The sequence below is a fragment of the Marinomonas primoryensis genome, from assembly GCF_013372285.1.
Taxonomy (GTDB): domain Bacteria; phylum Pseudomonadota; class Gammaproteobacteria; order Pseudomonadales; family Marinomonadaceae; genus Marinomonas; species Marinomonas primoryensis.
This window is the reverse complement of the sequence record NZ_CP054301.1, coordinates 2,033,761-2,091,431: the sequence shown is the minus strand read 5'-3', so window position 1 is coordinate 2,091,431 and position 57,671 is coordinate 2,033,761. Positions and strand designations below refer to the sequence as shown.

Annotated in this window: 55 protein-coding genes (2 of these 55 only partly in view); 17 read left to right on the top strand and 38 right to left on the bottom strand. The window is 42.1% G+C overall.

The features are described from left to right. The 5 genes from ruvB to MP3633_RS09600 form a co-directional block, all read right to left on the bottom strand. Positions 1–499, bottom strand: partial view of a Holliday junction branch migration DNA helicase RuvB gene (ruvB, locus tag MP3633_RS09620; RefSeq protein ID WP_112138699.1) — the 5' end (the start) only. It extends 515 nt beyond the left edge of the window; the window shows 499 of its 1,014 coding nt (coding positions 1–499); the start codon lies at positions 497–499; its stop codon lies off the left edge, out of view. Positions 500–502: 3 nt separating this feature from the next. Next, positions 503–1,105, bottom strand: a complete 603-nt coding sequence (gene ruvA, locus MP3633_RS09615; protein ID WP_112138701.1) for a Holliday junction branch migration protein RuvA — start codon at positions 1,103–1,105, stop codon at positions 503–505. Next, a complete protein-coding gene (ruvC, locus tag MP3633_RS09610; protein WP_176335382.1) occupies positions 1,102–1,659 on the bottom strand; it encodes a crossover junction endodeoxyribonuclease RuvC in 558 nt (185 codons plus the stop codon). The genes ruvA and ruvC overlap by 4 nt, the downstream gene beginning before the upstream one ends. Before the next feature lie 161 nt (positions 1,660–1,820). Further along, complete coding sequence (aspS, locus tag MP3633_RS09605) at positions 1,821–3,593, bottom strand: aspartate--tRNA ligase (protein WP_176335381.1); 1,773 nt, start codon at positions 3,591–3,593, stop codon at positions 1,821–1,823. A 193-nt stretch (positions 3,594–3,786) separates the two neighbouring features. After that, positions 3,787–4,278: a GreA/GreB family elongation factor gene (locus MP3633_RS09600; RefSeq protein WP_176335380.1), complete on the bottom strand. Its 492-nt coding sequence runs from the start codon at positions 4,276–4,278 to the stop codon at positions 3,787–3,789. Positions 4,279–4,456: 178 nt separating this feature from the next. Between MP3633_RS09600 and MP3633_RS09595 the strand changes: the two genes are divergently transcribed. Together MP3633_RS09595 and MP3633_RS09590 are read left to right on the top strand one after the other, a co-directional pair. Continuing rightward, positions 4,457–4,879, top strand: a complete 423-nt coding sequence (locus MP3633_RS09595) for a MarR family winged helix-turn-helix transcriptional regulator (RefSeq protein ID WP_176335379.1) — start codon at positions 4,457–4,459, stop codon at positions 4,877–4,879. Between the two features lie 28 nt (positions 4,880–4,907). After that, positions 4,908–5,642 (top strand): siderophore-interacting protein, encoded by a 735-nt coding sequence (locus MP3633_RS09590; RefSeq protein WP_176335378.1) that lies wholly within the window; start codon positions 4,908–4,910, stop codon positions 5,640–5,642. 83 nt (positions 5,643–5,725) lie between these two features. On the opposite strand, the gene cysN is transcribed toward MP3633_RS09590, so the two are convergent. The 3 genes from cysN to MP3633_RS09575 form a co-directional block, all read right to left on the bottom strand. Further along, positions 5,726–7,339, bottom strand: coding sequence for a sulfate adenylyltransferase subunit CysN (gene cysN, locus MP3633_RS09585; protein ID WP_176335377.1), 1,614 nt, complete (start codon positions 7,337–7,339; stop codon positions 5,726–5,728). Between the two features lie 14 nt (positions 7,340–7,353). Next, positions 7,354–8,259 (bottom strand): sulfate adenylyltransferase subunit CysD, encoded by a 906-nt coding sequence (gene cysD / locus MP3633_RS09580; RefSeq protein ID WP_112138715.1) that lies wholly within the window; start codon positions 8,257–8,259, stop codon positions 7,354–7,356. Positions 8,260–8,477: 218 nt separating this feature from the next. Next, positions 8,478–9,398 carry a hypothetical protein gene (locus tag MP3633_RS09575; RefSeq protein ID WP_176335376.1) on the bottom strand — a complete coding sequence of 307 codons (921 nt, stop codon included), beginning with the start codon at positions 9,396–9,398 and terminating at the stop codon, positions 8,478–8,480. A gap of 157 nt (positions 9,399–9,555) precedes the next feature. Here MP3633_RS09575 and MP3633_RS09570 point away from each other — a divergent pair, with 157 nt between their 5' ends. Next, on the top strand, positions 9,556–10,140 hold the full coding sequence (locus tag MP3633_RS09570) for a Fe-Mn family superoxide dismutase (protein ID WP_112138719.1): 585 nt from the start codon (positions 9,556–9,558) through the stop codon (positions 10,138–10,140). Between the two features lie 94 nt (positions 10,141–10,234). Here MP3633_RS09570 and MP3633_RS09565 read toward each other — a convergent pair whose 3' ends face one another. Together MP3633_RS09565 and MP3633_RS09560 are read right to left on the bottom strand one after the other, a co-directional pair. Next, positions 10,235–10,678, bottom strand: coding sequence for a tellurite resistance TerB family protein (locus MP3633_RS09565; protein WP_112138721.1), 444 nt, complete (start codon positions 10,676–10,678; stop codon positions 10,235–10,237). Next, positions 10,663–11,142 carry a DUF6942 family protein gene (locus MP3633_RS09560; RefSeq protein ID WP_176335375.1) on the bottom strand — a complete coding sequence of 160 codons (480 nt, stop codon included), beginning with the start codon at positions 11,140–11,142 and terminating at the stop codon, positions 10,663–10,665. The genes MP3633_RS09565 and MP3633_RS09560 overlap by 16 nt, the downstream gene beginning before the upstream one ends. A 228-nt stretch (positions 11,143–11,370) precedes the next feature. On the opposite strand from MP3633_RS09560, the gene MP3633_RS09555 reads away from it, so the two are divergent. From MP3633_RS09555 to MP3633_RS09540, 4 genes are all read left to right on the top strand, one after another. Beyond that, complete coding sequence (locus MP3633_RS09555) at positions 11,371–11,769, top strand: YeeE/YedE family protein (protein ID WP_176335374.1); 399 nt, start codon at positions 11,371–11,373, stop codon at positions 11,767–11,769. A 10-nt stretch (positions 11,770–11,779) separates the two neighbouring features. Further along, the gene (locus MP3633_RS09550) at positions 11,780–12,199 is read left to right on the top strand and encodes a DUF6691 family protein (RefSeq protein ID WP_176335373.1); all 420 of its coding nucleotides are present in this window, start codon (positions 11,780–11,782) and stop codon (positions 12,197–12,199) included. A gap of 262 nt (positions 12,200–12,461) precedes the next feature. Then, a complete protein-coding gene (locus MP3633_RS09545; RefSeq protein ID WP_112138729.1) occupies positions 12,462–13,628 on the top strand; it encodes a type III PLP-dependent enzyme in 1,167 nt (388 codons plus the stop codon). Between the two features lie 117 nt (positions 13,629–13,745). Further along, complete coding sequence (locus MP3633_RS09540) at positions 13,746–14,588, top strand: MOSC domain-containing protein (RefSeq protein WP_176335372.1); 843 nt, start codon at positions 13,746–13,748, stop codon at positions 14,586–14,588. A 70-nt stretch (positions 14,589–14,658) separates the two neighbouring features. On the opposite strand, the gene MP3633_RS09535 is transcribed toward MP3633_RS09540, so the two are convergent. Further along, positions 14,659–16,245, bottom strand: a complete 1,587-nt coding sequence (locus MP3633_RS09535; protein ID WP_176335371.1) for an ABC-F family ATPase — start codon at positions 16,243–16,245, stop codon at positions 14,659–14,661. Between the two features lie 306 nt (positions 16,246–16,551). On the opposite strand from MP3633_RS09535, the gene MP3633_RS09530 reads away from it, so the two are divergent. Continuing rightward, positions 16,552–17,046: a cyclic nucleotide-binding domain-containing protein gene (locus MP3633_RS09530; RefSeq protein WP_176335370.1), complete on the top strand. Its 495-nt coding sequence runs from the start codon at positions 16,552–16,554 to the stop codon at positions 17,044–17,046. Positions 17,047–17,100: 54 nt separating this feature from the next. Here MP3633_RS09530 and MP3633_RS09525 read toward each other — a convergent pair whose 3' ends face one another. The 10 genes from MP3633_RS09525 to MP3633_RS09480 form a co-directional block, all read right to left on the bottom strand. Next, complete coding sequence (locus MP3633_RS09525) at positions 17,101–17,454, bottom strand: RidA family protein (RefSeq protein WP_112138737.1); 354 nt, start codon at positions 17,452–17,454, stop codon at positions 17,101–17,103. Positions 17,455–17,545: 91 nt separating this feature from the next. Then, complete coding sequence (gene cobO, locus MP3633_RS09520) at positions 17,546–18,154, bottom strand: cob(I)yrinic acid a,c-diamide adenosyltransferase (RefSeq protein ID WP_176335369.1); 609 nt, start codon at positions 18,152–18,154, stop codon at positions 17,546–17,548. 86 nt (positions 18,155–18,240) lie between these two features. Beyond that, complete coding sequence (metH, locus tag MP3633_RS09515) at positions 18,241–21,975, bottom strand: methionine synthase (protein WP_176335368.1); 3,735 nt, start codon at positions 21,973–21,975, stop codon at positions 18,241–18,243. A 218-nt stretch (positions 21,976–22,193) separates the two neighbouring features. Beyond that, a complete protein-coding gene (locus MP3633_RS09510; RefSeq protein ID WP_176335367.1) occupies positions 22,194–23,759 on the bottom strand; it encodes a coiled-coil domain-containing protein in 1,566 nt (521 codons plus the stop codon). Between the two features lie 176 nt (positions 23,760–23,935). After that, the gene (gene pepN / locus MP3633_RS09505; RefSeq protein WP_176335366.1) at positions 23,936–26,569 is read right to left on the bottom strand and encodes an aminopeptidase N; all 2,634 of its coding nucleotides are present in this window, start codon (positions 26,567–26,569) and stop codon (positions 23,936–23,938) included. Positions 26,570–26,579: 10 nt separating this feature from the next. After that, positions 26,580–27,404 carry a DUF2797 domain-containing protein gene (locus tag MP3633_RS09500; protein ID WP_176335365.1) on the bottom strand — a complete coding sequence of 275 codons (825 nt, stop codon included), beginning with the start codon at positions 27,402–27,404 and terminating at the stop codon, positions 26,580–26,582. Further along, positions 27,404–27,685, bottom strand: coding sequence for a YeaC family protein (locus MP3633_RS09495; RefSeq protein ID WP_176335364.1), 282 nt, complete (start codon positions 27,683–27,685; stop codon positions 27,404–27,406). Before MP3633_RS09495 ends, MP3633_RS09500 begins: the two co-directional genes overlap by 1 nt. Before the next feature lie 37 nt (positions 27,686–27,722). Beyond that, positions 27,723–28,592 carry a rhomboid family intramembrane serine protease gene (locus MP3633_RS09490; RefSeq protein ID WP_176335363.1) on the bottom strand — a complete coding sequence of 290 codons (870 nt, stop codon included), beginning with the start codon at positions 28,590–28,592 and terminating at the stop codon, positions 27,723–27,725. A gap of 58 nt (positions 28,593–28,650) precedes the next feature. Then, the gene (locus tag MP3633_RS09485; protein ID WP_176335362.1) at positions 28,651–29,532 is read right to left on the bottom strand and encodes an NAD(+) kinase; all 882 of its coding nucleotides are present in this window, start codon (positions 29,530–29,532) and stop codon (positions 28,651–28,653) included. Positions 29,533–29,666: 134 nt separating this feature from the next. Further along, positions 29,667–30,620 carry a 1-aminocyclopropane-1-carboxylate deaminase/D-cysteine desulfhydrase gene (locus MP3633_RS09480; protein WP_176335361.1) on the bottom strand — a complete coding sequence of 318 codons (954 nt, stop codon included), beginning with the start codon at positions 30,618–30,620 and terminating at the stop codon, positions 29,667–29,669. A gap of 218 nt (positions 30,621–30,838) precedes the next feature. Here MP3633_RS09480 and ydiJ point away from each other — a divergent pair, with 218 nt between their 5' ends. Together ydiJ and MP3633_RS09470 are read left to right on the top strand one after the other, a co-directional pair. Then, positions 30,839–33,913, top strand: coding sequence for a D-2-hydroxyglutarate dehydrogenase YdiJ (gene ydiJ / locus MP3633_RS09475; RefSeq protein ID WP_176335360.1), 3,075 nt, complete (start codon positions 30,839–30,841; stop codon positions 33,911–33,913). Between the two features lie 71 nt (positions 33,914–33,984). Beyond that, on the top strand, positions 33,985–34,725 hold the full coding sequence (locus MP3633_RS09470; protein WP_176335359.1) for a spermidine synthase: 741 nt from the start codon (positions 33,985–33,987) through the stop codon (positions 34,723–34,725). An 88-nt stretch (positions 34,726–34,813) separates the two neighbouring features. On the opposite strand, the gene pgm is transcribed toward MP3633_RS09470, so the two are convergent. Both pgm and MP3633_RS09460 read right to left on the bottom strand, forming a co-directional pair. Next, positions 34,814–36,460, bottom strand: a complete 1,647-nt coding sequence (gene pgm / locus MP3633_RS09465) for a phosphoglucomutase (alpha-D-glucose-1,6-bisphosphate-dependent) (RefSeq protein WP_176335358.1) — start codon at positions 36,458–36,460, stop codon at positions 34,814–34,816. A 92-nt stretch (positions 36,461–36,552) separates the two neighbouring features. Next, a complete protein-coding gene (locus MP3633_RS09460; protein ID WP_176335357.1) occupies positions 36,553–37,677 on the bottom strand; it encodes a beta-ketoacyl-ACP synthase III in 1,125 nt (374 codons plus the stop codon). Between the two features lie 260 nt (positions 37,678–37,937). Here MP3633_RS09460 and MP3633_RS09455 point away from each other — a divergent pair, with 260 nt between their 5' ends. After that, on the top strand, positions 37,938–39,083 hold the full coding sequence (locus MP3633_RS09455) for a patatin-like phospholipase family protein (RefSeq protein WP_176335356.1): 1,146 nt from the start codon (positions 37,938–37,940) through the stop codon (positions 39,081–39,083). On the opposite strand, the gene murI is transcribed toward MP3633_RS09455, so the two are convergent. Genes murI through MP3633_RS09415 form a run of 8 tightly spaced genes read right to left on the bottom strand, consistent with a single transcriptional unit; the run spans position 39,080 to position 45,679 of the window. Next, complete coding sequence (gene murI / locus MP3633_RS09450; protein WP_176335355.1) at positions 39,080–39,889, bottom strand: glutamate racemase; 810 nt, start codon at positions 39,887–39,889, stop codon at positions 39,080–39,082. The two genes, MP3633_RS09455 and murI, sit on opposite strands and share 4 nt — an antisense overlap. Next, complete coding sequence (gene murB, locus MP3633_RS09445) at positions 39,886–40,980, bottom strand: UDP-N-acetylmuramate dehydrogenase (protein ID WP_176335354.1); 1,095 nt, start codon at positions 40,978–40,980, stop codon at positions 39,886–39,888. The genes murI and murB overlap by 4 nt, the downstream gene beginning before the upstream one ends. An 8-nt stretch (positions 40,981–40,988) precedes the next feature. Then, positions 40,989–41,465, bottom strand: a complete 477-nt coding sequence (locus MP3633_RS09440; protein ID WP_176335353.1) for a low molecular weight protein-tyrosine-phosphatase — start codon at positions 41,463–41,465, stop codon at positions 40,989–40,991. Next, positions 41,462–41,659: a Trm112 family protein gene (locus MP3633_RS09435; protein ID WP_112138771.1), complete on the bottom strand. Its 198-nt coding sequence runs from the start codon at positions 41,657–41,659 to the stop codon at positions 41,462–41,464. The genes MP3633_RS09440 and MP3633_RS09435 overlap by 4 nt, the downstream gene beginning before the upstream one ends. Then, entirely contained in the window at positions 41,652–42,689 is a 1,038-nt protein-coding gene (gene lpxK, locus MP3633_RS09430) for a tetraacyldisaccharide 4'-kinase (protein WP_176335352.1), read from the bottom strand. The genes MP3633_RS09435 and lpxK overlap by 8 nt, the downstream gene beginning before the upstream one ends. Further along, positions 42,686–43,108 carry an ExbD/TolR family protein gene (locus MP3633_RS09425; RefSeq protein WP_176335351.1) on the bottom strand — a complete coding sequence of 141 codons (423 nt, stop codon included), beginning with the start codon at positions 43,106–43,108 and terminating at the stop codon, positions 42,686–42,688. The genes lpxK and MP3633_RS09425 overlap by 4 nt, the downstream gene beginning before the upstream one ends. Next, positions 43,105–43,731 (bottom strand): MotA/TolQ/ExbB proton channel family protein, encoded by a 627-nt coding sequence (locus tag MP3633_RS09420; RefSeq protein WP_112138777.1) that lies wholly within the window; start codon positions 43,729–43,731, stop codon positions 43,105–43,107. The genes MP3633_RS09425 and MP3633_RS09420 overlap by 4 nt, the downstream gene beginning before the upstream one ends. A 13-nt stretch (positions 43,732–43,744) precedes the next feature. Beyond that, complete coding sequence (locus MP3633_RS09415) at positions 43,745–45,679, bottom strand: ComEC/Rec2 family competence protein (protein ID WP_176335350.1); 1,935 nt, start codon at positions 45,677–45,679, stop codon at positions 43,745–43,747. Between the two features lie 44 nt (positions 45,680–45,723). Between MP3633_RS09415 and MP3633_RS09410 the strand changes: the two genes are divergently transcribed. Continuing rightward, positions 45,724–46,248, top strand: coding sequence for a DUF2062 domain-containing protein (locus MP3633_RS09410; RefSeq protein ID WP_112138780.1), 525 nt, complete (start codon positions 45,724–45,726; stop codon positions 46,246–46,248). Positions 46,249–46,322: 74 nt separating this feature from the next. On the opposite strand, the gene MP3633_RS09405 is transcribed toward MP3633_RS09410, so the two are convergent. The 5 genes from MP3633_RS09405 to dapA form a co-directional block, all read right to left on the bottom strand. Then, on the bottom strand, positions 46,323–47,009 hold the full coding sequence (locus MP3633_RS09405; RefSeq protein WP_176335349.1) for an ABC transporter ATP-binding protein: 687 nt from the start codon (positions 47,007–47,009) through the stop codon (positions 46,323–46,325). Then, on the bottom strand, positions 47,002–48,246 hold the full coding sequence (locus MP3633_RS09400) for a lipoprotein-releasing ABC transporter permease subunit (RefSeq protein ID WP_176335348.1): 1,245 nt from the start codon (positions 48,244–48,246) through the stop codon (positions 47,002–47,004). The genes MP3633_RS09405 and MP3633_RS09400 overlap by 8 nt, the downstream gene beginning before the upstream one ends. A gap of 81 nt (positions 48,247–48,327) precedes the next feature. Further along, positions 48,328–49,044, bottom strand: coding sequence for a phosphoribosylaminoimidazolesuccinocarboxamide synthase (gene purC / locus MP3633_RS09395; protein WP_176335347.1), 717 nt, complete (start codon positions 49,042–49,044; stop codon positions 48,328–48,330). Positions 49,045–49,085: 41 nt separating this feature from the next. After that, positions 49,086–50,159, bottom strand: coding sequence for a hypothetical protein (locus MP3633_RS09390; RefSeq protein WP_176335346.1), 1,074 nt, complete (start codon positions 50,157–50,159; stop codon positions 49,086–49,088). Next, positions 50,156–51,037 (bottom strand): 4-hydroxy-tetrahydrodipicolinate synthase, encoded by an 882-nt coding sequence (dapA, locus tag MP3633_RS09385; RefSeq protein WP_176335345.1) that lies wholly within the window; start codon positions 51,035–51,037, stop codon positions 50,156–50,158. The genes MP3633_RS09390 and dapA overlap by 4 nt, the downstream gene beginning before the upstream one ends. A gap of 210 nt (positions 51,038–51,247) precedes the next feature. On the opposite strand from dapA, the gene bcp reads away from it, so the two are divergent. Further along, positions 51,248–51,697: a thioredoxin-dependent thiol peroxidase gene (gene bcp, locus MP3633_RS09380; protein ID WP_176335344.1), complete on the top strand. Its 450-nt coding sequence runs from the start codon at positions 51,248–51,250 to the stop codon at positions 51,695–51,697. A 52-nt stretch (positions 51,698–51,749) separates the two neighbouring features. Here bcp and MP3633_RS09375 read toward each other — a convergent pair whose 3' ends face one another. Next, on the bottom strand, positions 51,750–52,730 hold the full coding sequence (locus MP3633_RS09375) for an aldo/keto reductase (RefSeq protein ID WP_176335343.1): 981 nt from the start codon (positions 52,728–52,730) through the stop codon (positions 51,750–51,752). A gap of 106 nt (positions 52,731–52,836) precedes the next feature. On the opposite strand from MP3633_RS09375, the gene MP3633_RS09370 reads away from it, so the two are divergent. Both MP3633_RS09370 and MP3633_RS09365 read left to right on the top strand, forming a co-directional pair. Next, positions 52,837–53,733, top strand: coding sequence for a LysR family transcriptional regulator (locus tag MP3633_RS09370; RefSeq protein WP_176335342.1), 897 nt, complete (start codon positions 52,837–52,839; stop codon positions 53,731–53,733). A 35-nt stretch (positions 53,734–53,768) separates the two neighbouring features. Further along, complete coding sequence (locus tag MP3633_RS09365; RefSeq protein WP_176335341.1) at positions 53,769–54,662, top strand: AEC family transporter; 894 nt, start codon at positions 53,769–53,771, stop codon at positions 54,660–54,662. Here the strand turns inward: MP3633_RS09365 and MP3633_RS09360 are convergent. Continuing rightward, positions 54,655–55,551: a choline sulfate utilization transcriptional regulator gene (locus MP3633_RS09360; protein ID WP_176335340.1), complete on the bottom strand. Its 897-nt coding sequence runs from the start codon at positions 55,549–55,551 to the stop codon at positions 54,655–54,657. The genes MP3633_RS09365 and MP3633_RS09360 overlap by 8 nt on opposite strands. 130 nt (positions 55,552–55,681) lie before the next feature. Here MP3633_RS09360 and betC point away from each other — a divergent pair, with 130 nt between their 5' ends. Both betC and choX read left to right on the top strand, forming a co-directional pair. Further along, positions 55,682–57,205, top strand: coding sequence for a choline-sulfatase (gene betC, locus MP3633_RS09355; RefSeq protein ID WP_176335339.1), 1,524 nt, complete (start codon positions 55,682–55,684; stop codon positions 57,203–57,205). Positions 57,206–57,245: 40 nt separating this feature from the next. Continuing rightward, positions 57,246–57,671, top strand: partial view of a choline ABC transporter substrate-binding protein gene (choX, locus tag MP3633_RS09350; protein WP_112138806.1) — the start only. Its footprint extends 519 nt past the window's final position; only the first 426 of its 945 coding nucleotides appear in the window; its start codon is at positions 57,246–57,248; its stop codon lies beyond the right edge, outside the window.

Here is a 57,671-nt window from a genome sequence, read left to right as displayed (position 1 = left end):
ATAATCCCGCTCGCGTGGTTGCTCCGACAAGTGTAAATGGCGGTAGTTCAATTTTTATCGATCTCGCTGCCGGGCCTTCACCAATCATAATGTCGAGTTGGTAATCTTCCATTGCGGGATAAAGCACCTCTTCAATAGCTGGGCTTAATCTGTGTATCTCATCGATAAAAAGGATATCGCCTTCATTTAGATTTGTTAGTAGAGCCGCAAGGTCGCCAGCCCTTTCCAATACAGGGCCTGAGGTTGTTTTCACATCCGCACCCATTTCGTTGCCTATGATATGAGCAAGTGTTGTCTTACCCAATCCTGGAGGGCCGAAGATTAAAGTATGATCCAATGGCTCATTTCGCTGTCTAGCCGCCTCAATGAAAATTTCCATCTGCTCTCTAACAACGGGTTGGCCTATGTATTCAGCCAGTGCCTGTGGCCGTATTGCTCGATCCACTTGCCGATCATTACCTTTAAGTTCAGCAGAAATAATACGATCCTGTTCAATCATGCTTTATTTCCTTAGCATTCCTTTCAAAGCGGCCTTAATGATGTCTTCACTATTGGCTGAATCCATTGGTATGCCAGCAATCGCCTTGGCGGCTTCTTGCGGTTTGTAACCAAGAGATATGAGGGCGGCTTCAGCCTCTTGCCTAGGGTCTGCTTGTATTTGACGCAATACAGTTGGCGTAGAAAACAAATCATTTTTTGCAGCTTGCCCAAGCTTATCTCGCAATTCAATAATAAGACGCTCAGCAGTCTTCTTACCGACCCCTGGAATCCGTGTAAGCGCGTCTACGTCTGATTCTTGGACATTAGTAATAAGTTCTTCGGAAGACATACTGGATAAAATAGCCAATGCCATTTTAGGTCCAATACCGTTCACCTTAATTAAAACACGAAATAAAGCGCGTTCATTTTTATCAATGAAACCATAAAGAGTATGGGAATCTTCTTTTACTAAAAAATGGGTAAAAAGTGTTACCTGACCGCCAACTTGAGGCAAATCATAAATAGTCGTCATCGATGCGCTAATTTCATACCCTATACCAGCCACATCAACCAATAGTTCAGGTGGTGTTTTTTCTACCAAGGTGCCGACAATTCGTCCGATCACAACGCTTTCCTTACATCTTGTTCTGTCCAGCGCTTAGATGAGCGCCCTGCTCGCTTACCGACACCATATTCTAGCCCGCCGGAGGTTCGAGTATTAGCATGACACAAAGCAATCGCTAAAGCATCTGCCGCATCTGCTTGAGGTTTAGCGGATAAATTTAATAACAATTGTACCATTGTCTGAACTTGTGTTTTATCTGCGTTACCATTCCCAACAACAGATTGTTTGACTCGTCTGGCCGCGTATTCATGGACAAAAAGTTCTTGAAGAGAAGCCGCTACAATAGCCGCGCCTCTTGCTTGACCAAGCTTTAAAGCAGAATTCGCATTTTTGGCTAAAAATACTTCCTCGATAGCAAACTCATTTGGCTCATATTCATTAAGTAAAGCGGAAACGTTATTGAAGATATGTTTAAGCCTGACGGACAGCGCCTCATCTGGTAATCGAATGCAGCCACTGTTGACATAAATGGACTTGCCATTTGATACATCAATAATCCCAAAACCCGTAATTCGAGAGCCTGGGTCAATCGCTAAAATTCTGGTCGTAACCATGATTCTTCTGTGCCCTTTATAATTACTGTATATTTCAACAGCCCTTTAACAAGTATGCAATGGTAATCTATAAAAAAGGCCGCTAATAAGCGGCCTTTTACGATTTTCTTTCAATTTTGTAACATAACTTACTGTTTTAAAATAAGTTTAAACACTGCTTCTTATGATTCAACTACTGGTTTTCTAACACGAATGTTTAATTCTTTAAGTTGTTTTTCGCTCACCTCACCTGGCGCTTGAGTTAACAAGCACGTTGCGCTTTGCGTTTTCGGAAAAGCAATTACGTCACGGATAGAGCTAGAGCCTGTCATCAACATAACCAGACGATCAAGGCCGAATGCTAAACCGCCATGTGGTGGCGCACCAAACTTCAATGCATCCAATAAGAAACCAAATTTTTCTTGCTGCTCTTCTTTGCTGATATTCAATAATTCAAATACGGTTTCTTGCATTGACGACTGGTGAATACGGATCGAACCGCCACCTAACTCAGTACCATTCAACACCATGTCATATGCCTGAGAAAGAGCACTCAAAGGATTTGCTTTAAGGTCTTCTGATGAACAAGAAGGCGCGGTAAATGGGTGGTGAATGGCTGTAATGCCGCCGTCAGATGTTTCTTCAAACATAGGGAAATCGACAACCCAAAGAGGTGCCCATTTACATGTGTAAAGATTCATATCTTCACCAAGTTTGCAACGTAGCGCACCAAGAGCTTCATTAACCACTTTTTCAGAATCGGAGCCGAAGAAAATCAAATCGCCGTCTTGAGCATCAAGGCGAGTAAGCAATTCTTCACGAACTGCAACCGGCAAAAATTTCACAATCGGTGATTGCAAACCCTCTTCTAGGTTGGACTTGTCGTTTACTTTGATATAAGCCAAGCCTTTAGCACCGTAGATGCCGACAAACTTAGTGTATTCATCAATTTGTTTGCGAGTTAATGCATTACCACCGGGTACTTTAAGCGCCGCTACACGACCCTTAGGGTCTGTGGCTGGGCCAGAAAAAACTTTAAAGTCTACATCGGCCATCAAGTCGGACACAGTCACAATTGTCAATGGAATACGCAAATCAGGCTTATCGCTGCCGTAGGTCTCCATTGCTTCAGAATAAGGCATGCGAGGGAAAGTACCCAAATTAACATCCATCAACTCCTTAAACAAACCAACAATCATGTCTTCTGTCATACCCATGATTTGTTCTTCAGACATGAAAGACGTTTCGATATCCACTTGCGTGAATTCTGGTTGACGATCTGCACGCAAATCTTCATCACGGAAACATTTAGCAATTTGATAGTAACGATCAAACCCGGAAACCATCAACAACTGTTTGAACAACTGAGGTGATTGAGGTAAGGCAAAGAAACTGCCTTGTTGAGTACGGCTCGGTACCAAATAATCACGAGCGCCTTCTGGCGTTGCACGCGTCAAAATAGGCGTTTCGATATCTAAAAAGCCATTATCATCTAGGTAACGACGTAATACAGACGTTACCTTTGAACGGAAGCGCATTTTAGCTTGGACTTCTGGACGGCGTAAATCGATAAAACGATGCTTTAAACGAACATCTTCTCCAACTGACTGGTGTTCATCAAGTTGAAAAGGTGGTGTTTGTGCGGCATTCAAAATCTCAAGGTCAGTACCAAGCACTTCAATCTCACCAGTGCGCATGTTTGCATTGGTTGTGCCTTCAGGGCGAGCGCGAACAAGGCCTTTCATTTTAACGACAAATTCGTTACGCACACTGTCTGCAATAGCAAAGCTTTCAGCACGATCTGGATCAAATACAACCTGAGTGATACCTTCACGATCTCGGATGTCTAGGAAAATTACGCCACCGTGGTCACGACGACGATGAACCCAACCGCATAAGGTAATTTCTTGTGAAATGTTTGAAGCATTTAACTCGCCGCAATAATGGCTGCGCATAATTTCTTTCCTATTACTGTCTCGGTAAGAGAGCTGTGTGTTCTTGGAGTATTTTCTGTCGGTCAGCATATAAAATATTACTGGAAGTTGAACACCAGACAGAATAACCGAATATTTTAAGGCAAAGCATTATATGCGAACAAAGACGGACTCTCTAGGGTCTGAGCCAAATTTGTCCGCTACAAGCTAGGGTTTATTGTATAGAGGTTATTTCATAAGCCACTTGATGACCGTTTTTAGTTAGACATACTTCGTCGTCCACCATTTTCCCTATCAACGCCTTCCCTACTGGACTGGAGGCGGTCACTGAAAAAATGGATTTTTCACTCACCTCAACACTAAGCCCTCCTGCACAAGGCGAAATAAAAAAATATTTTTTTTCAGAAAGTGTCGAGTTCAAAGCTTCTAGCTCAACAAGCGTCCATAAAGTAACAGGGTGATCAATGCGGTGTAAATGAAGAGCTTTCTTACTAAATAAAAGCCAATCCTGCTCGCATTCAATGACGCGTTGAGATTGACCATGAGCCAAATAAGAGGCTTCCAAGCCAAATGTATCATATTTATTCTCAGCAACACTTTCGTCCCCAGTCGCTGCTTGATGAGCTTGTTTTGCAGCAAGCTCCGCTGTTTTAAATCGATTTAAAAGCGCTTTGGTTATTGCATCATGAATTTCTTTTTTATTCATACTGTGCCGATCTGGTTGGATTTAAACGGCAACCATTTTAACTGCCTACAGGCTAATAGAAATAGAAGTCAGTCAAAATAAGCAAAAAAGTAGACTTTAAAATTACATAAATTTTCTGAGTTGACAATGTCAATAGAGATAAATATAGTGATACTCATTCTCAATAAGGTGTGACTTCATGAGTGACAACATTAGCGAGGTGCTCCATACGCTTATTTCGACATACAGAAGCTCAATCAAGCAGGCTGTAAATCAGTCTGGAATTGATTTGCCAGTTACGCACATTCGGTCACTGAAGTGCATTAAGAAAATACCAGATTGTAGCGCGACGGACATATCGCATCGTTTACGTTTGGATAAATCTCAAGTTACTAGAATTATCAAAGAATTGTTTAGTGAAGGCTACATAGATAAAAAACCACATCCAAGCAATCACCGTAGCCAGACACTTCTACTTACGCAACTGGGCGAGGAAATAATGAATGCCATTCATGAAATCGACCAAGAGATGAAAAGCAAAATGTCATTAGGCCTTACTGATGAGCAAGTGCAAGGCTTTACCGTTATTGCCGACATTATGATCAATAATCTAAGTGATTAATTTTTTTAAAAAGAATTAAGGACAAACAATGAGCAGACCACAACCTAAAGAATTTATTGTTATCAAAAAAGAGCTCGTAACACCGCATATGCTTCGTCTAACGCTGGGTGGAGAAAATGTAAAGGCATTACCAGAAGATCAAGAAAGCAGTTATGTAAAATTGATTTTTCCTAATGGCACTGAAAGACCATTAATGCGAACGTACACAATTCGTCACCACCGAGTCGATGAAATCGACATTGATTTCATGCTTCATGAAGATGGCGGCCCTGCTTCAACATGGGCGAAAGGCACACAGGCTGGTGACACCATTGTAATAGGTGGCCCAGGCCCTAAAAAACTAATTAACCTATCAGCCGATTGGCAACTTTTAGTTGGCGACATGACTGCATTGCCTGCCATCAGCGTTAATTTAGGTGAGCTACCAGATACCGCTAAAGGCTATGCCGTGATAGAAGTGGTTTCTGAAGAAGATATACAAGAATTAAAGCACCCTGAAAATATAGAAATAAAATGGGTCATAAATCCTCGTCCAGGAGTAGATTCGAATGCCCTGTTAAACGAAGTAAAGTCTCTTAACTGGCTTAATGGGAGCACTTCTGTTTGGACTGCCTGTGAGTTCAATAGCATGAAAGCGTTACGTGATTTCTTTAAAAAAGAAAAAAACATCAGCAAAGAGAACCTCTATATTTCCAGTTACTGGAAGCTTGGCATTAACGAAGATGAGCATAAAATTGAAAAGCGTAACGATGCTGAAGAATAAACAGTAAACCGATAGAATTTATAGCATAAAAAAAACCAGCCTCACGAGCTGGTTTTTTTATGCTATAGAACATTGAACCTATATTATAAGCGAACGCTTTCGATAATCAGATCAACCACATCATCAAGCACTGTTTCAACAATTTCAGAGTCAGCAATAGACGCATCGGACACTAAAAATGTAACACCTGTTTGACGAAGTAATTTGGCTTCTTGATCTGTTGCATCCGCTTTCACCAACACCACAATACCTTGACGCAATAACATTCTTTCTAGTGCATCGGCTTTCGCTAAAACATCAGAAGATAATGCAATGACGGCCGGCTTTTGGCCGAGGCGTGCTGCACGATCTTCTGCACTGACTATTGAGTCACTGTCTAGTTCAGCAACTGCTTCTTCTACCATGCCTGCACCAACGGTGACATTGGTCAATCGATCAATAATGACTAGTGCACCAGTTAAACGGCTGTTTTGATATTCATCAAACGCGACAGGTGCATCAAATTGAATAACGCAATCACCAATACCGTTTAATTCAAGGGAATCGATATCACTCTGCTCAAGGGTATTTACATCAATGCGATGATTAAAATGATGTACTTTACCTGGAACCGTTTGAGTACCAAGCTTGAAATCATACAACTTGCCCGGAACCAATGGTTGGTCTGCCATCCAAACAACGGAAGCTCGAAGTGTTGAGGCAATCAGCGGCTCTTGATCAGGGTGTGAAAGCATATCACCACGACTGATATCGATTTCATCTTCTAGTGTAATGGTAACCGCTTGACCAGCTTTAGCAGATTCAAGGTTGCCATCATAAGTCACTATTTTAGCAACTTTTGATTTTTTACCAGAAGGCAAGGCGATGATTTCATCACCTGGCTTAACAGCACCCGCTACAATGGTGCCAGAGAAACCACGGAAATCTAGGTTCGGACGGTTAACGTACTGAACAGGAAGTCTGAATGAATCTCGTTTCACGTCACGATTAATCTGAACGGTTTCCAGGATCGCCATCAAAGGTAAGCCTGTGTACCAAGGCATACTTTCAGAAACGTTAACGACGTTATCGCCGCGCAAAGCAGACAAAGGAACAAACTGAATATCTTGTGGTTTACGATCACCAAGCTGATCTGCAAAAGCTAGATAGTCGGTTTGAATTTCATTGTATTTTTGCTCAGAAAAATCAACCAAATCCATTTTATTTATTGCCACCACCACATGCTTGATGCCAAGTAACGCCGCTATGTAGGAATGACGACGCGTTTGTGTTTGCACGCCGTAACGGGCATCAATCAAAATAATCGCAAGGTCACAGGTAGAGGCGCCGGTTGCCATGTTACGTGTGTATTGTTCATGCCCAGGGGTATCGGCAATGATGAACTTACGTTTTTCAGTGGAGAAATAACGGTAGGCCACATCAATAGTAATGCCCTGCTCTCGCTCAGCTTGAAGGCCATCTACAAGCAGAGCCAAATCAATTTCTTCGCCTTGTGTACCAGATTTTTTACTGTCACGCTTAACGGCATCTAAGTGATCTTCATAGATCAACTTTGAGTCATGTAGCAAACGACCAATTAGTGTGCTTTTACCATCATCTACGTTGCCACAAGTTAGGAGACGCAGTAGATCTTTTTCTTCATGTTGCTTCAGATAGCCGAGGATATCTTGGCTGATCAATTCTGATTGATGAGACATTATTTACTCCAAACTTAGAAATAGCCTTGTTTCTTTTTCTCTTCCATTGATCCCGAAGAATCATGGTCAATCATTCGCCCTTGGCGCTCCGAGCTTGTTGTGAGCAGCATTTCCTGAATGATTTCAGGCAAGGACGCAGCTTCAGACTCGACTGCTCCCGTTAGCGGGTAACAACCAAGAGTACGGAAGCGAACCGACTTCATTTCAGGGACTTCGCCGTTTAGTGGCATGCGCTCATCATCAACCATGATTAACGTACCATCACGCTCAACAACAGGACGCTTTGCAGAGAAGTAAAGAGGAACAATTGGGATGCTTTCTAAGTAAATATATTGCCAAATATCTAACTCAGTCCAGTTTGATAATGGGAAAACACGAATGCTTTCGCCTTTATTTACTTTACCATTGTAGATATTCCATAGCTCAGGGCGCTGATTTTTAGGGTCCCAACGGTGTTGCTTATCACGGAAAGAATATACACGTTCTTTGGCACGAGATTTCTCTTCGTCACGACGAGCACCACCAAATGCAGCATCAAAACCATACTTATCTAATGCCTGCTTTAAGCCCTGGGTTTTCATTACATCAGTATGTTTTGAACTGCCATGAGTAAATGGACCAATGCCTTGATCAATCCCTTCTTGGTTTTGATGGACAATAAGTTCTAAACCCAGCTTGGCAACTAACTCGTCACGAAAGCTAATCATCTCTTTAAACTTCCAGCCAGTATCCACATGCATAAGCGGAAAAGGCGGCTTCCCAGGATAGAAGGCTTTCATGGCAAGATGCAGCATAACCGCTGAGTCTTTACCAATAGAATAAAGCATTACTGGATTGTCAAATTCGGCAGCGACTTCACGAATGATGTGAATACTTTCCGCTTCTAACTGTTTTAAGTGAGTTAATCTTGCCTCTGTCATAATTTCCCATCTCTGTTGTAAGGCTTCAGCATTTTCATAAACTATAGCATGCCTTTAAGTTATAAGAACTACGCTCTTTAGATTTTAGTGGCATATGCATATTTAAAAACCTACATAGCTAGAGTCTGTATAGAAAAGCAAAAGATAGGATAAACGCTCTTTTTTATTAGATACAAAAAAAGGCCGAATCAATCGGCCTTTTTTTAGTTTCAACCTCGTTATTGCGAGTTAAATTGCTGCTCTAACATTAGTTGGTTTATTTGCTTACGTAGGCGAATGATTTCACCGTTTACTTGCATTCTAAATTCATCACTAGAATTAATAGCGTCTTGATGTTTTACCAATGTTTGTTGAATAGTAGATACATCAGAAGAATTTGTGTCTAGAGTTTGCTTTTCAAGCGTCTTTATCTTTTTCTGAAGTGCCGATAAATCCTGTGAAACCTGCTCTAGGCTCAAGGTCTGTGCTTCATTTTGGCCTTTTTGAACCGCTAGCAACTTCTCAAACGATTGCAGTTGCTTTGTATTGCTTTCTTGCTTAGTACTAATCACCTTTACCGTTTCATCGATCAATGCAACCGCAGGAACAAGCTTATTATAACCCGCCTCAATCTCATTAAAGGTTTCAGCTTGAATGGCTATGCGTTTAGATTGAGTTGACATGGTATTACGCATTGAAGAAAGCTTTTTTTCCAACTCATCTATAGAAGTGTTGTTGCTGGTAATGGATTTTCTGTTTGTATCGTAAGCAACGCCCCACAGTTTGCGGATTTCGCTTTCGTGATTTTTAAGTGTTTCTTCTAAAGTCACACCTTGTTCATTGGCAGACACATCAGCAGCAAGTAATTGATGGTCTAAATTTTGAATCTCACTTTTTGCTCCGTAAAGTTCATTACGAAGCTGCATGTTTTGTTGCCATAACCAATAGCCAGCGCCAGCGGATGCCGACAGTATTAATAAAAGCAAAACATAGATACCAGCCAAACTTGTTCTTTTATGGACAACGCTCGGAGCATGAGCAGGTCTTGCTGGTGAAGGGTGTGGTCGACCTTTTGGTATTGCTGCATTAGGTCTTCTATCGCTGACTTCATCTTGATCCAGAGTCAGGCTTGGGATCTCAACATCATCGTCTCTTCGCATGGAAATCTTATATAGTCGCTATTAACAAAAGTTATGGAAAATCGTTCTAGAACAATCCTAAAGAATATTATCTTACGTTGTTCAGTGCTACTATATAACCACCATTAACTGCTTGATAACAAGCATTTTTCGTTAATTAAAAGCAAGGAGAATTGAAATGTCTTTTGAATTACCCGCTCTTCCTTATGCTAAAGACGCACTAGAGCCTCACATGTCTGTTGAAACGCTTGAATATCATTATGGCAAGCATCACAACACGTATGTTGTTAAATTAAATGGCTTGGTTCCTGGATCTGAATACGAAAATAAAACGCTTGAAGAGATCATTACATCTGCTCCTGCTGGCCCTGTTTTCAATAACGCAGCTCAAATCTGGAACCATACGTTCTTTTGGAATAGCTTAAGCCCTAATGGCGGCGGCGAACCAACTGGCGCGCTAGCAGATGCCATTAATGCAAAATGGGGCTCTTTCGCAGAATTCCAAACCGCATTCAATGACAAAGCGGTTAACAACTTCGGTTCTAGCTGGACTTGGTTAGTTAAGAACACAGACGGTTCAGTAGAGATCGTAAACACAAGTAATGCAGGGACGCCAATGACAAGTGGCCAAACTGCCGTTATTACAGTGGATCTTTGGGAACACGCTTACTACATTGATTACCGTAATGTTCGTCCTGATTACCTTAAAGGTTTCTGGGCACTAGCTAACTGGGAATTTGCGGCAGCAAACTTCGCAGGCTAAGTCTATTTTCTATCAAATTAGAAAATAGAGTCAGACCAGTCATAAAAAACGCGGCTTTTGCCGCGTTTTTTTATTTAAAAGTAACTTTAATTCACTATTGAGTGTTTAGCTCATTCTGCACGAAGAGTTTTGCTTGGATAAATTCGGAATGAGGCATAAGTAATAACTCACTGATTCTTCTTATACGATGGTCTTCATGCGCATCAATATCACCGTCGGCTAATGCCACACGCCATAAGCCTCTTAACAGCAATGCTTTCTGCTCTAAGGTGGCAATATCATTAATGACTTTAGTGAATTGATATAGGTCATTCGCTTGGTCCACTCCGGATCGTGCTTCGGCGTAAAGAACGTCTATATCGTCACCTAAATCGCTGATCTCTCGAAGGAAGAGCTTAATTTCCTCTTCTTCTTTTTCATCTACTTCATGGTCAGCCAACATAACTTCCATAAGCAGCGCAGCAACCGCTTTTTGGTAGGATATTTCTTCACCCTGCTCTACTGGGATAGTGAATAGGCTTTTTAAAGCGTTAAGCATTTTTTCTCCAAAATATACTCACGAAGAGTTTCTATTAAAATATTAGGGAATTGACGGTAATCTAAATACGGACACCATATATACGGATACGACACATAAGCACGATGTTTTACACCAGCTTCCTCTGCTGATTTTGATACAGGAAGCTGATCTCGAAACGTATTTCCAACCACAAACAAAATGCCTTTGTAGTCATTCAGTTGATCTACTGAGAATGCAATTCCAACCTGATTGAATACATTCACATCGCGACACTCTCGCCAAGCCGGATAATTTTGCACAATGAGCTTTGCAATTATAGTCAATATCTTACGCCAGTGATTACCATTGAGTTCAATCAGCACTGGACTGTCTGGCTTGGCCAAAAAAACCTCATCAACATCATCAGGTAAAATAGGTTTATTTGGTAGGAGGAAAACATATTGAGCATCACTGGCTGAGGCGCCTAGCCATAGATTAATCATTTAAATCTCCATTGTGCAGTAGTCAGAATACCTTGTGAACGATGGGTTATCAGCCACTCATTCGGTAAAGACTATGCAAGTAGTCGTAACATTAATGTCATTACACTTCATTAATTCTCTCTACACTGATGAATTGATAACGCCAGCAATGTGTTTTTGAAAATTATATTAGACAATCCTTATGAATTTACATTAGAATAATCTAATATTAATTAGAGGAACTCAATCATGGACACTATCTTTAACCCCCTAGTCGGTGGCCTATTAATAGGTGCAACGGCAACATTCTACCTTCTTAGCCTAGGAAAAGTGATTGGCATCAGTGGCATTCTGTCACAACTTCTCTTCAATAAAGAGCGATTCCTACCTTTTCTATTTATTACCGGTCTAATTATTGGCGGCAGCGCCTATGGCATATTGACAGAACAAACTGTCGCTTTTCCTGAAAGCAGAAGCCCACTACTGTTGATTATTTCTGGCTTGCTAGTTGGTTACGGCACAAGGCTTGGAGGTGGGTGTACTAGTGGGCATGGTGTCTGTGGTATTTCTCGATTATCGCCGCGTTCTATTACGGCAACTCTCGTCTTCATGCTGACTGCCATCATTACTGTTTCTGTCTTACATTAGGAGAATGATTATGTATGCATTTATCACGCTCGTTTCTGGCTTATTATTTGGGTTAGGTTTAGCATTTTCCGAAATGACAAACCCCGCCGTTGTTATCGGTTTTTTAGATGTTTTTGGTGATTGGAATCCTTCCCTTCTTATTGTAATGGCAAGCGCTATTGCCGTCGGCATGATTGGCTATGCAATAAAAAACAAAAGCTTAAAACCACTGTTGGGCGGAACGTGGCAAGTTCCGAACTTGCGTCATATCGATTCAAAATTGGTTGTAGGTTCCTCGTTATTTGGGATAGGTTGGGGATTAAGTGGTTACTGCCCTGGCCCTGGCCTTACCGCGTTGATTAACAATCCAGGCGAAGGCTTTTATTTTGTGTCAGCCCTAATATTAGGCAGTGGGTTGCATTATATTCAGACACGAATAGCCAATAAATAATGTAAAAAAAGGACTGAAAAAAAGAGACTGTAAACAGTCTCTTTTTTTTGCATTAAACGTTAAAAAACACTTGACGCAAAGCCCTCTTGGTTTTAAATTGCGCCCGCGTCATTGCTGAACATAATCCGCACCGCTTCAACTGCTGCGCTAGTCGCTTAAGGCCTTAAGGCCGGATAAGTAACAGCCACAAGTAGGACGGGAGAAGGTAAAGGCGTTTACTTATAATCGGTTTATGTTTGTACCTTTAAGGAGCTCTTAACTTATGTCTATTGACGTTAATTCTTTCTACACACCAGAGCGTTTCGCTCGCTTCAAAGCCTTTGCAGAAGACAAAGAAACCCCTTTTGTTGTTATCGATACCGATATCATCGACGAAGCCTATACTGAGCTAACAAAAGGCTTTCCTGTTGCTGATATCTTTTATGCAATCAAAGCCAACCCAGCACCAGAAATACTAACGCTCCTTCGTGATCGTGGTTCAAATTTTGATGTGGCGTCACGTTACGAGTTGGATAAATTGCTTGCCATTGGCGGTGTTTCTCCTGATCGTGTGAGTTATGGCAACACGATCAAAAAAGCAAAAGATGTTCGTTATTTCTACGAAAAAGGCGTCCGTATGTTCGCTTCTGATTCTGAAGCAGATTTACGCAACATTGCGAAAGCAGCACCAGGGTCACGGGTTTATGTACGCATTTTAACGGAAGGGACTGTTACAGCAGATTGGCCTCTTTCTCGTAAATTCGGTTGCCGTCCTGACATGGCTATGGATTTGCTTGTATTAGCAAAAGAACTTGACCTAATTCCTTATGGCATTTCGTTTCACGTGGGTTCACAGCAACGCGATATTGGTGCATGGGACGCGGCAATCGCTAGTGTCAAAGTGATTTTTGAACGCCTTAAAGAAGAAGACAATATTGAGCTTCAAATGATCAATATGGGCGGTGGTTTCCCTGCTAACTATATTACACGTACGAATGAACTTTCTACTTACGCTGAAGAAATCACACGCTTTTTAGAAGAAGATTTTGGTACAGACTTACCTCGCGTCATTCTTGAGCCAGGTCGTTCTTTGATTTCTAATGCCGGCGTTTTGGTCAGTGAAGTAGTGTTGATTTCACGTAAATCTCATACCGCATTGAACCGTTGGGTTTACACGGATGTTGGTAAATTCTCTGGCCTAATTGAAACATTAGACGAGTCAATCAAATACCCGATCCATGTAGACAAAGGCGGCGAGTTAGAAGAAGTAATTATTGCTGGACCAACGTGCGATAGTGCCGACATTATGTATGAAAACTATAAATATGGCTTGCCACTAAACTTGGCAATTGGTGATCGTATGTACTGGTTATCTACTGGCGCTTACACGACAACATACAGCGCGGTAGAGTTTAATGGCTTCCCGCCTTTGGCCTCCTATTACTTGTAATTTATTAGCGTTATAAATAACAATTAGAAAGCCTCGGATATAATATTCTGAGGCTTTTTTATTGGAATGAATGTCTTACTGAGCAATAATGAAACTTCATATTAAAGAGGAACTTTCATGTCGTACTCCCTTAGTGAACTCGTGATATACCCTATAAAATCTATTAAAGGTATTTCATTAGAGACTAGCCAAGTTGACAAAGCAGGTCTATGGGGTGATCGCCGGTATATGTTAGTAAACTCTGACGGTGAATGTATGACGGCTCGAACACACCCTATATTAATACTGGTTGTGGCTGAAGCCGCTGAAAGTGGTGTATGGCAACTCTCTCACTCAGGTATGTCAAGTAACCTTACTTTGGATCCTGCTACATTCTCAGACAAATATGAAGACGTTGTTGTTTGGGAAAATACGGTAAACGGACAGCGTGTTTTGGAAGAGGCGGATACTTGGTTTAGTAAAATAGTGGGAGAAACCGTTAAATTAATCTATTTTGGTGATAAGTCAGAACGCTATACTAACCGTAGACCAGAGGTGCCTGTTGCCTTTGCTGATGGCTACCCATTCTTGCTAACCACACAAGCGTCTTTACTCGAGCTAAATCGAACCTGCCCTGAGTATATTGAAATGGCACAGTTTCGCCCTAACCTTGTTATTAATGGAAATAAGCCATTCGAAGAAGACAGTTGGAAACGGATCAAAATTGGTGAGGTAGAATTCGAGAGCGTAAAGCCTTGTATTCGCTGCATCTTTACGACATTAAACCCAACGACAGCTGAGCGCCTTCCAAAAGGTGAACCATTAAAAACCTTAGGTAAATTTCGCCTTCTAGACAATAAAGGCATTACTTTTGGCATTAATATGGTTGCGTTGAATACCGGAAGAATACACCTTGATGACAAGGTTGAGGTACTTGAATACCAAGAACCTGATGGCTATATCGATAGACGCAAAAAATAATTATTGTTTACGAACAAAAAAAGGAAGACCAATAAGTCTTCCTTTTTTATAACAGAACAAAGGCGTTAGCTTAAGATTCTTGCTTAGCCAGATATTCGTCGTATGTTCCGTGGAAATCAACAATGCCTTCACTTGTTACTTCAACAATACGAGTCGCCAAAGAAGAAACAAACTCACGGTCATGGCTGACGAAAATCAATGTACCCGGATAGTTATCAAGCGCTAAATTCAAAGACTCAATCGATTCCATGTCCATGTGGTTTGTTGGCTCATCCATCACCAAAACGTTTGGTTTTTGAAGCATCATCTTGCCAAACAACATACGACCTTGCTCACCACCAGACAGTACTTTAACCGATTTTTTGATATCATTTTGAGAGAACAGTAAACGACCCAAGGTGCCACGAATAATTTGTTCGTCGTCGCCCTCTTGACCCCATTGTGCCATCCATTCGATCAGATCAACATCGTTTTCAAAATCAAGGTGATGGTCTTGGGCATAGTAGCCTATGTTGGCATTTTCAGACCACTTAACAGTACCTTTGGTTAACTCAGTATCCCCTACTAAACATTTAAGCAGTGTGGTTTTACCAATACCGTTTGGACCGATAACCGCAATACGCTCGCCTACTTCCACCATCATATTTAAGCCGCTAAATAACTGCTCATCATAGGATTTTGCAACATTCTCAATTTGAACCGCCATGCGGTGCAATTTTTTCTCTTGCTCGAAGCGAATGAATGGATTTTGACGGCTAGACGGTTTTACATCTTCAAGCTGGATTTTATCAATTTGCTTGGCACGAGATGTGGCTTGTTTAGATTTTGATGCGTTAGCAGAAAATCGGCTTACAAACGATTTAAGTTCATTAATTTGTGCTTTTTTCTTAGCGTTATCAGACAATAAGCGCTCACGAGCTTGAGTTGACGCGGTCATGTACTCATCATAATTACCAGAGAATAAACGTAATTCACCGTAATCCAAATCCGCCATGTTAGTACACACCGAATTTAGAAAGTGACGGTCATGGGAAATGATGATCATAGTGCAATTACGGTCGACTAATACGCCTTCTAACCAACGAATGGTATTGATATCCAAGTTGTTGGTAGGCTCATCGAGAAGTAATATTTCTGGGTCTGAAAACAGCGCCTGTGCAAGCAATACTCGTAATTTCAAACCTGGAGCTACTTCGCTCATTAATCCGTAATGTTGTTCTGTTGCAATTCCGACACCGAGCAGAAGTTCGCCTGCACGAGCGTCAGCTGTGTAGCCATCCATTTCTGCAAACTCTGCTTCCAGATCACCAGCGCGCAGACCGTCAGCTTCGGTCATTTCTGGATTGGCATAAATTGCATCTTTTTCAGCTCTAATCGCCCAAAGTTCAGTATGCCCCATGATTACTGTATCAATAACGGAATACTCTTCGTAAGCGAATTGGTCCTGTTTCAATTTACCTAGGCGCTCGTTTGGATCTTTAGAAACATTCCCTGAGCTTGGCTCTAAGTCGCCACCGAGGATTTTCATAAAGGTAGATTTACCACACCCATTTGCGCCAATAAGACCATAGCGCTTGCCTTCTCCAAACTTAACAGAGACATTTTCAAAAAGAGGTTTTGCACCAAATTGCATGGTGATGTTGGCCGTCGTTAACAAAGTATTCTTCCGTTTATCATGAGGTAAGTTGTTATGCTCTTACTAGTGGGTTAAACCCTCAGAGCAAAGATGATGTGGCGCATTATCGCACAGATTGCGTGGACTCTTTAAGGGAGAAAGTAATAATTACATAAAAAAACGTGAACTTACTGTTACATAGAGGCTCATAAGTGTTACTAGAGAATACAAAACGCCACTACTACTCTTATTAAAATGGGCCTAAAACTAAAATAATAAGCTTGGCTATTTAGAAATGTGTTTTATAGCCGATGATATATTAAGAGACCCACAGCGACGGAGACGAAAATGAAAACCGTCTTAGCAAAAAACACACAGTACGACATATCTTCTTCACATTTGAAAGAAGGCTCAATATTTGGCGCCTTGTCAGATTCTTCCATCATGTTTTTATTGGAAAATGGCGTGTTACATCAAGCCAGTAAAGGGGATGAAATATTTACTTACGGCAGTAAAGGTACTAGTTTCCATACTGTACTTTATGGAACTCTGGACTTTTATAAACAACACGACGAAAAAAAGACACGAACCCGCACCATTCAATTCGGAGAAGCTATTGGCTTTGTCTCCATGATAGCCCTGCATGAACGCGTTGGTAACCTATACGCCTTAGAAGACTGTTTGTTACTTGAAATTTCAAGCCAATTATTTAGTGACCTTCATGACAAATACCCTTTTGATTTTGGCATATTACTGATGAATTTATCGCGAGATATGGCCAGAACGATTCGGGTATTGAGTAATTCACTGGTTGAAAATGATGTAGTGGTTAAAGAAGACTAGTATGGTGCGAGAAGAGTAAGTTGACAAGAAAGTGCCAACTTACTTCGCAGTGTATTACTTCGGCGCTGCAACAACCGAAATTTCGACTAATAACTCTGGTCTTGCCATTTTCGCTTCAATACAAGCTCGAGCTGGTGCACAACCTTCAGGGATCCAAGCATCCCAAACAGCATTCATAGCCGCAAAATCTTTCATGTCACGAATGTAGATAGTTGCAGATAGAATATTGGCTTTATCTGATGCTGCTTGATCTAACAAAGAGTCTACTTTATCCAGCATTGTTTGAGTTTGTTCTACAATGCCAGCATTGGCATCTGCACCAACTTGACCACAAAGGTAAATCGTTTCGTTATGTTTAACGATACGACTCATACGCTGCCCTACTTCCATGCGTTCAATGGTAGCCATAAAAACCTCTATTTGATTAAAAATAAGAACAATGTTTTATATAGTATTTATTTATAAAAACCAACAACATAAATGATATAACGCCAAAGAATTAGAACTCTAACCCTTTCTGAGCCTTAATACCGCGTTTAAAAGCATGCTTAATTTCTTTGATTTCACTCACTGTATCTGCCAATTCAATCAGTGGATCAGATGCCCCTCGACCCGTCACAACAAGATGTTGATAATCAGGACGTTGCATTAAAGCCTTAAGCACATCATCTTCATTCAAATACTCGTAATGTAGCAAATAGGTTAATTCATCAAGAACAACTAGATCAATGCTTGGGTCTGCCAGCATAATCTCTGCTTTTTTCCATGCCTGCATTGAAGAAATAATATCTGATTCACGATTCTGTGTTTCCCAAGTAAAACCAGCCGGCATAATTTCCCACTGGACATTTTCTTGTTGTTTGAAAAAATCGATCTCCCCCGTATTCCATTCACCTTTTAAGAATTGCACTACGCCGACCTTCATACCATGACCCAAAGCTCGTGCCACCATACCCAATGCGGAACTCGATTTCCCTTTGCCATTTCCCGTCAGAAGCACAAATGTACCTTTATCTTCTTGTGCTTTTGCAATGCGTTTATCGACATGCGACTTGATAGCTTGCATACGTTGTTTATGCTGATCTGGGTCTTTAATGGTTTTTGCCATGAGAATTTCCTTAATAAATAGTACGAGTCCCAATCGAGGTAAGAGTACCCAATCCGTATAATGATACGTACGGACTGGGTGAAAAATCAGACTCGGTCGTCTTCTGGATCGTAACCAAGATTTGGTGCCAACCAGCGCTCTGCATCGTCTTTACTCATTCCTTTACGCTCAGCATAACTGTCTACTTGATCAGGACCAATTTTGCCGACACCAAAATACGTTGCATCAGGATGAGCAAAGTACCAGCCACTAACGGCTGCGGTGGGTAACATGGCAAAGCTTTCAGTAATGTCCATATCGATGTTGTTTTTAACATCTAAAAGTGTCCACAGTTTTGCTTTTTCAGTGTGATCCGGACAAGCAGGATAGCCAGGAGCTGGACGAATCCCTTGGTATTTTTCTTTAATTAACTGCTCATTAGTCAGGTCTTCTGCCGCAGCGTAACCCCAAATTTCTTTACGAACTTTCTCATGTAAATATTCTGCAGTTGCTTCAGCCAAACGATCTGCCACAGCTTTAATCATGATGGAGTTATAATCGTCATAATCCGCTTCATATTTAGCCACAAGGGGATCAATGCCAAAGCCAGCAGCACACGCAAATGCACCCATATAATCCGCAACACCACTGTCTTTTGGCGCAACGAAGTCAGACAAGCTATGATTGTATTTTCCTGGCGCCGTAAGTTCATTTTGGATGCGTAGAAATGATAATTTTTCAATAACTTCGGTGCGAGATTCATCCGCATAAAGTTCGATGTCATCGTCGTTCACTTGGTTTGCAGGAAACACACCCACAACCGCTCGAGCTTGCAAACATTTCGTTGCAATCACTTCATCAAGCATTTCCAGGGCATCGGCAAAAACACGGGTCGCTTCAACCCCAACAACTGCGTCCGTAAGAATGCGAGGATAAGCTCCGGCCAATTCCCATGTTTGGAAAAACGGCGTCCAATCAATGTATTTTTTGACAACCTCGAAATCGATATCTTTTTCAGTGAGCACAGTCAAGCCCACTTTTTTCGGTGTCACAATAGCCCCAGAAAACTCGATGGGTGCTTTGTTTAAACGCGCCTTACTTAAAGAAACGCGACGGCCAGCCTTGACTCGATCTTTATAACGGATACGCGTTTTTTCATAATCTGCTTTTATCTCGTCTACGAATTTTTGACGACGCTCCTTGTCTTTGCTTAGTAACGCACTTGCTACACCAACACTACGCGATGCATTGGTCACATGAACGACTTGATTACGTTTGTAATTTTGTTCAATTTTGACAGCGGTATGTGCTTTCGACGTGGTTGCACCGCCTATCATAACGGGTAATTCAAAACCTTGACGCTCCATTTCTTTGGCTACATGAACCATCTCATCAAGAGACGGCGTAATCAGACCAGACAACCCGATCATGTCAGCGCCTACTTCTTTTGCTGTACGCAAAATTTTCTCAGCTGGCACCATAACGCCCAAATCGATGACTTCAAAGTTGTTACACTGCAACACAACCCCAACAATATTTTTACCAATGTCGTGAACATCGCCTTTCACCGTTGCCATGACTATTTTGCCATTGCTTGATGATCCTGTGTCCATGTTGCGTGCTTTTTCTTCTTCGATATACGGCATCAAAAACGCCACTGCTTTTTTCATTACCCGAGCAGATTTTACGACTTGAGGTAAGAACATTTTACCTGCGCCAAACAAATCACCAACAATACTCATACCATCCATTAAAGGCCCTTCGATAACCTCCAATGGTCGATCAAAGGCTAAACGGGCCTCTTCTGTATCTTCATCAATAAAGTCGGTAATACCTTTAACAAGTGCATGACTTAAGCGCTCTGAGACCGGCAAGCTACGCCATTCTTGTGTTTCTTTTTCGGCTACTTCACCTGTTCCTGCGAACTCACCCGCCATAGCAAGCAAGTTGTCCGTTGCATCTGGCGTGCGGTTAAGCACGGCATCTTCAACGGCATTTCTAAGTTTAATTGGAATGTCTTCATACAAGGCCAATTGCCCTGCATTCACAATCCCCATTGTCATGCCTTGCTGGATGGCATGATAGAGAAACACGGTGTGAATGGCTTCACGTACAGGATTGTTTCCACGGAATGAAAAAGACACATTCGACACGCCACCAGACACTTTGGCGTAAGGCAATTCCCGAGTAATGTCGCCGGTAGCCTCGATAAAATCTAATGCATAGCGATTGTGCTCTTCAATGCCTGTGGCAATCGCAAAAATATTTGGGTCGAAAATAATGTCTTCTGGTGGAAAACCAACTTCGTCTACCAGAATATGGTATGAGCGACGACAAATTTCTATTTTACGCGCACGAGTATCTGCCTGACCGTCACTATCAAACGCCATGACGATAACTGCTGCACCGTATTTCATTAGCTTACGAGCTTGTTCTTTAAAGTTTTCTTCGCCTTCCTTCATGCTGATGGAGTTCACAACGCCTTTACCCTGAACCCACTTCAATCCCGCTTCCAGAATTTCCCACTTTGATGAGTCCAACATAATTGGTACGCGAGAGATATCAGGCTCCGACGCGATCAGCTTTAGGAAGCGCTCCATGGCCGCCTGAGAGTCCAACATGCCTTCATCCATGTTGATGTCGATAATCTGTGCGCCGTTTTCAACTTGCTGACGAGCTACGCTCAATGCCGTGTCAAAATCGCCCTCTTTAATAAGACGTTTAAACATGGCAGAACCAGTCACATTGGTTCGTTCACCAACGTTTACAAACAAATTACTGCCATCGATGTTAAAAGGTTCTAAACCAGACAGTCGACAGGCTTTTTCAATAGTGGGAATAACACGCGGTATGGCGTCTGCAAAAGCGGTTGCAAACGTTTCGATATGACTTGGCGCCGTACCACAACAACCGCCAATAATGTTTAAGAAACCGGCGTCTACCCAACCTTGAATTTCTTCAAGCATCTCATCAGGTGATTCGTCGTATTCACCAAAAGCATTTGGCAAGCCAGCATTGGGGTGAGCTGACACATGGGTGTCAGCAATACGAGATAGCTCTTCTATATATTGGCGTAACTCTTTTGGCCCTAACGCACAGTTTAATCCGACGGAAATAGGTTTTGCATGCGAAATAGAATTCCAAAACGCTTCAGTCGTTTGCCCAGAAAGCGTTCGGCCTGAGGCATCGGTAATGGTGCCAGAAATCATGATGGGATAACGCACACCGGTTTTTTCGAAATAGTCCAATACGGCATAAATCGCAGCTTTGGCGTTCAAGGTATCAAATATGGTTTCAATCAGAATAAGATCAACACCACCCTTGACCAATCCATCGACCGCTGTTGTATATGCCTCAACTAGCTCATCGAAATGTACATTACGAAAGCCTGGATCATTTACATCCGGTGAAATGGTACACGTACGGCTGGTTGGCCCAACAGCACCTGCCACAAAACGAGGTTTGTTTGGATTCTTGCTAGTGAACGCATCTGCGGCTTCACGTGCCAAACGAGCCGATTCAAAATTAAGCTCGTAGCTAAGCGATTCCATGCCGTAATCCAGCATGGAAATATAGTTGGCGTTAAAGGTGTTGGTTTCAATAATGTCCGCGCCAGCGGCAAGATAAGCTGAATAAATGTCTTTAATGATTTTAGGTTGAGTCAGGGACAATAGGTCATTATTGCCTTTTACGTCACTGTTCCAATCTTCAAAACGATCGCCACGGTAATCCTGCTCTTCTAATTTATACGCTTGGATCATGGTGCCCATGGCACCATCAAGGATTAATACATTTTCAGCTAGTCGTTTCTCAATAATAGAATACGAATCGGACTTTACCACTCTCACCACCTCAAAAAAGAATATGCAGAGGTACTATACCGAAAAGCGATTGTTTTGACGTTGAAAAATAGTAATGAGGAGTTGAATGATTCGACGGGAAGACAGTGCGGAACCAACGGTTCCGCACTTATTCACTTATTAGTAGAATTTAAGCATTTCTAGTATTTCTAGTATTTCTAGTATTTCTAGTATTTCTAGTATTTCTAGTATTTCTAGTATTACAGCGTGTTTTTCGATTTGTTAAGACGACCGATAAGAAAACCACCCAACAAGCCCAATAAAATCGCGCCTACCCAATAGCCATACTTTTCAAACAAGTTGGTATTGATCAAGGATAAAGTTTCATTTCCACGATAAACCTGTCTTTGGATAGATTGGTCTTCGAAATTAATTTGCTGACTGACAAATAAGTTGAGTTGCGCTACCGGCTTTTCATTTAAACCCGATACCCGCCAACGCCACTGCAAACGACCACCTTGAACCACTGCCGTTGCTAGTCGATCACTAATCATATTGATTTCACTGTCTGTTACCAGCTCAGCTTGATAAGTTTGGCCAGAAAGGGAAGGCTGAACGTCAGCCGACACTAAAATTTCAAAGTTGTTATGCAACGCTATTTCATTAGGAAGCTGCCACGTCACATTCTGCAGAGTCGAGCTCAACTGCAATTGGAAAGACTCTATCGCAGCCGCTAACGAAATGTCATTGTTTTCTTTCGACTCTAACATCTGTTTAGTAGTGCCAAGTCGAGCAGACAGTGCACTCAGTTCAGTTTGGCTTGCAGCGAGCTCTGCACCAGCGGCATTAAGTTGAGACGACAATGCCACATTGTCTTGCTGAGCTTGAGCCAGTTTATCGTCAAGCTCTTTCCAGCGCGCTTCATAGTCAGCACCTTCATCAAGCGCCGACTCTAGTTTTAAAACATCACTTTGATATTCTTCAATGATCAGTTTCTGCTCTGCAACCTGCTTCTGTAGATTTGCTAAGTCCATTCGAATTTGCGTATTTTCACGAGCGTAATCAAAAACGGGGTTGGTTTCCGATAGTGAGCTTGAATCCAAAGGTTGAATTGATGTATTCATTTGATCTGAATCATCTCGTAAGGAGCGAATTTCATCCCACAAGACTTGGTGCTGAGCTCTTGCATCAGACAATGCACCACCCAGTATCAAGTTTTCTTTTTTCAACATAGAAAGTTGTTTTTGATTCGCTTTATTGTCAGCTTCTAAATTGGCGTATTTATTTTGTAACTCGGTATTCTCACTCAATAGAGTAAGGTAACTTTGCTTAAAGCCATCTTGTGATGTAGGCATAGATTCTAAACTAGAAACCTGCTGCTTTAATGAGGTATTTTCATTTTCTAGTTGATTGATACGACGAGTCAGTAAATCGTTATCCAGCTTTAATGCAGCATAACGTGATTCTAGCGTTTCTCGCGATTTTTTCTGCTCTTCTAATGCGGCTAACGATTCTGCGTTGGACGAAGATTTTTGTAAATCCGCTATAGCCCTGTCCTTCTCATTAAGAGACAGGTTAAGAAACGACAGCTGTCTTTCATTGTCAGCAAGTTGTCGCTGGAGAGATTCTATAAGCACTTGTTTTGAGGCTATTCCCTTATCTAACTCGCTATTACTTGCACTAACAATAGGGCTTTGAGGCGATGTATCGGTATTACTAACTTCTGGCACAATCACAGACGATGTCTGTTGGCTGGAGGATGTACTGCAAGCAGACATCATTAGGCCCAAAGTAACAGGAATTAAAATCTTTGAACGGACTTTCATTTTTCGCTCCTTAATAAACTCAAGGTCGACAATAGGTTACCTCTCTTATGCCAGATTTGAGTATGGAATGCAAAGAACCAGTAAAGATCTTCTCATGAGTGATTATTATAAGGTCACAAAAAGGCCCTCTAGGAAAAGTTCTTAGAGGGCCTTAGGTGTATTAAGTACGGGATTATTTAAGCAAGACTTTTAGAGACAACCTCATAAACATCTTTAGATAACTCTTCCGACAGAATACGTTCCAGTTCCGCTTTCATTTTTACACTTAATTCCGGCTGTAGTTTCTTCCATCGTGTTAGAGGTGTGCAAAGTCTGGAAGCAATTTGCGGATTTCTCTTATTTAATAAGATAATCTGATCGGCCAAAAAGCGATAACCACTCCCATCCTCTTTATGGAAGCCAGACATACTTTGACCAAACCCACCTAATACAGAGCGTACTTTATTAGGATTTTTTAGATCAAAAGCAGGATGTTCCATTAACCCTTTCACCGTTGCCAATGCCGCATCGTGTTCTTGACTCGCGGTCAGCATTAACCATTTATTGACCACTAAAGGCTCATCTTTCCATTGCTCATAAAAAGCAGCCAATAACTCGGCCGCCTTTTCATGTTGTGAATTCACGGCGATGGACAGCGCGGAAAACTGATCTGTCATGTTATTAGCCGACTGGAATTGCTCTGAAACAATTCGATGAGCAGTCTCATCTTTTGTTTCAACCCAGTAAGATAAGGCCATATTTTTCAGCGACCGATGTGCGATGTCTTCAGCTGTCGCCTGGTACTCACCTGAAATACTGTGCTCTCGATAAACGCGTTCAAAGTCTTCGGCCAACGTATTTGCTAGCTGAGCTTTTAAATATTGGCGTGCTTGTTTAATTGCCGCAGGGTAAATAGGATTTGCCAACTCTGAAAGGTACGCCTGGCTTGGTAAAGCCAGCACTAACGCCACCATCGCAGGATCTAAACTTGCATCACTTAATAATGCTTTAAAGCCATGTGCTAACTGAGAATTCACCGATAAAGTTTCACCGTCAATCGATTGCTTGATCAACGTATTTAACTCATTAACGGCCAATTGTTGCGCAGCACTCCAACGATTGAAACCATCAGAATCAGCCGACATCAATAGCAATAAGTTTGCTGGGGCATAGTCATATCGAAGTTTGACGGGAGCGGAAAAACCTCGTAATAAAGACGGTACAGGACGCGCTGTCAGTCCGGCAAACTCGAATACTTGTTCATTAGAAATTAAATGTAAAACATGATCTTCTGAATTCACATTGTCGACTGTTGCTGATAACGCGTTCCCCAACTCATCCAATAAACCAACACGTATAGGAATATGCAATGGTAGCTTGGTTGGTTGGCCCGGCGTTGCTGGCGTATCTTGCTTCATTGTCAAACGATAAATGCCAGTTTCTGCATCAAACGTATCCGTCACCGTTACAATCGGTGTACCCGCTTGAGAATACCAGCGCTTGAATTGAGTAAGGTCAACACCAGAAGCATCTTGCATCGCGGCAACAAAGTCATCACAGGTCACGGCTTGCCCATCATGACGGTTAAAGTACAGATCAGACCCAGCGCGGAATTCCTCTTTTCCCAACAAAGTATGGATCATACGCACTATTTCAGCGCCCTTCTCATACACTGTTAGCGTATAAAAATTTGAAATTTCAATAAACGACGCTGGACGTACTGGGTGCGCCATAGGACCTGCATCTTCAGCAAACTGCGCCGTTTTAAGGAAGGAAACATCTTCCACCCTTTTGACGGTTTCTGAATGCATATCGGCTGAGAAAGTTTGATCACGGAAAACGGTAAAACCTTCTTTCAAACTTAACTGAAACCAATCTCGGCAAGTAACACGATTACCAGACCAGTTATGGAAATATTCATGAGCGACAATGGCTTCTACACGAAGGTAACTGTCGTCTGTTGTTGTTTCTGGGCTCGCTAACAAACAAGAAGAGTTAAATATGTTTAACCCTTTATTCTCCATCGCACCCATATTGAAATCATCGACCGCAACGATCATAAAAATATCTAAATCGTACTCACGACCATAAGCCTCTTCATCCCAACGCATAGAACGCTTAAGCGCTTCCATAGCGTAACCCACTTTGTCGATATTATGGGTCTCAGTGAAAATCTGTAGCTTTACATCGCGTTTACTTTGCGTTGTAAATACATCGTTTTTTACTGCAAGATCACCAGCGACTAAAGCAAAAAGATAAGCGGGTTTAGGGAAAGGGTCATGCCATACAACAAGCGTTTTTCCGTCGTCTGTCTTACTACGCTCAACTTCATTGCCGTTAGACAACAAAACAGGATAGCGTGATTCGTCTGCAATAATCGTGGTCGTGAATACAGACATCACATCTGGGCGATCTAAATAGTAAGTTATGTGACGAAAACCTTCCGCTTCACATTGAGTACAAAACATAGAAGATGAGCGGTATAGTCCTTCAAGGCGGGTATTATTTTGTGGTTCAAGTAAGGTTTCACAGGTAAAAACAAACTTATCTGCGGTGGCCGTAATAATCAGTTTGCCTTCGCTGATTCTGTATTCTTCAGGTGGCAATGAATAATCATCCATGGCGACACCGATCAACTTCACATCTTCACCACCGTCTAGAACGAGTGGCGCTGTCGATTTTCCAAACGCAGGATTACGTCGCATGTGCAACCGTGACGTCACGATTGTCGTCGCTTCATCTAGATCAAATGTCAGTTCGGTTTTATCAATTAGAAAAGGAGGAACTTTATAGTCTTTTAAAAAAATCGCTGAAGGTTGACTCTCTTTCATGTGTTCTCTCCTAAAATGTCAATGTCGCTTGATAGCCTGTGTACTTACGAATATTTATCACGCCGGTATCGAGTATCCAATACTGGCCTTTTATTCCCATCAAAGTACCTTCAATACATGGCGTTTTTTCTGCATTAATGCTGGTGACTTTGGTCGGGTATTCTAAAACGGGGTAAATAAATTCGTGGGTTTCATTCTCGTCCGATAAATCGGTAATGGATTGCAGCCCGAACTCACGCTGAAGGGAATCAAGACCTTCATATAATTGACCAATTAAGCGCTCCTGTTCAAACTCAAGATCCATCTCGAGAGAAATCCCCTTGAGCATATTGCGCCAATTTGTTTTGTCAGCCACTTCCGATTTGAATAAGGTTTCAACCAAACCAGACATTCTTCGGTTTTGAACTCGAAATAAGGCTCGTGCTTGCGTGGCTCCTTGATCTATCCATCTGGTTGGCAATTGATCGCCGCGAGTAATACCGACTTTTAAAGCTGAAGAATTGGCCAAATAAACATAATGACTTTGCATGCAATACTGCTCTGCCCATTCAGGTTCACGACAGGTTCCTAAATGAAAATGGCATTTTTCTGGGCTCATGATACAAACATCACAAGCCGCTAACTTTCTAAAACAGTTAAAACAAAAGCCTTGGCTGAATGATTTTTTAGTGACTTTTCCACAATGAGTACAATGGATGGTGCCATCAAGATATAACGATATTTTTTTGGAAAGAAGATCATTAACTGTGACTCGATCGCGGCCCAAATCAAGATAATAGTAAACTTGACCGTCATGTACTTCCGTCGACATTTTTTTAAGGTTACCTTGTAACATCAAGCCTGCCCCTCAGGACCATCACCTATCCACTTAATGGTGTCATGCTCGTCGTTTGGCTTTTTAGCATCTCTGCCTTTGTGGCCTTTAGTCTCGATGTAGCCTACTCGATCTTTTTCCTCTTTATTGCTGTAATCGTAGGTAATAACGGCTTGTAGACACAACTCTGTTTGATCTGGTGTTAAACGCACGCCATTAGGCCATTTCCCGAGTTCAACGGCCTGCTTTAATTTCACGTATACTTCTGGCGACATATTGTCGATCATTTCTTTAAAATTCATTTTATTTCTCTTTGTATTCAAACAGATAGCTGTTCAATTAACGTTGACGATGCTTGGTTGCGACCCAATAGACAACACCCAGCGCTAAACCGGTTAATAATCCAATGCTATGAGCCGTATTAGCGATACTTCCTAGCCCTAACATTTCGGGAAAAGGAGTATAACCTACGGCCAACCAAACAATAAAAAAGATCATCAATTGCTTACTAATAATAATAGGCCAACGTTTATTTAAAAGTGGCAATAACCAAGCAAAACCAATCACACCATAGACCACGCCAGATAAGCCTCCAAAAAGAGGATAGCCACTTATTTCGTACTGTAAAGCGTTGCTCATGATAGCAATAATTAAGACGCCAACACTCCAAAGAATAGAGCCTAGTTGACGCTCAATTCTTCTACCAATGTCCCAAATCCATAAGGTGTTAAAGACAATATGAAGCACACTAAAGTGCAGCAGCGTGGGCGTAAAAAGGCGCCAGTATTCACCTTTAGAAAAAACTTCAGACAGAGTATAAAAATAAATATGACCATTCTTTATATCGAATGGCGTAATAGACAAGTAGCCAACCATAGTGAGGTCTGAGCCAAGTTTGGTGACCACAGCAACAAGCAAAGTGACGATCAATAGCCCTGCTGTAACAGGCGCTAACGTAAGTTGAGTAAAGATGCGACTTTTCGAAACCGAGCTAGATGTAAGCACAGGACGAGTTTGTTCTAACAAAGATGGGTCATCCTTCCAAATGGCCATAAGCTGATCAACAGTCGGACGCTGGCTTGGGTCCAACACCCACAACTCATTATGACCTTGTTCAGAAATAATTTGATGAGCCACCTTATGGTGCCATAAGGCTTGGGTTAACCCCTTAGGGTCTTCTGCTTCTTTGAATTGATAAACAAAATACATGGAGCCCTAAAGAGGATACCTTCTTAAGATGATAAAAACCTTAACCGCAAAATATGGATTAAGGGCGATAACTGGATTGCCAACCTAATTTATCACGACACACATTATAAAAATCATGGTTTCTAGGGTGTATTAAACGTATGCCACCCGTTTTTTTCGTGATGTAAATTTCATCACCTGGTGCGGCAGTAATATTAAGCTGACCATCACAACTAACACTGGGATAAGTAAGGTTGGATTCACAGACTACAATCCTAATTCGCGCGTTAGCATCAATCACTATTGGTCGGTTACTCAATGTATGCGGGTGCATAGGAACCAAAACCAGTGCATCTAATTTCGGCAATAGAATAGGTCCACCAGCGGATAATGCATAAGCGGTTGAGCCCGTGGGGGTTGCCACAATTAAACCATCGGATTTTTGATTCATCACAAACTGATCGTCGATGAATAAATCAAAACGTATCATTCTAGCGGATTTTCCGGGGTGCAGGACTAAATCATTGAGCGCAATGCCCTCGCCGCTTGGTCGGTTCTGGCGCTTAATTTTTGCTTCGATCATGAAGCGCTTTTCTTCTTGGTATTCACCACGAAAAATAGGGTCCAATTCTTCTTTTAGATTGTGCGGAGAGATATCCGTTAGAAAACCCAATGTGCCTCTATTGATACCCAGAACAGGGATGTCGTAATGACAGATAGCTCTTGCAGCACCAAGAAAACTACCATCGCCGCCTACTACCATGACCATATCACAATGATCACCTAATTCTTTTAATGGCGCAGAGTCGACTTTGATACCGGGCATCATTGCCGCTAACTGGTCCTCAAGTACTGGCGCAACATCCTTTTCTTGGAGGTATTCCATCAGCTTCTTGACCGTATCAAGGATCTGAGGTTTATCTAATCGAGCAATAATACCAACACGTCTAAAAAGACTCATGCGTCATTCTCTTCTCGTCTGTCGATGTAACAAAACAACCCACTAACGTGTTTTCAAAACGGGTTTTATTATTAAAGTGAGTTTTACATAATTGAGCCAACTTTAACATGAAGAAGCTGGCTGTCGCCATCTCGTTAAGGCAGGACAAAAGGATTACTGCTTAATGGATAGCCTCGCCAGCCTTGTAATCCTCCAGTATGGATAAATAATGTACGTCGATAGGGCCAAGTACCTTCTTCCATCGCTGTGAATACGGCATACATACTTTTGCAGGTATAAACGGGATCCAACGGACTATCAGAGTTATTTTTAGCAAATTCGTATATGAACTTTTTTAACGCGGGACTTTGTTTTGCGTAACCACCTTCATGACAATGGGAATGGAAAAATAATTTTTCTGAAAGCGGCTTTTGAATAGCCATCGATTGAGAGAGCTCAGCGGCGTTTATTTGTTGCGCTTGATCAACAATAAAATCCCTCTGATTTTGTGCGCCTTTTAATGCACTAAAAACGTGTAAATCAGGTGTTTGATGATGAGCCAATAAACCTGCTGCTGTTGTTCCTGTTCCTGCTGATACTACCCATGCGTCATATTCATCATCCATATTGCTAATGTCTCCGGCCCAATCTCGACACCCTAATGTGCCCAGCAGACCACCACCGCCTTCCGGAATCCAGTAAACATTGTCGTAGAGCATATTAATAGTATGAGTTACGTCAGAGGACGCACCTAGTCGATAATCCGATCGAGACGAAGGCCATAACTCAACACCGTTATTCACCATATCTATTAATGTCGGTGTTAACTTAGGCTGTAGTTCTCCTCGAACGACCGCTACCGCTTTGAATGGTATGGATTTTAGTGTCGAACCAAAAGCATGGAGGTGATTTGAAAAAGGCCCTCCAAAAGTTGCAATAACACTCGCTTGCTGTTTTTTTGCTTCAGTAAGATGGTGTTGAAGCTTGTGCCATTTGTTACCAGGTGCATGTGGATGTTCACAGTCTCCACGGTAGATACTCAGTTCGTAACGATGATGAAGCGAATGTTGGCATGATGACGATAAAATGATCGGCTGGATGAAGGACACAAATAAACCTAATCGTATGAGAAGCCTTTAATAGCGTAAGAGTAACATATTAATTGCTATGAGCATTCTCATTGACTGAGTTAGCAACGCTCTCTTTTGACTTATCTAGATCATGATATTTTTACGTATTGCTAATCGTTTTTTTCGTCTGATAAATATCACTTTATTGCTCGTTTCTTTGTTAAAATCTGCGCACTCATCATTTGTGGAGATGAAACATGATTCCAAGGCTTTCTGAAGTCTCGCCAATTCAGGCTAAATACCTTTCTTTCATCGAACGCCTGAAAGCCTCAGGATTTTTAGGGGATACCAACCCTGATTATGCTAACCGCGTGGTTCATTCAACCGACAACTCTATCTACCAGATTTTGCCTCAAGGGGTTATTTACCCTAAAAACATTCAAGACATCCAATTACTGGTTAGCCTGTCAAATCAAGAAGAATTTCAAGATATTGTATTAAGTCCTAGAGGTGGCGGCACAGGAACCAATGGTCAATCACTGACGGATGGTTTGGTGGTAGATTTATCCAAGCACATGAATCATATATTGGAAATCAATACAGAAGAGGGTTGGGCTCGGGTCGAAGCTGGGGTGGTAAAAGATCAGCTTAACAAAGCCATCAAACCTCATGGATTGTTTTTTGCCCCCGAGTTATCAACCAGCAACCGAGCTACCATTGGCGGCATGATAAATACCGATGCCAGCGGACAAGGCTCCGTAATGTACGGAAAAACGCGTGACCATGTTTTATCACTTAAAACGGTATTATTGGATGGTTACCTGCTTGACTCTTCCCCCATTAATGATGATTCGCTGGCTAAAATTCAAAGCGGCAGCGACTATTCTGCCCATGCTCACCGTATCGTTGATTCAATCCAAAAAAGTAAAGCTCAAGAAATAAAGGACTCTTTTCCTGCGTTGAACCGTTGTTTAACAGGCTATGATTTAGCGCATATACGTACCGAAGACGGACGTTTCAATATGAATTCTGTGTTGTGCGGATCAGAAGGCACATTGGGATTTATTGTCGAAGCAAAAGTAAACCTTCTTACTATTCCTACGCATGCAGCTTTAGTGAATATTCGCTATGACAGTTTTGAAGGCTCGTTGCGTCATGCGCGCAAATTACTTGCAGCTAAACCTACGTCCATCGAAACCGTCGACTCTAAAGTGTTAGGCCTTGCAAAAGGTGACAGCATTTGGAATTCCGTCTCCGAGTTTTTTCCTCAACACACAGGAGAAAACATCCAAGGCATTAACCTAGTGGAATATACGGGCGACGACGAGCAAGACGTCACCGAAAAAGTTAAGATTCTTACTGATGCTCTAGATATCCTAGCAAAATCAGGTGGCAGTAGCGCCCTAGGTTACACCATCGCCATGGGGCATGAAAACGTCAACAAACTGTGGGCTATGCGGAAAAAATCCGTTGGCTTATTAGGCAATGCTAAAGGGGATAAACGCCCCATTCCTTTTGTAGAAGATACGGCGGTACCACCAGAGAATCTCGCGGATTTCATCATGGAGTTTCGTGCTGTGCTTGACAGTTATCATGTTCAATATGGCATGTTTGGCCATGTTGACGCAGGTGTATTACATGTCCGCCCAGCCTTGGATCTCAAAAATGAATCTCAAGAGCCTATGATTCGAGAAATTACTGACAAAGTGGTTGCTCTTACTCAAAAATACAATGGTTTATTGTGGGGCGAACACGGCAAAGGCGTACGCTCCGAATACGCGCCTGCCTTCTTCGGGAAACTGTATCCTAGTATTCAGCAAGTGAAAGGCGCTTTTGATCCAAGAAATCAATTGAATCCTGGTAAAATTGCCACTCCTTTTGAGTTGGGTGCTGATTTGCTAAAAATAGACAGCGTCCCACTACGCGGCCAATTTGATCGTCAGATTCCTCTTAAAAATAGAGATCAATTTAAAGAAGGAATGTACTGTAATGGCAACGGCGCTTGTTACAATTTCGACCCTAATGATGCTATGTGTCCTTCTTGGAAAGGTACACGAGATCGTAGGCATTCACCAAAAGGTCGAGCGTCCTTGATGCGTGAATGGTTGCGCGGCATGAGTGCGCAAGATGTTGATACAGTGCAAGCAAGTAAAGAAGCCAAAAGCAGTCACTTTTTAATCAGTTTTCTCCCTCGATTGAAAAATACACTGGCAAAACGCCGTGGGGATTATGATTTTTCTAACGAAGTTCATGACGCCATGATGGGGTGTTTAGCGTGTAAATCCTGTGTAGGACAATGCCCTATTAAAGTGGATGTACCAGAGTTTAGAGCCAATTTTCTTGAACTTTATTACAGTCGATATTTACGGCCAGTCAAAGATTACCTAGTTGGTTCTTTAGAGTTTATGATGCCAACGATGGCCCTTTTCCCTCAACCCTATAACTGGTTAGTACGTCGGCGTTGGGTAAATCATGTTAGTAGCAAGTATATTGGCCTAACCGATAATCCAACACTGAGCACACTCAACCTTAAAAAAGAAATGTCACGTCGAGGTATTCGTTTAGCCACGCCGTTGGCCATTGAATCATTAAGTCCAAAAGACAGATCTCGCGCCGTAATTGTCGTCCAAGATGCTTTTACCAGTTATTTTGAAACTCAACTGGTATTAGATACGATGGAAACGTTAAGTCGCCTTGGCTTTCAAGCCTACCTCGCACCCTACATGCCCAACGGCAAACCATTGCACGTTCACGGTTTTATAAAAGCGTTTAATAATACCGCCCGTAAAAATCTCGATATGCTACAAAGATTATCGTTTTATGGTCTACCTTTTATTGGTATTGACCCATCTATGACGCTAACTTATCGAGCGGAATACACAAAAGCGTTTAGTAACAGCCGACAAGTGCCAAAAATCCAACTCATGCAAGAATGGTTAGCTCAAAAAAGCGAGCACCTCATCAAGCAGCCTTTAATGTGCGATAATTCAACCTATCACCTAATGACACACTGCACAGAAAAAACCAATGCAGCTGCCTCGATTCAAGACTGGCAAAAAATTTACAGCATACTCGGGCTTGAGTTAAAAGTTGAAAATGTTGGCTGCTGCGGCATGGCGGGGACTTACGGTCACGAGTCAGCCAACCAAGAAACATCAAAAACCATTTATGAACTTTCATGGAAAGAAAAAGTAGACAACCCTGTATTGATCGAAAAATTGGTCGCAACAGGTTATTCTTGTCGAAGCCAAGTAAAACGCTTTGACGATGTCGCCATCCCTCATCCGATACAGGTGCTCTTAAAACATTTAAGAGAAGCCACTGTCGATTAAATATTGGCAGATATCACACAACCATCAAGACTCGGAATTCCGAGTCTTCTTTTCCCCTATTAAGGAATACCATGAGTCACCAAAATTTATTACACGATAGCGCCGATGATCTAGGCCCTATTCGCATTTTTGATGATGGTCAGTATCGAGTTTTGTCCTTTGCAGAAGGTGATGAGCAAAGTCGTATTCGCCTTTCTACACCGCACATTTTGCAACACGAATACACCCAAGCCATGATGCTGCCTTTATTGTTCTGCGAGCCTAAAAGAGTGTGTATTTTAGGGTTAGGTGGTGGTGCATTACTTCATGCTTTACACCATGCAGTACCCGCTATACACATTACTGCAGTAGAACTACGTCAAGAAGTAATGGATGCTGCTGAAATGTATTTCAAACTTCCAAGAGGCAAGCGGATTACATTAAACGTGGCAAACGCCATTGATTGCATGGCAGAAGGCCTACCTAAGAAAGTCGACTTACTCATGACGGACCTTTACAACACTGAAGGTATGGATCAGGGCGTTTTACAGGCGAGCTTTATTGAGAACTGTGCTAAAAATATCAAAGATGACGGCTGGCTTGTCCTAAATTGCTGGATGAATGACAAAAATAACCAAGACCTCACTGACATCATTAAAAAACACTTCATTGATGTTCGTGCATTAGATACAGGCGGTGGTAACTGGGTGATTATTGCGGGTAAAAGAATGAACCATGGCAATGCAAAAGAGCTCAAAGCACACGCTCTAAGCCTGAGCAATCACATGGGTTTTCAATTAACTAAATGGTTGTCTCGTTTGTCGGCTGTTTGACTCTCTCACTCTACTAAAAGTACTGCCTGCTCATCAGGAAAAATAAAAAATGCCGCTTCATCAGCGGCATTTTTGATAAGCATAAAGTTTAGTTGTCTAGTACTTTATTCACTAAGGCTTTCGCCTCCTCTTCCAGCTTGGCAAGATGTTCTTCTGAAATAAAACTTTCCAAATAGATTTTGTACACATTTTCTGTGCCGGATGGCCTGGCGGCAAACCAACCATTCTCGGTAGACACTTTTAAACCACCAATGGCGGCTCCATTGCCCGGAGCATGAGTTAGAACAGAGACAATCGTTTCGCCCGCTAATTCGGTTTGCGTCACATTGTTTGCATCTAGCGCACCTAATAATGATTTTTGCGCCGAGGTTGCTGCAACATCAATGCGTTTATAAAAGGGCTGGCCATACTTAGCTACTTGAGCCTCATACAATGTCTGTGGATCCTTTCCTGTTACCGCTAAGATTTCCGCTGCAAGTAACGCCATAATGAATCCATCTTTATCGGTCGTCCAAACGGTGCCGTCTTTACGTAGAAAAGAAGCCCCTGCACTCTCTTCGCCCCCAAATGCCATAGAACCTTCAAACATACCTTCGACATACCACTTAAAGCCGACGGGCACTTCGCAAAGTCGGCGACCAAGGCCATTTACAACACGATCAATCATGCCACTGGACACCAAGGTTTTTCCAAACTGAATGTCTTGGGGCCATTGTGCTCTGTGTTGTGCTAAATATTCGATTGCCACTGCAAGATAGGCATTAGGATTCATTAAGCCGGATTGAGCACAGACAATGCCATGACGATCATAGTCAGGGTCATTACCCACCGCAATATCAAAATCATTTTTTAACTTGAGCAAACCTTGCATGGAATATGGGGAAGAACAATCCATGCGAATACGACCGTCTTTATCCAACGGAACAAAACGAAACGTTGGATCAACTTCTGAGTTTACAACGGTAATGTCTAAGCCATATTTTTTTGCAATAGGCTTCCAATAATGAATACCTGCCCCCCCCATTGGATCAACACCAATTCGAATTTTGGCGTTTGCAATGGCTTGCATATCGATGACATTTTCAAGATCGTTTACATAATGATTAATGTAATCAAAAGGCTCAACTAACCCGCTCTCTTCTATCTCTTCTATAGAAAATCGCTTCACACCGTGTAAGTTTCCTTTCAGTAAAGCATTCGCTCTTTTTGCAACCCAATCCGTTATGTCTTTGTCTGCAGGTCCACCTTTTATAGAATTGTATTTAATACCACCATCTTCTGGTGGGTTATGAGAAGGCGTAATGACAATGCCGTCACTAAGGTCAGTCTGTGTTTTATTATTGTGCGTCAAGACAGCATGAGAAATAACAGGCGTGGGCGTGAAGCCTCCATTGAGCTGAGTACGAACTCGGACGCCATTCGCGGTAAAGACACTCAACGCGGTTTGAAAAGCGGCTTCAGACAAAGCATGAGTGTCTTTGCCTAGGTAAAGTGGTCCTGAAATATGTTGAGCTTGACGGTACTCAGCAATGGCTTGAGTGATAGCAAGAATGTGATCTTCATTAAAACTGGCGAGTAAAGCACTGCCTCGGTGTCCTGAGGTACCAAAACTCACACATTCATCTGGATGAGTAATCACTCGAGGCTTTTTTAAATAATAAGCCGTCATGAGTTCAGGTAAATTTACCAGAGAAGTATGCGGAGCAAGCTGTCCAGCTTGAGGATGAATTGCCATATTGTAAGCCCTGTTAAGTCTTTGAAACGGATATAATCAGTCTCTCTTATATCTATTACAGTTTCAATGACTTAACGGAGTGTAATCGGGGATTATCGTTTCCGAAGGATTAAACTGCCAATCGAGTAACCTGCTCCAAAAGAGCAGATCACACCAAGATCACCGGCGCTTAAATCATCATGGTACTTGGCAAACGCAATGATAGATCCCGCGGAGGCGGTATTGGCGTACTCATCAAGAACCACTGGTGCTTCTTCAAGCGTCGCGTCGCGCCCTAGCAGTCGTCTACTGATCAGCAAGTTCATGTTGATATTGGCTTGATGTAACCACCAACGTTTCAATGCGGAAACATTAATGCCTTCGCTCAGCAAATGGCTTTCAATATGATCAGCGGCCATAGGGCAAACTTCTTTAAAAACCTTTCGACCATTTTGATAGAACAACTTATCTGCAGAATAAGGGTCTTCGTCGGTGGTTCGCGTTAAGTATCCAAAGTTAGATCGAATATTATTTGAATAAGACGTGACACATTTTGTACTAAGCACATCAAAGGCGTGTGCTGACTGACAGGTTTCACTACTTTCTACCACTACAGCCGTCGCCACATCACCAAAGATGAAGTGTGAATCTCTGTCCATATAGTTGACTTGAGGGGAAGTAAGCTCTGGGTTGATGACGAGAACGCCCTTTGAGGTGCCCGCCTTCACTGCATCAACTGCTCTTTGCAGACCAAAGGTCGCAGCAGAACAAGCCACTAGCATATCAAAGCCGAACCCTTCAATTCCTAACGCCGCTTGCACTTCAATGGCAATAGCAGGATAAGAACGCTGAGTATAAGCACAAGACACAATGACCATATCGATATCAGCGGCGGTTTTATTCGCGGCACTCAAGGCTTTTTGTGCCGCAGCAATCGCCATTTCAGCTTGATGAGAGACTTGATCATCCTCTCGTACGTCAAGAATCGGGCGCATGCGGTGTATGTCTAAAGCCCCCTTTTTTGAATAGATATAACGGCTTTTGATACCAGATGCCTTTTCAATAAAAGCCGCACTAGAAAGAGGTTTTGCCTCCATCTCTTCCGCTTTAATTGCTGTTTCGTTTTCTAGGTTAAAAAGTTCCGCCCAAGCGTTGTAGCTTGTAACTAGCTCTTCATTACTAATGCTGTGTTCTGGAGTCCATAAACCGACCCCACTAATGACGACTGAAGAATTCATTTAATACACCCTTTTTTATTATTATAAATAAAAAGTTTTCATATAAAGTATAGATGAGATTGTGAACGACATTGTCGATACAGTCCACTTTTTGTAATAACAAAGGTCAATCAATATTCAAAATACTTATATCAATACATGGCCTTATGGGTAAGACTTCAACACACTATTGTCCACTGAGTGGTTGTTTTTATAGAAGAAACCAGTATTTTATGGGATACAAATAAATACTTGAAAAAAATCCGACTAATCGAGTCCTTATGCCAAATAACAATGCTCTCATATTATCCGGTGGTGGTGCTCGCGCAGCCTACCAAGTTGGGGTTCTATCTGCCATGGGGAAAATGCTTCCAAAGAATACGCCATTGCCTTTTTCAATATTATGCGGAACCTCTGCAGGCGCGCTAAATGCAACCATGCTTGCTTCTCATGCGAATAATTTTTCTAAGGCTGTCTCTACTTTAGCATTCGTATGGCGCCATTTAACACCAGATCAAATTTACAGTGTAGGTCGCTGGCCTGTAGCAAGCTCTGTTACAAAAACCTTATTATCCCTTTTCCATCTCCATAACAGTGATACTTCTATCGCACTGATGGACAACACACCATTAAAAGAGCTCTTAACAAATCATTTGGACTTTTCTAGGATCAATACTGCCATTGAAAACAAACAGCTCAAAGCACTCGCTATTACCGCGATGAGTTACAGTACGGGTGAATCCACGACCTTTTTTCAAGGCTCTCAGGATCTTCAACCATGGAAAGGCAATAGGCGAAAAGGCGTTATAGCGGATTTGGGGGTTGACCATCTACTTGCTTCCAGCGCAATCCCCACTATCTTTCCTGCTCATAAAATACAAAACCATTATTATGGCGACGGCGCTATACGACAAAAGTCAGCAATTTATCCAGCATTGAAGCTGGGCGCTGAAAAACTATTTATTATTGGCGTAAGTGGAAACAGAAGCCCTAAAAAGTGGTCTGCTCCTGATATAGACGTAGAGTCCAGCGCCCCCAGTATGGCGCAAATTCTCGGCCAATTATTAAACAGTGCCTTTATCGACAACCTTGAAGATGATATTTATCAATTAGAAATCATGAATAATCTTATTCGTGACCTTCCTAAAGAAAAAAGAGCCAATCATCAAAACTTGCCGACAGAGACATTGATTATTTCACCATCTGAAGAGCTAAATGAAATTGCACACCACTATCTTGCCACTCTGCCTAAAAAAATTCGGGTCTTGTTAAAAGCAGCCGGTGGATCAACGTCTGAAAAAACCAGTTCAGCCGCGAGTTATCTATTGTTCACGCCGCAATACTGCCGAGCGCTGATTGAATTAGGCCATAAGGATGCCATGTGGGAAAAAGACCGAATTCTCGCCTTCTTTGAAAATAACGGCTAAATATAGACATGTCTTTTATCGATGATGACTTGCGATGCAACAACCCAAGAAACAAGGCGTTGCATGTTTTTAAAACCAAGAGAGCTGCACAGTTCAATCTTGCCTTCTTGTTGAGAATTAGGCTCGCGCAGTGCGCACATTTTCTCAGGGTAGGATTCTTCCAAGCGACGAATCAATTGAGCTGTAACACCTTCACTTGGTTCAATTATCTCACACTCACTTCCTAGCACTTGTTCAAAAAAATGCTTTACTAAGGGGTAATGAGTGCAGGCTAATACTAAAGTATCGATATTATTGGCGAGCATCTCCTGACTTAGTTCTTGGATCGTGAGTTTTATTTTTTCTTCCGTCTCTGGCCAAGCATCGATGTCAAATGCCAACGTTGAGCTGGACATAATCGACACCTGACTGTCAGCTTTCCAAAGGTTAATCAGCTGATTCAAACGCTCGCTTTCAGCAGTAACTGGTGTCGCCAATACTGCTACCTTACGCTGCTTACTAAGGCGAAACGCGGGCTTTACCGCAGGCTCAACCCCAATAATAGGCAAGGATGTGCTGGCTCTGAGTGCATCAATAGCAGTAACGGTGGCGGTATTGCAAGCAACAACAATAGCGCAGACGTTTTCTTTCTCGAAAAAACGACCCACTTTTATCAATCTCTCTTGAAGCTGAGCAACACTTTTATTTCCATAGGGTGCGAAGGCATCGTCTGCCAGATAAATTAAATCAAGATGAGGTTGTTTTTTATGTATTGCATTGAGGATCGTTAACCCCCCAGCGCCAGAATCCATCACTCCTATTTTCAATTCGTCGCCTCAACATGACCCGTTTCGATAAGAGAAGTCAGTGGCAATTGAACGGGCTCACGCTCTAATTCAACGCCATATAATTCAAATATAGATTGCTTTATTTTAGCTTCTAATTCTAATAAGGGTTCTGCATTTTCTTCTGAATAGTTAACCAGCACCAATGCCTGTTTTTCATAAACACCCACGCCCTGATATTGTTTGCCTTTCCAGCCTGCTTGATCTATCAACCACCCAGCCGCCAATTTAAAACCATCCTCAAATGGAAATGATACAAGATTTGGAAAACGCACCTTTAAATCTGAGTGTATGGCTTGGCTAATTATCGGATTCTTAAAAAAACTGCCTGAGTTTGCTAACACAGTAGGATCAGGTAATTTTTCACTCCTGACGTCACACACCAGTTTAAAGACGCTTGCCAGACTAGGCTTACCCTCAATACGATCAGACAAGCCGCCATAGCTCAGTAATAAATCCGCCTGTTTTTTCAATGACAGCTCTACCGACGTAATTAATAGCTTATCTTTCCATTTGCCTTTGAAATAACTGTCTCTATAAGCAAAGCCACAATCTCTTGCATTGATCCAATAAACGTCACCAGATGTTTTATCAATCACCTGAACGCGTGCCAGAACATCTTTTATTTCAACCCCATAAGCCCCAATGTTTTGCACCGGTGCGGCGCCAATCGTACCTGGGATTAACGCGAGATTTTCAATGCCAAACCAGCCTTCTTGTACGGCGAATGCAACCACTTGGTGCCAATTTTCACCTGCAGCAACCGTTAAACTGACTAAATTCCCGCGGTGCTCTCTTGCGTTTATGCCAGACAATCGATTAATAATTACCAGTCCCGTGACATCGGCTGAGATGAGTAAATTACTACCACCGCCGATCATGGTGACGGTTTGATTAAAATGATTGGCCCAAGCAAGCAGTTTTTTTAAAGAGTCTAATGTTTCTGCTATGGCAAAGTATTCGGCATGGTAAGTAAAACGGAAGGTGTTATAGGTGGCCAAAGATACATTTTTTTGAATGGATTCTTCCATGCTCTGCATAAAGGCGTCTTGTGTATTAAATCGCATCTTCATGGATTGACTTAATCTTCTCTTCTAGAGTTAAGGTGATTTACAAAGGCTTGTGCGATGTCTGTAAGGTGTTTTCTCATCACGGTAAAGCCTTCATCCCCACCATAATATGGATCGACCACTTCACCCAAAGCAACGTGTTGATCGAACTCACCAAACATGACTAATGTTGCTATACTGTGTTCTGGCTGGATTTTTTTGAGATTAATCAAGTTCTCTCGATCCATTGCTAGAATCCAATCATACTCATTAAAATCGCTTATTGTGACCTGTCGGGCCTTTTGTTGACTGATGTCGATGCCAACATTTTTGAGCGCGGCAATGGACCTTGAATCAGGTGGGTTGCCAAGGTGATACGCTGCTGTACCTGCAGAATCAAGCTCCAAGAACAAGCGATTGTTTGACGCTACATTTTCTAAAATACCTTGTGCAGCCGGTGAACGACAAATATTGCCTAAACACACCGCTAGCACTTTGTGCGATCTCATTTTACAGAGCCTGACTCTAATCGCTCTTCTGTGGTCAACGTACGAGCTTCTGTTTCTAATAATACAGGAATACCATCGCGAACAGGGTACGCCATACCGCCCACTTTACTGATCAATTCCGTACCATCTTTACTCAAGATTAACGCCGCTTTCGTGACAGGACAAACAAGGATATCTAATAAGCTTTTATTCATGGGAGTTATCCATTTTAATGAAGTTTAATTTTTCTAAAAAGGCTTGCGCAAAGCACTCTGGCAAGTCTAAAGAAACGGGTAAATACCAAACATTTGAATTTAACAGCATCAAGGACTGGCATTTAACCGCATCTTTTTCGGTCATAATGACCGCGCCATTAGACGGAATATCAGCGACTGCAAATGAATGATGGTCCGAAAACCATTGGTAACTGCTGTTTTCTGGCTGTAACCCTAGTTGCTTCAGTGTTTCCACAAAACGATCAGGATTACCAATACCCGCCATAATATGCCATTTTTTTTCATCTACAAATGCACGGTGACAATGTAAACTTTTTATTCCGTCCAGTGATACTAAATTGGTGGGTATCAGAGGCGCTAAAGTAATCGGTAGAGCCAGTTTATCAAGAGCGTCGGTCGTTGTATCTGACACACTGACGATAAAGTCCACGTGCTTTAGCCTTTCTATAGGTTCTCGTAATGGACCAACAGGTAATAATTGACCGTTTCCGATGCCCCGTTTCGCATCAAGCATTGCTACTTCAATGTCTCTGTTTAATTGGTAATGCTGCATGCCATCATCACTGATAATGACATTCACGTCTGTTGTAGCAAGCAGGTATTTTACGGCCTCATCTCTTTTAGGGAACACCACCATTGGGCAATCAGCTCGCCGAGCCAGCATTACCGGCTCATCACCGACATCTTTTGCAACACTGTCAGTATAGACAGATGTTGGCATTTCAATTTTTGCCCCATGTCCACGAGATACAATACCAGGACGATAGCCGTTCGCCTTTAATAATTTGCACAATGCCACCACCATCGGAGACTTACCGGTGCCACCCACACTGATGTTGCCAACAATGATCACTGGAACCGGCGCTTTATAAGACGCTTCGGGGTGCTCTAAGAAAGTCTGTCTTTTTTTGAGTACGACTTTTCTAACCAAAGGTTGAATCGGCCGAAAAACATTTGTCCAACCGCAGCGACCATACCAAGAACGCGTAAATAGAGACTCAACGCTCACTGGGCAGGTTCTTTCTGTGCAGTATGAGCAAGTTTTGTAATGCCTAGATTTGCCGCAGCATCGTACACTCTAAGCACCATGTCATAAGAGGATTTAGCGTCAGCGGTAATAATCAATGGTCGTGTATTATCGCCTTGCGTCACTTCCTTTAAGCCTTGAATTAACGTACTGACTTTTTCATTAATAAGTGTTTGTCCGTTAATGACATATTGACCATCCGCTGTAATGACCAATTCAACATTCTTGGAACGATCTGAACTGGGTGCATTAGACGTTGCCGTTGGTAAGTCAATCGTCAACTCAGTGGATTGATTAAAAGTAGTGCTGACCATGAAAAAAATCAGTAACAAAAAGACGACATCAATCAATGGCGTTAAATTAACTTGTACGTCATCTATTTTTTGACGACGAAACTTCACTGCGCCACTCCTGTTTTATCTCGATCACCGTGTAATGCGTCCACTAGTTTGGTCGATTGTTGTTCCATGGTAACAACAAGCACGTCGATTCTACGGCTAAAAAAGCGGTGGAATATTAACGCAGGAATAGCAACACCAAGTCCTGCTGCGGTAGTCAGTAATGCTTCTGATATACCACCGGCAAGTAATGCTGTATTACCAGCGCCACTTTCCATCAAAACAGAAAATACTTTAATCATACCAACAACCGTACCTAACAAACCAAGCAATGGAGAAATGGCGGCGATCGTCCCTAACGTGTTCATAAAACGCTCTAATTCATGAATGACATGACTGGCTGCTTCTTGAACGCTCTCCTTCATAGAGCCACGACCATGCTTTGAATTTAAAAGGCCCGCGGCAAAAATAGACGCTAATCCCGTTTGAGTCTGCATGGAGCGAATGTATTCAATGGTCATTCTATCGTCACGTAATCGAGTCATTACATCAGACAAAAGACCATTTGGTGCCACTCCTGCTTTTCGCAGTGTCCAAAAACGTTCAATAATAATGGCAAGCGTAAGGATGGAACACGCCATTAACGGCCACATGAAAAAACCACCAGTTTGAATAAAGGCTAACACTTCGCACTCCAATTTAATTTTGATTGTAATTTAACACACTCTCTAACTTTTCTACACGTTTGCAAGTGTCAGATTTTAAGAGAAAAAACGAATAAATGCAGGAAGAATGCTGCAGCGAAATACGATTTTTTTGAAAGTGAAAATCCAGCGATCCTCCAGCAGGAATAACCAACCATTTGACGTTCATCCCGTCCAACATGGCTATTATTTTTTCTGCCCCATCCTGCTTTAATATCAGCCATTTCACACCATGAGCTAAAAGTATCTGAGGCGTGATTTCTGAAGTATTACTTGGCGTTAAGAAATAACCACCTTGCTGCTCTGCATTTAAATAGGAATCGAGTCTTAATCGACCGATGTCCGATCCAACCCAAGTGTTGGTTAACAAGATATCGCTCTTTTCTGTCAAAATCAGTTTGTTATTTTTATTGACCAAGGATAAGCCAGCCTCAGAAGCATTCGACAGCATAGAAGAAAACAAAATAACCCAAATCCCAATAGCACTGATTACTCCTCTTTTCAAAGGGCTTTGATAAACCCAAACGATGACCAAAAGCAACATAAGTAGCCTAGGTACATCAGAGGCATGCTGTTCGAAAATCAGCAATGGCCATTCAAAAGCGATCATCTCAATAAAACTTATAATATAATAAAGCAGTATTTCTAGTTGTTCATAGCTGTAAGTTGAGCCGATTATCAATGCTTCCATACAAGAAAGCAGTGCCCACGGAAACCATAAGAAAGCCGCTAATGGAATAAGTAGAATATTAACCAAAATAGAAGCGCTAGAAATAGCGACTTGCCAACCCAGTATCAGCACCATCGACGCGGTGCTTAGCATCACCTGAACCATGAATAAACGCGATAGCTTTGTCGACGTCTGGCAAAACCCTATTAATAAATACACCATGCTAAATGAAAGCCATAACCCAGGGTTTAGTACCGCCCTAGGTTCAAAAAGTAACACCAGCCATAAAGCAAAGGTGATAATGCTATATGGTGAAAGCTGTAGCGCCAACATTCGAGCACACAAATACACACTAAGCATGATGGATGCCCTAACAACGGGTTCACCCCAGTTTGTTATATAGGCATAAGCAAATAGTAACGGAATCACAATCACGGCATCGCAATGCCAACGAGTCACTCCGTAAAGCAATAGCCTATTAGGAAAAAACCGCCAAACACTTCGACTTATCATTCGACCAATGGCAAACATAAAGCCAGTGTGTAATCCAGAAACCACAAAAAGATGCGCTAAGCCCAGCGTACGAACCATCCAAGTATCACGCTCGCTCCATAAGTCATCCTGACCTAATAACAAAGCCTTAGAAAAGCGCCAATAGTCAAAATTTTCAAAGGCGCGATCAAGTTTAGCCAAGAGCCTGCCTCTTACTGAAAAAGGCTTTTGCTCTAGACGCTGCAAACCTTCATCTGAAAAATGAACAGTCAGTTCTGCCGCTTGTCTTTTTATATAAAGGTTTTGCTGCCACCAAGAACCTTCTTGGTTTGGGAGTACAACGCGAGTAATGACACCCTGATATACCTTCTGCGATGTTTCCACTGAATGAAACTTTGATTGCGAAAAGGTAAGGGAGAAATCATCTTGAGTACGCCGAACACCGTTTTTTTCGAAATACACAAGTCGAACTGACTGATTATCGGACCGAACATCGTGACCTCCTAGTTGAGAGTGATTACTAATGAGCTCTTTATTATCAAAATCTACCAGCAACTCGCTGTCGGTAGTCAGTGGTAAATAAGGGGGTGTTGAGAACTCGCTGGAAAGAACAGAAACAAAGGAGATAAGTGTCAAAAACAATACTATTAAACGCTTTGACCATATTAAGTAGAGACACACCAGAATGATGTGAGTAGAATACACCCACAAATAATCGCTCGGCACCAGTACGGCGCCCATCAATATGGACAAACTACTTAGTAACATAAGACCTCCTTGTCTTAAATTGCTAAATTATTTTTTACCTGATTATGCCGAAGAATTATCTAAAAAAATTCATACCAAATCCAGAAAAACTTAAGCAGAGCAAAGCTTTAGGCCTATTAGGCTCACAGATTTATGAAGCTAATTTATGGCACCTAAATCGAAAATCTGTCGCGCGCGCTTTCTTTAATGGTTTATTCTGGGCATTTATTCCCATGCCGTTTCAGATGTTGGCATCTGCTCTGCTTGCTATACCATTACGCGCAAATATCCCGCTTTCTATAGCTCTGGTGTGGATCACAAACCCCATTACTATGCCCTTTGTTTTTTACTTCAATTACAAAGTGGGCTCATTAATTCTCGGATATCATCACGAAAAAGACTTCAAACTTTCTGTGGAGTGGATCTGGGATAAAATGGAGCACATTTGGCTGCCACTTTACGTAGGTTCCATTGTATCCGGACTCATTGCTGGCGCTATCAGTTACGCTGTCATCATTATTTTATGGCGATTGCACGTCGTGAAACGCTGGAAAGAACGCAAACTTCGGAATAAAAACTCTGAGAAATAGTCAATACAATCGCCAAAATTGACAATCAATCTTGGCGATTGTAAAAGCGCTTTATTTAAGTATTAAACGCCCGCTTATTTTATTGGTTGCAAAACACCTTGAGACAAGCGATAAGCCGAATCCATCCAGCTCAACATTTTCTCATCATGAGTGACCACCAAAAACGCCATATCATAAGTAGCCTTAAGTTCATTGATTAGGTTTTGAATCTCTAACGACGTAGTTTCATCCAAGTTACCAGTTGGCTCATCCATCAACACACACGCCGGACGATTCGACAAAGCACGTGCAATTGCCACGCGTTGCCTTTCACCACCCGATAGCTGTGAAGGCTTATGGTGCAAGCGATCTTTTAAACCAACCTGCCCTAATAATTCTTCTCCACGTTTATTTGCTTCTTTTTTATTCATGCCCGCAATCCACATCGGCATCAATACGTTTTCCAACGCAGAAAACTCAGGAAGCAAATGATGAAATTGGTAAACAAAGCCCATTTCCTTGTTACGCATTTTGGAGCGCTTGGCGTCTTTCATACTAGACCAAGAAACATTCGCCAGTTTTACTTCGCCTGTCGTTGCCAAATCTAAACCGGCAAGTAAGTTAAGCAACGTGGTTTTCCCCGACCCTGAAGATCCGACGATAGCGCAGGCCTGACCTTTGTTTAGGGTCAAATCAATAGAACGAAACACATCCACAATTTGCTTGCCGTCTTGATATTGTTTAGAAAGTGCACGACATTCCAATACCACATTATTATTCATAGCGTAATGCCTCTGCAGGTTCTACTTTTGAGGCTCGCCAAGCAGGGTAAATAGTGGCAGTAACCGTCATTACAAAAGCAGATATAACAATCAATTTCACATCAGACCATTCAAGCTGAGAAGGCAAATAGTTAATAAAATAAACATCTGAACTCAAAAACTGAACATTTAACAGCGTCTGCACGCCGGCAATAATTTCGCTCACATTGAGCGCTAACGTCACACCTAGCACGACACCAATGAATGTTCCCAACATACCAATAAACATACCCTGAACCACAAAAATCCACATAACCTGGCCAGAGGTTAAGCCCATTGTTCTAAGTATGGCGATGTCATTCCGTTTATCCGTTACTACCATTACCAAAGTGGAAACAATATTAAACGCGGCCACAGCAACAATTAGCAGAAGCAGTAAACCGATCATGGTTTTTTCCATTTTAATGGCTTGGAAAAGGTTACCGTGTGTTCGAGTCCAATCGCTTACTCTATTCTGCCCAGGCACAGCCCTAGCAATATCCCAAATGCGAGAAGGCGCTAAGAATAAATCATCAAATGAAATACGTAATGCTTCAACCGAATCTTCTTGATACCGCTTTAGCTTCGCCGCATCCTTAATATTAATATACGCAAGGCTGCTGTCTAATTCAGCGCCCACTTCAAATGTTCCCACAACAGTAAAGCGCTTTAGCACTGGTGCGACACCAGCAATAGAAACATTTGCCTTGGGCAGAATTGCCGTGACTTTATCACCAATATCGACACGTAACATTTTGGCTAGTTGAGCACCCAATACGATACCAAAACGAGTGTCATTAAGAGCATCCAGAGAGCCTGACGCCATGTTTTCATCAATGATGGACACTTTCTTTTCCATTTCTGGATTGATGCCATTTAAGATGGCGCCATGCACACTTGATCCAGATTGAAACATCACTTGTGCTTGAATGTGGGGGGCAACGCCAACCACATTTGGCATTTTTTCAACTAGAGTTGCTGTATTTCGCCAATCATCCAAAACCGGCCCGCCCCATAAAGTTGCATGAGGAACCATGCCTAAGATTCGTTGGCGCAACTCTCGATCAAAGCCATTCATCACAGACAGAACGGTAATTAAAACCATTACACCAAGCGCCAGGCCAGCAATAGATGAGAAACTGATAAAAGAAATAAAGTGGTTAGAACGTTTGGCTCGGGCATAACGCAGGCCGATGGCAATAGGTAGGAAGTTAATCAATGTATGTCCTTGTGTGACAAGCTTGCGTGGCAAAAATGGAGGAACATACTTCCTCCATTATGGACTAAATCGCCAATACGCTTATGCGTCGAAATCAATACCTATACGACGACCTACATCCTCGTAAGCTTCAATCACGCCACCTAAGCCTTGACGGAAACGGTCTTTATCTAATTTTTCTCTGGTATTGGCATCCCATAAACGACAACCGTCTGGGGAAAATTCATCACCCAATACAACCTCGCCTTTATATATGCCAAATTCTAGTTTGGAGTCCACTAGAATCATGCCGCCTTCAGCAAAAATCGCTTTTAATACATCATTCACCTTAAATGTAAGCTCTTTTGCTTTCGCAAGATCGTCTGCTTTTGCCCATCCAAATGATTCAACATGTGATTCGTTGATCATTGGATCACCTAACGCGTCATTCTTTAAAAATAACTCAAACGTTGGGGGTGTTAACGTAATACCTTCTTCTACACCTAGGCGACGACATAAGCTCCCCGCCGCGACATTTCGAACAACACACTCAATAGGCATCATATCAAGACACTTTACCAGTGACTCCGTATCACTTAAAAGCTTTTCAAAATGCGTAGGAATTCCGGCTTCTTGCAGCTTTGTCATGATGAATGCATTGAACTTATTATTCACCATGCCTTTACGGTCAAGCTGCTCTATTCTTTTACCATCAAATGCAGAGGTATCATCACGAAACACTAGAACCATTTTGTCAGGATCATCTGTACGAAATACAGATTTTGCCTTACCTGCATACAGCTCTTGTCGTTTTTCCATTGGAGGGTCTCCGGTCTTCTTTTCTGAGGGGTTAATCTTAATTAGTTTACAAAGCGTTGTACTAAATGAAACGACGTCACTTCAGGATAATCCGTTGCAGAGACATCGATGACCAAAAAATCACCCGCTTTTTGATGGGTGATCTTATACGGGTATTCTCGCTCTTCCCAACTGACATCATCTAAGTTTCGACGATATACATTGAACAATTTTTGCTTTTCGCCCTTGCCTACTGGAATATTGAAATCGACCACATCACCAATACGAGCAACATCTTCCGGAGGCACTGGCGCAAGTAACGGGTCTACTCCTGGGACAATGTAGATTCCAGCCGCACTCAATGTCATTTCTAATTCAGATGGCGAAACATTATTGCCTAGGCGTATTGAATAAATGCCCTTATGGTCAACCCATACCGGAAATGAAGCCGCATCATCGCGATTCGATAGATAAGCAGAAGATTGATTTAATTGACGTCCAATTGTTCCCCATAAGCGTATCGCAACAGAGTAGGCATCATCATTTTGATCTGGACTTATCCAGCCACTTGGTTCGACATCTTGCTGCTCATCACGAAACTGGACACGCATCAAGGTTTTACCTTCTATTTCATTGAAATGAAATGAGAAAGCGGTTTTAGCTGGATGTATTCGTGTAACGCTACTCCACAATGACGCCCACCAACCTTGTGGATGAAAGTCAAACGGAACCGTTGTTATTTGATCGTCAGTTTGCGTTGAAATCGGTGTGCCTGCACCATGTAATGCGGTAAGGAAATCAGCCACGATACGTTTTGATTTCTCTTTGCTTGCAGGTACTAAAAACTCAATAGCATCGTCTTGCTCTGTAATCCCAACCGCAACCATAGGATAAAAAACAAACGGCGCTCTAGGTGTGACAAATGGCTTCGAAGGCTCTAGATCCGCAATCTCTGTTTCATTTGGAATGACTAGAGCATCTTTTGACGATGCTGAACCCTGCGGTACTTCTAATGTCGAGACAACCGGTTTTTGATCTTGATAATCATCTGAATGATCGGTAAAAAAAACACTGCAACCTGACAGCATTAGAGTGAGTGAACCCGCTCCCACTAACTGTAATGTAAACTTATTCATACTAATAAAACTCCAGCTTCTATCATTGCTTGTCGAACGGCAGAATGATGCTGTTCAGAAAGAGGTGTTAATGGTAGTCGAATCCCTTCTTCGCATAGCCCTAATTGACTACAAGCCCATTTAACAGGGATCGGATTGGACTCTAGAAATAAATTTGTGTGTAGTGAACAGATAGCGCTGTCAATTGAGTGAGCACGATCAGCGTTGCCAGCTAACGCAAATTCAGCTGCTTGCGCCACAGCTTTTGGAGCCACATTCGCGGTAACTGAAATATTGCCTTTGCCACCAAGGAGCATAAGTGAAACCGCCGTTGGGTCATCGCCAGAATAAACAGCGAAGCTTACAGGCAATAACTTAATAAGAGCTTCACCTCGCTCTAAATTGCCTGTGGCATCTTTAATTCCCACTATATTTTTGATTACAGAGAGTCGAACGACGGTTTCATTTTGCATATCACATGCCGTTCTACCTGGCACATTGTAAAGAATTTGAGGGATTTCAACGGCGTCTGCAATGGCTTTGAAATGCTGAAACAAACCCTCTTGTGTTGGTTTGTTGTAATACGGTGTGACCAGCAAGCAGGCATCTGCTCCTGCCTCTTTCGCACGACGAGTCAGATCGATAGCTTCATGCGTCGCGTTTGCGCCAGTACCCGCAATAACCGGTACTCGACCATTCACAGTATTGACTACCTGTCGAATCACATTAGCGTGTTCTACTGGTGTCAAAGTGGAAGATTCGCCCGTCGTACCTACGGCAACAATACCGTGGGTACCTTCATTAATATGAAACTCTATTAGATCATCTAATTTTTTAGTATCTACAGCGCCATCTGGTGACATCGGTGTGATAAGCGCAACTAAACTACCTGTGATCATTTCGAGCCTCCGATAAAATTATAAGCGCGCCTATAGTAACGTTCAGATTCAGGTTTAACAATAATCGAGGGGCGTAAAGCCGGGGTAAATTAGCAAGAAAGCGCATTCGGCGGGATTTTTTGCTTAGCTGTTGTTAAGCTAAGACTTTTTTCACTAAAAATAGACAAACTATTTTTCTTTAAATATTTCGTTGAACAGAGAGTAACTATTATGACAATCGAAATTGGACAAATTGCACCGGACTTTAGTGCGAAAGATCAGAATGGTGAGATAATCACACTTAGTCAATTCAAAGGTAAGAAAGTTGCTTTGTATTTCTACCCAAGAGATTCTACACCTGGATGTACGGCTCAAGCTTGCGATCTACGCGACAATTATCAAACGTTACTTGAGCAAGATTTTGTTATTCTAGGGGTCAGTACCGATACAGAGAAAAAACATCAAAAATTTATTGCTAAGTACAATCTACCTTTTCCATTGATCGCTGATACTGAAAAAGACGTACACGAGTTATATGGAACTTGGCAGCTAAAGAAATTTATGGGCCGAGAATCCATGGGAACAGTAAGAACAACGTTTATTATCGATGAAAATGGCCTGATCTCAGACATTATTAGCAAAGTAAAAACCAAAGAACATGCTGCACAAATTCTGAAATAAACAGAACTTAATAAAGAAGGTGCGATAATGCATCGCACCTTCTTTCTCTTACTTATATACCACCGCGAATTTCCATTCTTACTTGTTCACGATAAAAATCACCTAATAATTGATGAGTTTCTTTGCTCAAAGGAGGCAAGGATGACACGCCTGCATTACGTATTACTTGAGAAGAGTGGCTTGCGCCCGCAATAATACTAGACACCTGTGGTTGATCTAATATCCACCGAAGGGAGACATCTAGTACTGTTTGATTATCCGGCAATTTGTTTTTTAACGAGTCAACCAGAGCAACACCCTTTTTAAAAGGAATGCCGTTGAACGTTTCCCCTACATGGAAAGCGGCACCATCTTTGTTGTAAGAGCGATGATCATGCTCATTGAAAACATGATCCGAGCGCATCTTTCCAGACAACAAACCACTCGCCAGTGGCAAGCGCACAATGATGCCGACATTGTTTTTCTCTGCTATTGGAAAAAGCGACTCAACAGCGTCTTGCCGAAAGACATTGAATAAAATCTGTAAACTGGCTATTTCAGGATGCTCACAGCAGAATTTTGCTTCATCCAACATTTCCACGCTAGCGCCGAAATGCTTGATAACACCTTCTTGTTTGAGGTCTTCCATCCAAGTAAGAATATCACCAGCAAAAAGCACCTCTCTTGGCACGCAATGCAATTGAGCCAAATCAATCGCTTCAACCCCTAATCTTTTCGCTGACGCTTGCAAGCTCTTCTTCAATGATGCTTTGCTGTAACCGTCAGGGTATAAAGCGGCATCACGCCCAACTTTTGTAGCAATAATGGGCGGCGTTGTTAAAGCGCGGCGCCATTGCCCTATTCGTTGCTCACTTAAACCGCCGCCGTACACATCGGCTGTATCAAAAAAACTGATTCCGTGATCTACAGCCGTTTGCAAAATAGCATTTGCCTCTTTATCCTCCACGGGGCCAAAGTCATTCCCCAGCTGCCAGCATCCCAAGCCAATTTCTGAGACCTTGAAACCTGTTTTACCTAATATTCTTGTATTCATAAACCTTCTCCGTGCTCACTATTGACCAATGGCACTACTATACGAGCCTTTAAACTGTTTATAATTATCAATACATTAAATGCATTGTTTATTGAGACTTAACAATATGAGTATTCATCTTCCTGAAGGCATACGAACATTTTTAGCGGTTGTGGAAGCCCATAGCTTTTCCAAAGCCGCCGAGCAGCTTAATATTTCCCGAGCGCGAGTCTCGCAGATTATTAGTCGTCTAGAAAAAGACATGGGCGTTCAGTTACTTTATCGGTCGACTCGATCTCTTTCTTTGTCACCTGCTGGTGACACATTTTATCAACTGTCACGACAAGGTATTGATCAGCTGGAGCATGCGGTTCTATCGGCCCAGAATGCACACTCAAGTATTAGCGGACAGATCAGAATCAATGCGGTAGGTGGTTTATTCGGTGAAGAAATACTCGCACCAATATTGGTTCGCTTTATGGCGGAAAACCCTGAAATAGAAATAGATTTAAGCTTTTCAAGCACTCGGGAGGACTTAATCGAAGCGCAGTATGATTTGGTGGTGAGAATGGGGATTTTACCTAATTCAAACCTCATTGGTAGAAAGCTCACCAGCTACACAAACCATCTTGTCGCCAGCCCAAACTACCTAAAGTCAATGTCAGCACTTAATAGTCCAAAGGACTTACTGGATCACGCTTTGATTAATGGCTCGGTGAGAAGGTGGTCTTTTACAAACACCTCAAATGAAGAAAAATATGAACTTCCAGTACAAGGCAAATTAAAATGTTCAAATGGGCACGTTGCAAAATTAGCAACACTAAGTGGTGCAGGTATATCCCGTCAGCCCGCTTATTATGTAGAACAAGAGATTGAGTCAGGGAAGCTCATTGAAATACTTCCACAGTGGCAATTACCTCCTTCCGATGTCACGCTGCTTTACCCGCAATCGAGAAACATAAGTCTTAGAGTGAAAGCACTGGTGCACTATCTCATTGAAGCCTTTAAGATAAGCAACGATTAAAACAAAAGAACGCACAATACAAACAAAGGTTTTCTATGCTAGTGGCATTGGCTAACGCACTCACCCCCATTCTACTCATTATTTGCTTAGGTTTCTTTCTTGGCAAGAAAACAGACTATCTAGATAGTCCCTCGTTAGGCGCGTTGGTCTCAAATTTAGGCTTACCTGCCTTGTTGCTTTACTCGGTATTATCGATGCAAATGCAGGTTTTCAGCATGCTAAAAATCATTGCTGCGACTGTCATTGTGTTAGCTATCGTGGCACTGGCGTCATACGCATTTCTAAAGATCCTCAAATTGCCAACGCGTTTCTATTTACCGTCTATGGTCAACCCAAACACAGGCAATCTTGGTATACCTATCGCTTACGCCTTGTTTGGCAATGAGGGCATGGCCATCGCGGTTGTCATTTCATCGGTTGTACAAATCAGCCATTTCACTTTAGGGGTTGGCTTTATGTCAGGCACCTATCGTCCAAAGCAACTACTTAAGAATGGCCCTGTCATTGCTTTATTGCTTGGTGCGCTGTTATTAAGCTTTAAGGTGAGTTTACCTGCGCCACTAATGAACACACTGAACATGCTCAGTCATATTACATTACCCATCATGCTGATGCTTCTTGGCAAGTCCCTAAGTAGCTTGAATATAAAGGAAAGTAGTAAGATCAATAGAGCGACGGCCTTGTCTCTATTCCGTCCTGCCGTAGGTGCATCGAGCGCATGCCTTGTTGTGTACTTTTTCCCACTCAGCCATTTAGAAAGTTCCGTATTAATTGTACTGAACGCAATGCCAGTTGCCGTTATCAGTTACATGCTGGCCATTAAGTTTAAAGGGCCAGTTGATGAAATTGCGCTGATGATTCTTATTTCTTTACCTACGTCACTTTTCACTGTGGGCTTTCTATGGTGGTTTTATCTTAAAACTACTTAGGTTTAAGCCAATCAAGGAAAACCGTAACAGGAGTGGTTGGGGCTCGCTGCTTAGGGAGTGCAATATAATAACCATTATTTGATTGGACGGTGAAATTCGATAGTGGGACCAATACACCACTTTGAATATAATCATCCAAAAGCGGCGACCAACCTAGACCAATACCTTGCCCAGAAATGGCGGCCTGAACTAATAATGTATAATTATCAAACTCCATAACCGATTCTGATGGCTGCCATTGTGAGCCATTCAGCTGAAAGAGCGACTCCCAATCCATCCATTTTTGTCCCATATCCGCATTTAGCCTTAATAAAGGCGATTTAACTAAATCCGTCAGGTTTGTAAAACCAGCAAATTCATCAAACAATTTTGGACTACAGACGGGATACACTATTTCCGGCAAGAGTTTTTCGGTCAAATACCCTTGATATTGCCCCTCACCAAATAAAATCGCCACATCCGCTTCAATAGACACTAAATCCATTTCTGATTGAGAGGTTTGGATGCGGATATCAATGTCTTTATGCAATCGACGAAACTCTGGCAACCTAGGCATTAGCCAAAAAGCGGCAAAAGCGAAATCCGTTGCGACAGTAATGCGTTGTGATTTAGGTTTCTGTTTTATTTTTTGCAGCACATCTCGTAAATCTCGCAGGCTCGACTGTGTCGTTTTTAACAAAACATGCCCTGCATCCGTAAGCACAACACCACGATAAATTCGCTCAAAAAGAGCGACGCCAAGAGATGCTTCTAACATTCGTATTTGCTGGCTTACCGCTGGCTGCGTGGTACCTAATTCGCGTGCTGCTGCGGTAAAACTTAGCAACCTTGCTGATGTTTCAAAAACGACAAGGGATTGCAAAGGAGGAAGTTCAGTGTCCGTTAACATAAGTAAAACTTATCCCATACATAAGATTTAGGTCAGTTTACAGCATTGGTTTCATAGCGCAATGTTACTAAAACAAGGCGATTAGTGACGATACATCCTTATCTACATCCTTTTTACATTAGAGAAAATTATGTCAGAAAAACAACCAAATATCCTTTTTATTATGGCTGACCAATTGGCAACGTCTGCACTTCCCATCTATGGCAATTCTGTTGTAAAAACACCGCACTTAAGCTCGCTAGCAGAAGAAGGCGTTGTCTTTGACTCGGCCTACTGTAACAGTCCACTTTGCGCACCTTCGCGCTATGTTTTAATGACAGGACAGTTACCCAGTAAAATTGGTGCATATGACAATGCCGCCGATCTTTCTGCCGATATTCCAACCTTTGCCCATTATCTTCGCGAGCAGAATTACAAAACGGCCTTGTCTGGTAAAATGCACTTTTGCGGACCAGACCAATTACATGGGTTTGAAGAAAGACTTACCACTGATATCTACCCTGCCGATTATGGTTGGTTCCCTAATTGGGATGACCTTAAAACGCGCCCTACTTGGTATCATAATATGTCATCCGTTACTCAAGCTGGTCCTTGTATCCGTAGTAATCAATTAGATTTTGACGACGAAGTTGTGTTCCACGCTCAGCGTTATTTGTATGACTATGTAAGACGCGATCAAGATCGACCTTTTTGCCTGACAGTATCCATGACACATCCCCATGATCCTTACGCAATTCCGCAAGAATATTGGGACAGATACAGTAACGACGATATTGAATTGCCTAAAATCAATATCAAAAAAGAAGACCAAGACCCTCATTCAGCTCGTCTACAAGAAGTTTACGCTTATCACGATCAAGACATTAGCGAGCAAGAAATTAAAAATGCACGCAGGGCCTATTACGGCGCCATCAGTTACGTAGATGATAAAATCGGTCTGCTATTAAAAGCCTTAAAAGAAACAGGTTTGGATGACAACACCATCATTGTATTCTCTGGTGACCATGGCGACATGCTGGGGGAAAGAAATCTCTGGTATAAAATGTCATTTTTTGAAGGCTCTGCTCGAGTACCAATGATAGTCCATGCGCCAAAACGTTTTTCCGCAAAACGGGTTAAAGAATCGGTTTCTACCATGGATTTACTACCGACTTTCCTTGAAATGGCAACTAATAGCCAACAGCATACTTACGCAATGCCAATCCAAGGCAAAAGCTTAATGCCACATATTGAAGGCCGGAAAAATGGCCATGATGAAGTGATCGGTGAATACTTCGGCGAAGGTGCAATCGCTCCACTTCTAATGATACGCAGAGCGCAGTACAAATACGTTTACTGTCATATAGACCCAGAGCAACTGTTTGACCTAGAAAACGATCCTGACGAGCTCAACAACCTTGCTGTTGACCCAAACTATGCGGACTTACTTGGCACCTTTAACAAAGAAGCTCTTGAGCGCTGGGACTCGAGCGCCATGACGCAAGATGTACTTATTAGCCAACGCCGTCGTCGTTTAATTGTAAAAGCGATGAACAAAGGTAAACGAGTGACTTGGGATCACCAGCCCATTTTTGATAGCAGTGAAATGTACATGAGAAATCACATTGATCTAGATGACCTAGAAAGCCGATCTCGATTTCCTAAAGTCGAGTAAGCACAATTTTAAAGCATCATTAAAAAATAGGAGCACGAGAATGAAAGCACTTTCTTTAAGCAAAACAGGATTAAAAATAGCAAGTGTGGCGAGCCTACTTATCGGCAGTAGCCTTGCCCTATCCGCTGAACCTGAGCAATGTAAAAAAGTCACTTTTAGTGATCCTGGCTGGACTGATATCGGAGCAACAAATGGTGTAGCGACCACTCTATTGAAAGCAATGGGGTACGATACTCAGGTGTACCTCCTTAGCGTCCCCGTTGGCTTTGAAAGCTTGAAGAATGGTGAAATTGACGCTTTCATGGGAAACTGGATGCCTGCCCAATCCGCTTTTATCGACAAATATGAAAACAATATCGACGTTGTTCGCACCAACTTAGAAGGCGTTAAATTCACCTTAGCGGTGCCTAAATATGTATTTGACGCTGGCGTGACAGATTTTTCGGATTTGTCCAAATTTGGTAAA

Excerpts from the sequence above, each read along its gene's own strand:
- ruvC (WP_176335382.1), bottom strand. The coding sequence starts at position 1,659 with ATGGTTACGACCAGAATTTTAGCGATTGACCCAGGCTCTCGAATTACG.
- aspS (WP_176335381.1), bottom strand. The coding sequence starts at position 3,593 with ATGCGCAGCCATTATTGCGGCGAGTTAAATGCTTCAAACATTTCACAA.
- MP3633_RS09600 (WP_176335380.1), bottom strand. The coding sequence starts at position 4,278 with ATGAATAAAAAAGAAATTCATGATGCAATAACCAAAGCGCTTTTAAAT.
- MP3633_RS09595 (WP_176335379.1), top strand. The coding sequence starts at position 4,457 with ATGAGTGACAACATTAGCGAGGTGCTCCATACGCTTATTTCGACATAC.
- MP3633_RS09590 (WP_176335378.1), top strand. The coding sequence starts at position 4,908 with ATGAGCAGACCACAACCTAAAGAATTTATTGTTATCAAAAAAGAGCTC.
- cysN (WP_176335377.1), bottom strand. The coding sequence starts at position 7,339 with ATGTCTCATCAATCAGAATTGATCAGCCAAGATATCCTCGGCTATCTG.
- cysD (WP_112138715.1), bottom strand. The coding sequence starts at position 8,259 with ATGACAGAGGCAAGATTAACTCACTTAAAACAGTTAGAAGCGGAAAGT.
- MP3633_RS09575 (WP_176335376.1), bottom strand. The coding sequence starts at position 9,398 with ATGCGAAGAGACGATGATGTTGAGATCCCAAGCCTGACTCTGGATCAA.
- MP3633_RS09570 (WP_112138719.1), top strand. The coding sequence starts at position 9,556 with ATGTCTTTTGAATTACCCGCTCTTCCTTATGCTAAAGACGCACTAGAG.
- MP3633_RS09565 (WP_112138721.1), bottom strand. The coding sequence starts at position 10,678 with ATGCTTAACGCTTTAAAAAGCCTATTCACTATCCCAGTAGAGCAGGGT.
- MP3633_RS09560 (WP_176335375.1), bottom strand. The coding sequence starts at position 11,142 with ATGATTAATCTATGGCTAGGCGCCTCAGCCAGTGATGCTCAATATGTT.
- MP3633_RS09555 (WP_176335374.1), top strand. The coding sequence starts at position 11,371 with ATGGACACTATCTTTAACCCCCTAGTCGGTGGCCTATTAATAGGTGCA.
- MP3633_RS09550 (WP_176335373.1), top strand. The coding sequence starts at position 11,780 with ATGTATGCATTTATCACGCTCGTTTCTGGCTTATTATTTGGGTTAGGT.
- MP3633_RS09545 (WP_112138729.1), top strand. The coding sequence starts at position 12,462 with ATGTCTATTGACGTTAATTCTTTCTACACACCAGAGCGTTTCGCTCGC.
- MP3633_RS09540 (WP_176335372.1), top strand. The coding sequence starts at position 13,746 with ATGTCGTACTCCCTTAGTGAACTCGTGATATACCCTATAAAATCTATT.
- MP3633_RS09530 (WP_176335370.1), top strand. The coding sequence starts at position 16,552 with ATGAAAACCGTCTTAGCAAAAAACACACAGTACGACATATCTTCTTCA.
- MP3633_RS09525 (WP_112138737.1), bottom strand. The coding sequence starts at position 17,454 with ATGGCTACCATTGAACGCATGGAAGTAGGGCAGCGTATGAGTCGTATC.
- cobO (WP_176335369.1), bottom strand. The coding sequence starts at position 18,154 with ATGGCAAAAACCATTAAAGACCCAGATCAGCATAAACAACGTATGCAA.
- MP3633_RS09510 (WP_176335367.1), bottom strand. The coding sequence starts at position 23,759 with ATGAAAGTCCGTTCAAAGATTTTAATTCCTGTTACTTTGGGCCTAATG.
- pepN (WP_176335366.1), bottom strand. The coding sequence starts at position 26,569 with ATGAAAGAGAGTCAACCTTCAGCGATTTTTTTAAAAGACTATAAAGTT.
- MP3633_RS09500 (WP_176335365.1), bottom strand. The coding sequence starts at position 27,404 with ATGTTACAAGGTAACCTTAAAAAAATGTCGACGGAAGTACATGACGGT.
- MP3633_RS09495 (WP_176335364.1), bottom strand. The coding sequence starts at position 27,685 with ATGAATTTTAAAGAAATGATCGACAATATGTCGCCAGAAGTATACGTG.
- MP3633_RS09490 (WP_176335363.1), bottom strand. The coding sequence starts at position 28,592 with ATGTATTTTGTTTATCAATTCAAAGAAGCAGAAGACCCTAAGGGGTTA.
- MP3633_RS09485 (WP_176335362.1), bottom strand. The coding sequence starts at position 29,532 with ATGAGTCTTTTTAGACGTGTTGGTATTATTGCTCGATTAGATAAACCT.
- ydiJ (WP_176335360.1), top strand. The coding sequence starts at position 30,839 with ATGATTCCAAGGCTTTCTGAAGTCTCGCCAATTCAGGCTAAATACCTT.
- MP3633_RS09470 (WP_176335359.1), top strand. The coding sequence starts at position 33,985 with ATGAGTCACCAAAATTTATTACACGATAGCGCCGATGATCTAGGCCCT.
- pgm (WP_176335358.1), bottom strand. The coding sequence starts at position 36,460 with ATGGCAATTCATCCTCAAGCTGGACAGCTTGCTCCGCATACTTCTCTG.
- MP3633_RS09460 (WP_176335357.1), bottom strand. The coding sequence starts at position 37,677 with ATGAATTCTTCAGTCGTCATTAGTGGGGTCGGTTTATGGACTCCAGAA.
- MP3633_RS09455 (WP_176335356.1), top strand. The coding sequence starts at position 37,938 with ATGCCAAATAACAATGCTCTCATATTATCCGGTGGTGGTGCTCGCGCA.
- murB (WP_176335354.1), bottom strand. The coding sequence starts at position 40,980 with ATGAAGATGCGATTTAATACACAAGACGCCTTTATGCAGAGCATGGAA.
- MP3633_RS09440 (WP_176335353.1), bottom strand. The coding sequence starts at position 41,465 with ATGAGATCGCACAAAGTGCTAGCGGTGTGTTTAGGCAATATTTGTCGT.
- MP3633_RS09435 (WP_112138771.1), bottom strand. The coding sequence starts at position 41,659 with ATGAATAAAAGCTTATTAGATATCCTTGTTTGTCCTGTCACGAAAGCG.
- MP3633_RS09415 (WP_176335350.1), bottom strand. The coding sequence starts at position 45,679 with ATGTTACTAAGTAGTTTGTCCATATTGATGGGCGCCGTACTGGTGCCG.
- MP3633_RS09410 (WP_112138780.1), top strand. The coding sequence starts at position 45,724 with ATGCCGAAGAATTATCTAAAAAAATTCATACCAAATCCAGAAAAACTT.
- MP3633_RS09405 (WP_176335349.1), bottom strand. The coding sequence starts at position 47,009 with ATGAATAATAATGTGGTATTGGAATGTCGTGCACTTTCTAAACAATAT.
- purC (WP_176335347.1), bottom strand. The coding sequence starts at position 49,044 with ATGGAAAAACGACAAGAGCTGTATGCAGGTAAGGCAAAATCTGTATTT.
- MP3633_RS09390 (WP_176335346.1), bottom strand. The coding sequence starts at position 50,159 with ATGAATAAGTTTACATTACAGTTAGTGGGAGCGGGTTCACTCACTCTA.
- dapA (WP_176335345.1), bottom strand. The coding sequence starts at position 51,037 with ATGATCACAGGTAGTTTAGTTGCGCTTATCACACCGATGTCACCAGAT.
- bcp (WP_176335344.1), top strand. The coding sequence starts at position 51,248 with ATGACAATCGAAATTGGACAAATTGCACCGGACTTTAGTGCGAAAGAT.
- MP3633_RS09375 (WP_176335343.1), bottom strand. The coding sequence starts at position 52,730 with ATGAATACAAGAATATTAGGTAAAACAGGTTTCAAGGTCTCAGAAATT.
- MP3633_RS09370 (WP_176335342.1), top strand. The coding sequence starts at position 52,837 with ATGAGTATTCATCTTCCTGAAGGCATACGAACATTTTTAGCGGTTGTG.
- MP3633_RS09365 (WP_176335341.1), top strand. The coding sequence starts at position 53,769 with ATGCTAGTGGCATTGGCTAACGCACTCACCCCCATTCTACTCATTATT.
- MP3633_RS09360 (WP_176335340.1), bottom strand. The coding sequence starts at position 55,551 with ATGTTAACGGACACTGAACTTCCTCCTTTGCAATCCCTTGTCGTTTTT.
- betC (WP_176335339.1), top strand. The coding sequence starts at position 55,682 with ATGTCAGAAAAACAACCAAATATCCTTTTTATTATGGCTGACCAATTG.